Origin of the sequence: Streptomyces sp. TRM68367 (assembly GCF_014495685.1) — a bacterium.
Taxonomy (GTDB): Bacteria; Actinomycetota; Actinomycetes; order Streptomycetales; family Streptomycetaceae; genus Streptomyces.
Window position 1 is genome coordinate 135712 of the sequence record NZ_JACTVI010000007.1, and the last position, 55846, is coordinate 191557.

At 71.8% G+C, this 55846-nt stretch carries 49 protein-coding genes and 7 pseudogenes (1 of these 56 cut by a window edge); 28 read left to right on the forward strand and 28 right to left on the reverse strand.

The genetic code is table 11. The features are described from left to right. Both H8R17_RS07800 and H8R17_RS07805 read right to left on the reverse strand, forming a co-directional pair. The coding region (locus tag H8R17_RS07800; RefSeq protein ID WP_187822395.1) for an ATP-binding protein at positions 1-1441 on the reverse strand (1441 nt) is incomplete at its 3' end. A 244-nt stretch (positions 1442-1685) separates the two neighbouring features. After that, positions 1686-2252 (reverse strand): annotated as a pseudogene (locus tag H8R17_RS07805) (GlxA family transcriptional regulator); the annotation flags it as partial. Between the two features lie 44 nt (positions 2253-2296). Between H8R17_RS07805 and H8R17_RS07810 the strand changes: the two are divergent. After that, positions 2297-3247, forward strand: a complete 951-nt coding sequence (locus H8R17_RS07810) for an NADP-dependent oxidoreductase (protein WP_187822396.1) — start codon at positions 2297-2299, stop codon at positions 3245-3247. 1 nt (position 3248) lies between these two features. Here the strand turns inward: H8R17_RS07810 and H8R17_RS07815 are convergent, their stop codons facing one another. Both H8R17_RS07815 and H8R17_RS07820 read right to left on the reverse strand, forming a co-directional pair. Next, positions 3249-4355, reverse strand: coding sequence for an NAD(P)-dependent alcohol dehydrogenase (locus tag H8R17_RS07815; protein ID WP_187822397.1), 1107 nt, complete (start codon positions 4353-4355; stop codon positions 3249-3251). Between the two features lie 32 nt (positions 4356-4387). Next, positions 4388-5842 (reverse strand): aldehyde dehydrogenase, encoded by a 1455-nt coding sequence (locus H8R17_RS07820; protein WP_187822398.1) that lies wholly within the window; start codon positions 5840-5842, stop codon positions 4388-4390. 140 nt (positions 5843-5982) lie between these two features. Here H8R17_RS07820 and H8R17_RS07825 point away from each other — a divergent pair, with 140 nt between their 5' ends. The 3 genes from H8R17_RS07825 (at position 5983) to otr(A) (ending at position 9065) form a co-directional block, all read left to right on the forward strand. Next, positions 5983-6420, forward strand: coding sequence for a MarR family winged helix-turn-helix transcriptional regulator (locus H8R17_RS07825; protein WP_187822399.1), 438 nt, complete (start codon positions 5983-5985; stop codon positions 6418-6420). Between the two features lie 134 nt (positions 6421-6554). Then, on the forward strand, positions 6555-6986 hold the full coding sequence (locus H8R17_RS07830; protein WP_223124768.1) for an anti-sigma factor antagonist: 432 nt from the start codon (positions 6555-6557) through the stop codon (positions 6984-6986). A 183-nt stretch (positions 6987-7169) separates the two neighbouring features. Continuing rightward, positions 7170-9065, forward strand: a complete 1896-nt coding sequence (gene otr(A), locus H8R17_RS07835; RefSeq protein WP_187822400.1) for a tetracycline resistance ribosomal protection protein Otr(A) — start codon at positions 7170-7172, stop codon at positions 9063-9065. Between the two features lie 3 nt (positions 9066-9068). On the opposite strand, the pseudogene H8R17_RS07840 reads toward otr(A), so the two are convergent. Together H8R17_RS07840 and H8R17_RS07845 are read right to left on the reverse strand one after the other, a co-directional pair. Further along, positions 9069-9788: pseudogene (locus tag H8R17_RS07840) on the reverse strand (proton-conducting transporter membrane subunit); the annotation flags it as partial. 45 nt (positions 9789-9833) lie between these two features. Further along, positions 9834-10070, reverse strand: a complete 237-nt coding sequence (locus tag H8R17_RS07845) for a hypothetical protein (protein ID WP_187822401.1) — start codon at positions 10068-10070, stop codon at positions 9834-9836. A gap of 124 nt (positions 10071-10194) precedes the next feature. Here H8R17_RS07845 and H8R17_RS07850 point away from each other — a divergent pair, with 124 nt between their 5' ends. Continuing rightward, positions 10195-11229, forward strand: a complete 1035-nt coding sequence (locus tag H8R17_RS07850; RefSeq protein ID WP_187822402.1) for a PHP domain-containing protein — start codon at positions 10195-10197, stop codon at positions 11227-11229. A 186-nt stretch (positions 11230-11415) separates the two neighbouring features. Here H8R17_RS07850 and H8R17_RS07855 read toward each other — a convergent pair whose 3' ends face one another. Beyond that, positions 11416-12072 carry a M15 family metallopeptidase gene (locus H8R17_RS07855; protein WP_187822403.1) on the reverse strand — a complete coding sequence of 219 codons (657 nt, stop codon included), beginning with the start codon at positions 12070-12072 and terminating at the stop codon, positions 11416-11418. Positions 12073-12212: 140 nt separating this feature from the next. Between H8R17_RS07855 and H8R17_RS07860 the strand changes: the two genes are divergently transcribed. Further along, a complete protein-coding gene (locus H8R17_RS07860) occupies positions 12213-13226 on the forward strand; it encodes an SDR family oxidoreductase (protein WP_187822450.1) in 1014 nt (337 codons plus the stop codon). A 22-nt stretch (positions 13227-13248) separates the two neighbouring features. Here H8R17_RS07860 and H8R17_RS07865 read toward each other — a convergent pair whose 3' ends face one another. The 3 genes and pseudogenes from H8R17_RS07865 to H8R17_RS07875 form a co-directional block, all read right to left on the reverse strand. After that, positions 13249-13497, reverse strand: coding sequence for a hypothetical protein (locus H8R17_RS07865; protein ID WP_399476410.1), 249 nt, complete (start codon positions 13495-13497; stop codon positions 13249-13251). 662 nt (positions 13498-14159) lie between these two features. Then, a pseudogene (locus tag H8R17_RS07870) lies at positions 14160-15139 on the reverse strand (phosphotransferase family protein). Positions 15140-15163: 24 nt separating this feature from the next. Then, a pseudogene (locus tag H8R17_RS07875) lies at positions 15164-15397 on the reverse strand (hypothetical protein); the annotation flags it as partial. 23 nt (positions 15398-15420) lie between these two features. Here H8R17_RS07875 and H8R17_RS07880 point away from each other — a divergent pair. Then, a pseudogene (locus H8R17_RS07880) lies at positions 15421-15803 on the forward strand (helix-turn-helix transcriptional regulator); the annotation flags it as partial. Here the strand turns inward: H8R17_RS07880 and H8R17_RS07885 are convergent. Then, positions 15722-16657 (reverse strand): DUF3626 domain-containing protein, encoded by a 936-nt coding sequence (locus H8R17_RS07885; RefSeq protein ID WP_316959338.1) that lies wholly within the window; start codon positions 16655-16657, stop codon positions 15722-15724. The pseudogene H8R17_RS07880 and the gene H8R17_RS07885 sit on opposite strands and share 82 nt — an antisense overlap. A gap of 127 nt (positions 16658-16784) precedes the next feature. Between H8R17_RS07885 and H8R17_RS07890 the strand changes: the two genes are divergently transcribed. The 4 genes and pseudogenes from H8R17_RS07890 to H8R17_RS07905 all read left to right on the forward strand — a co-directional run bounded on the left by H8R17_RS07890 (position 16785) and on the right by H8R17_RS07905 (position 20728). Then, positions 16785-17279 (forward strand): FBP domain-containing protein, encoded by a 495-nt coding sequence (locus H8R17_RS07890; protein ID WP_187822405.1) that lies wholly within the window; start codon positions 16785-16787, stop codon positions 17277-17279. 216 nt (positions 17280-17495) lie between these two features. Continuing rightward, a pseudogene (locus tag H8R17_RS07895) lies at positions 17496-18293 on the forward strand (hypothetical protein); the annotation flags it as partial. A gap of 72 nt (positions 18294-18365) precedes the next feature. Continuing rightward, positions 18366-19412: a hypothetical protein gene (locus H8R17_RS07900; RefSeq protein ID WP_187822406.1), complete on the forward strand. Its 1047-nt coding sequence runs from the start codon at positions 18366-18368 to the stop codon at positions 19410-19412. A gap of 113 nt (positions 19413-19525) precedes the next feature. Beyond that, positions 19526-20728 (forward strand): lactonase family protein, encoded by a 1203-nt coding sequence (locus H8R17_RS07905; RefSeq protein WP_187822407.1) that lies wholly within the window; start codon positions 19526-19528, stop codon positions 20726-20728. Here the strand turns inward: H8R17_RS07905 and H8R17_RS07910 are convergent. Beyond that, on the reverse strand, positions 20696-21421 hold the full coding sequence (locus tag H8R17_RS07910; protein ID WP_187822408.1) for a DUF2470 domain-containing protein: 726 nt from the start codon (positions 21419-21421) through the stop codon (positions 20696-20698). The genes H8R17_RS07905 and H8R17_RS07910 overlap by 33 nt on opposite strands. 86 nt (positions 21422-21507) lie before the next feature. Then, positions 21508-22116 carry a TetR/AcrR family transcriptional regulator gene (locus H8R17_RS07915; protein WP_187822409.1) on the reverse strand — a complete coding sequence of 203 codons (609 nt, stop codon included), beginning with the start codon at positions 22114-22116 and terminating at the stop codon, positions 21508-21510. Positions 22117-22223: 107 nt separating this feature from the next. Between H8R17_RS07915 and H8R17_RS07920 the strand changes: the two genes are divergently transcribed. Further along, complete coding sequence (locus H8R17_RS07920; protein WP_187822410.1) at positions 22224-23756, forward strand: cytochrome P450; 1533 nt, start codon at positions 22224-22226, stop codon at positions 23754-23756. On the opposite strand, the gene H8R17_RS07925 is transcribed toward H8R17_RS07920, so the two are convergent. Continuing rightward, complete coding sequence (locus H8R17_RS07925; RefSeq protein WP_262505090.1) at positions 23718-24548, reverse strand: pentapeptide repeat-containing protein; 831 nt, start codon at positions 24546-24548, stop codon at positions 23718-23720. The genes H8R17_RS07920 and H8R17_RS07925 overlap by 39 nt on opposite strands. 59 nt (positions 24549-24607) lie before the next feature. Between H8R17_RS07925 and H8R17_RS07930 the strand changes: the two genes are divergently transcribed. Continuing rightward, on the forward strand, positions 24608-24973 hold the full coding sequence (locus H8R17_RS07930; protein WP_187822412.1) for a hypothetical protein: 366 nt from the start codon (positions 24608-24610) through the stop codon (positions 24971-24973). Between the two features lie 7 nt (positions 24974-24980). Here the strand turns inward: H8R17_RS07930 and H8R17_RS07935 are convergent, their stop codons facing one another. The 8 genes from H8R17_RS07935 to H8R17_RS07970 form a co-directional block, all read right to left on the reverse strand. Beyond that, complete coding sequence (locus H8R17_RS07935) at positions 24981-26282, reverse strand: alpha/beta fold hydrolase (RefSeq protein ID WP_187822413.1); 1302 nt, start codon at positions 26280-26282, stop codon at positions 24981-24983. A gap of 99 nt (positions 26283-26381) precedes the next feature. Further along, entirely contained in the window at positions 26382-27416 is a 1035-nt protein-coding gene (locus H8R17_RS07940; RefSeq protein WP_187822414.1) for a LacI family DNA-binding transcriptional regulator, read from the reverse strand. A 90-nt stretch (positions 27417-27506) separates the two neighbouring features. After that, entirely contained in the window at positions 27507-28931 is a 1425-nt protein-coding gene (locus H8R17_RS07945; RefSeq protein WP_187822415.1) for a BNR repeat-containing protein, read from the reverse strand. A 73-nt stretch (positions 28932-29004) separates the two neighbouring features. Continuing rightward, positions 29005-29325 carry an L-rhamnose mutarotase gene (locus H8R17_RS07950; protein ID WP_187822416.1) on the reverse strand — a complete coding sequence of 107 codons (321 nt, stop codon included), beginning with the start codon at positions 29323-29325 and terminating at the stop codon, positions 29005-29007. A gap of 58 nt (positions 29326-29383) precedes the next feature. Then, positions 29384-30466 carry a rhamnose ABC transporter substrate-binding protein gene (gene rhaS / locus H8R17_RS07955; protein ID WP_187822417.1) on the reverse strand — a complete coding sequence of 361 codons (1083 nt, stop codon included), beginning with the start codon at positions 30464-30466 and terminating at the stop codon, positions 29384-29386. A 96-nt stretch (positions 30467-30562) separates the two neighbouring features. Further along, positions 30563-31546: an ABC transporter permease gene (locus H8R17_RS07960; protein WP_187822418.1), complete on the reverse strand. Its 984-nt coding sequence runs from the start codon at positions 31544-31546 to the stop codon at positions 30563-30565. Next, entirely contained in the window at positions 31539-32579 is a 1041-nt protein-coding gene (locus H8R17_RS07965; protein ID WP_187822419.1) for an ABC transporter permease, read from the reverse strand. Before H8R17_RS07965 ends, H8R17_RS07960 begins: the two co-directional genes overlap by 8 nt. 73 nt (positions 32580-32652) lie before the next feature. Next, positions 32653-34170: a sugar ABC transporter ATP-binding protein gene (locus H8R17_RS07970; RefSeq protein ID WP_187822420.1), complete on the reverse strand. Its 1518-nt coding sequence runs from the start codon at positions 34168-34170 to the stop codon at positions 32653-32655. A gap of 262 nt (positions 34171-34432) precedes the next feature. Here H8R17_RS07970 and rhaI point away from each other — a divergent pair, with 262 nt between their 5' ends. From rhaI to H8R17_RS08000, 6 genes are all read left to right on the forward strand, one after another. Then, complete coding sequence (gene rhaI, locus H8R17_RS07975; protein ID WP_187822421.1) at positions 34433-35593, forward strand: L-rhamnose isomerase; 1161 nt, start codon at positions 34433-34435, stop codon at positions 35591-35593. A 117-nt stretch (positions 35594-35710) separates the two neighbouring features. Further along, entirely contained in the window at positions 35711-37750 is a 2040-nt protein-coding gene (locus H8R17_RS07980) for a bifunctional aldolase/short-chain dehydrogenase (RefSeq protein ID WP_187822422.1), read from the forward strand. A gap of 14 nt (positions 37751-37764) precedes the next feature. Further along, positions 37765-39240, forward strand: coding sequence for a rhamnulokinase family protein (locus tag H8R17_RS07985; protein ID WP_187822452.1), 1476 nt, complete (start codon positions 37765-37767; stop codon positions 39238-39240). Positions 39241-39310: 70 nt separating this feature from the next. Then, complete coding sequence (locus H8R17_RS07990) at positions 39311-40066, forward strand: (Fe-S)-binding protein (RefSeq protein ID WP_187822423.1); 756 nt, start codon at positions 39311-39313, stop codon at positions 40064-40066. Then, positions 40063-41574 carry a LutB/LldF family L-lactate oxidation iron-sulfur protein gene (locus H8R17_RS07995; RefSeq protein ID WP_187822424.1) on the forward strand — a complete coding sequence of 504 codons (1512 nt, stop codon included), beginning with the start codon at positions 40063-40065 and terminating at the stop codon, positions 41572-41574. The genes H8R17_RS07990 and H8R17_RS07995 overlap by 4 nt, the downstream gene beginning before the upstream one ends. After that, the gene (locus H8R17_RS08000; protein WP_187822425.1) at positions 41571-42239 is read left to right on the forward strand and encodes a lactate utilization protein C; all 669 of its coding nucleotides are present in this window, start codon (positions 41571-41573) and stop codon (positions 42237-42239) included. The genes H8R17_RS07995 and H8R17_RS08000 overlap by 4 nt, the downstream gene beginning before the upstream one ends. On the opposite strand, the gene H8R17_RS08005 is transcribed toward H8R17_RS08000, so the two are convergent. Together H8R17_RS08005 and H8R17_RS08010 are read right to left on the reverse strand one after the other, a co-directional pair. After that, positions 42212-45256, reverse strand: coding sequence for a family 78 glycoside hydrolase catalytic domain (locus H8R17_RS08005; RefSeq protein ID WP_187822426.1), 3045 nt, complete (start codon positions 45254-45256; stop codon positions 42212-42214). The genes H8R17_RS08000 and H8R17_RS08005 overlap by 28 nt on opposite strands. A 180-nt stretch (positions 45257-45436) precedes the next feature. Then, positions 45437-45763, reverse strand: coding sequence for a hypothetical protein (locus H8R17_RS08010; RefSeq protein ID WP_187822427.1), 327 nt, complete (start codon positions 45761-45763; stop codon positions 45437-45439). A 671-nt stretch (positions 45764-46434) separates the two neighbouring features. Between H8R17_RS08010 and H8R17_RS49115 the strand changes: the two genes are divergently transcribed. The 3 genes and pseudogenes from H8R17_RS49115 to H8R17_RS08020 form a co-directional block, all read left to right on the forward strand. Continuing rightward, a complete protein-coding gene (locus tag H8R17_RS49115) occupies positions 46435-46557 on the forward strand; it encodes a hypothetical protein (RefSeq protein WP_399476416.1) in 123 nt (40 codons plus the stop codon). A gap of 121 nt (positions 46558-46678) precedes the next feature. Further along, on the forward strand, positions 46679-46900 hold the full coding sequence (locus H8R17_RS49120) for a hypothetical protein (RefSeq protein ID WP_399476419.1): 222 nt from the start codon (positions 46679-46681) through the stop codon (positions 46898-46900). A 170-nt stretch (positions 46901-47070) separates the two neighbouring features. Then, positions 47071-47366, forward strand: a pseudogene (locus tag H8R17_RS08020) (MoxR family ATPase); the annotation flags it as partial. Between the two features lie 109 nt (positions 47367-47475). Here the strand turns inward: H8R17_RS08020 and H8R17_RS08025 are convergent. Further along, positions 47476-47835, reverse strand: coding sequence for a cupin domain-containing protein (locus tag H8R17_RS08025; RefSeq protein WP_187822428.1), 360 nt, complete (start codon positions 47833-47835; stop codon positions 47476-47478). A 213-nt stretch (positions 47836-48048) separates the two neighbouring features. Between H8R17_RS08025 and H8R17_RS08030 the strand changes: the two genes are divergently transcribed. Beyond that, a complete protein-coding gene (locus H8R17_RS08030) occupies positions 48049-48849 on the forward strand; it encodes a class I SAM-dependent methyltransferase (protein ID WP_187822429.1) in 801 nt (266 codons plus the stop codon). A 32-nt stretch (positions 48850-48881) separates the two neighbouring features. On the opposite strand, the gene H8R17_RS08035 is transcribed toward H8R17_RS08030, so the two are convergent. Then, positions 48882-49094, reverse strand: a complete 213-nt coding sequence (locus H8R17_RS08035; protein ID WP_262505091.1) for a hypothetical protein — start codon at positions 49092-49094, stop codon at positions 48882-48884. A gap of 286 nt (positions 49095-49380) precedes the next feature. On the opposite strand from H8R17_RS08035, the gene H8R17_RS08040 reads away from it, so the two are divergent. The 5 genes from H8R17_RS08040 to H8R17_RS08060 all read left to right on the forward strand — a co-directional run bounded on the left by H8R17_RS08040 (position 49381) and on the right by H8R17_RS08060 (position 53239). Beyond that, on the forward strand, positions 49381-50319 hold the full coding sequence (locus H8R17_RS08040) for a metal ABC transporter solute-binding protein, Zn/Mn family (protein ID WP_187822430.1): 939 nt from the start codon (positions 49381-49383) through the stop codon (positions 50317-50319). Further along, positions 50316-51185: an ATP-binding cassette domain-containing protein gene (locus tag H8R17_RS08045; protein WP_316959339.1), complete on the forward strand. Its 870-nt coding sequence runs from the start codon at positions 50316-50318 to the stop codon at positions 51183-51185. Before H8R17_RS08040 ends, H8R17_RS08045 begins: the two co-directional genes overlap by 4 nt. Beyond that, complete coding sequence (locus H8R17_RS08050) at positions 51182-52063, forward strand: metal ABC transporter permease (RefSeq protein ID WP_187822431.1); 882 nt, start codon at positions 51182-51184, stop codon at positions 52061-52063. Before H8R17_RS08045 ends, H8R17_RS08050 begins: the two co-directional genes overlap by 4 nt. 164 nt (positions 52064-52227) lie before the next feature. After that, positions 52228-52800 carry a MarR family winged helix-turn-helix transcriptional regulator gene (locus tag H8R17_RS08055; RefSeq protein ID WP_187822432.1) on the forward strand — a complete coding sequence of 191 codons (573 nt, stop codon included), beginning with the start codon at positions 52228-52230 and terminating at the stop codon, positions 52798-52800. 130 nt (positions 52801-52930) lie between these two features. Beyond that, on the forward strand, positions 52931-53239 hold the full coding sequence (locus tag H8R17_RS08060) for a nuclear transport factor 2 family protein (protein WP_187822433.1): 309 nt from the start codon (positions 52931-52933) through the stop codon (positions 53237-53239). Between the two features lie 302 nt (positions 53240-53541). Here the strand turns inward: H8R17_RS08060 and H8R17_RS08065 are convergent, their stop codons facing one another. Both H8R17_RS08065 and H8R17_RS08070 read right to left on the reverse strand, forming a co-directional pair. Next, complete coding sequence (locus H8R17_RS08065) at positions 53542-54186, reverse strand: CBS domain-containing protein (RefSeq protein WP_187822434.1); 645 nt, start codon at positions 54184-54186, stop codon at positions 53542-53544. 476 nt (positions 54187-54662) lie between these two features. Then, positions 54663-55846, reverse strand: partial view of an NAD-dependent succinate-semialdehyde dehydrogenase gene (locus H8R17_RS08070; protein WP_187822435.1) — the 3' portion only. Its footprint extends 256 nt past the window's final position; 1184 of the gene's 1440 nt are visible here — the last part of the coding sequence; the start codon falls outside the window, past its right edge; the stop codon is at positions 54663-54665.

Here is a 55846-nt window from a genome sequence, read left to right on the forward strand (position 1 = left end):
TCCGCTCGCCGGCGGCCCCGGCGGCGCGGACCGCCGGGACCGGGGCCGCGGCGGTGGCCGGCGTGGCCGCGGACAGCGGGCTGAAATACTTGTGCGGTACGACGACCACCACGGAGGTCCCGAGCCACGGCGAGTCCGCGAAGGTGACGCGGATGCCGTAGCGGCGGGCGAGGGCACCGACGACGCGCAGGCCGATGTTGGCGTCCTCGGTGATGCCGCCGAGGCCGGCGCCGGGCGAGGTGCCCGCGAGGGCGTGCTCGGCCTCGCGCTTCTTCTCCTCGCCCAGGCCCTTGCCGGAGTCCTGGATCTCGATGCCGACGCCGTTGGGGACCTCCTTGCCGGAGACGAGCACCGGCTCGGTGGGCGGCGAGTAGCGGGCCGCGTTGTCCAGCAGATGGGCGAAGATCAGCGTGAGGTGGTCCACCAGGCCGCCGTCGACGCCGAGTTCGGGCAGGTGGCGCACCTGGACCCGGTGGAAGTCCTTGATCCGGCCGATGCCGCCGCGTACCACGCTCAGCAGCCGCTGCGGCTCCTGCCACTGCCGGCCGGGCCGGTCGGATCCGCCGAGCACGCCGATGCTGGCGGCGAGACAGTCGGCGGGGCCGATCTCCTGGTCGAGTTCCATCAGGCCCTGGGCGACGGCCGGGAGCCGGCCGTGCTCGCCCTGCATCTCGTGCAGCCGACCGCGCAGCTTGCTGGTCAGCACGTGGATGCGGTTGCCGATGCTGATCACGGCCTGCTCGGCGGAGGTGGAGCGGTCGAACTCCTGCTCGACACCGATCAGGGCGGTGCGCAGCACCTTGCGCAGCTCGGCCTGCAGATCGGCGCTGACCTTCGCGCACTGGTTGACGCTGGGCAGCACGTCGTCGATGGCGTCGCCGGCGCGCAGCTGCTTCAGGGCCTCGGGCAGCTGCTCGTCGGCGAGCCGGGCGACCGCGGCCAGCTGGTGGGCCAGCTGCTCCTGCCAGACCTCGGCCTGGTCGGCGAGCTGGGCCTCGTAGGACTTGGCCTGGTCGGCGACCCGTTCCTCGAACGCCCGGGCCTGCTCGGCCAGCCGCGCCTCGTAGGCCTGGCTCTGCTCGGCCAGTTGGGCCTCGTACGCCTGGACCTGCTCGGTCAGCCGCGCCTCCAGGCCGGCGCGCTCGGCGGAGTACTTCCGCTCCAGGCCCGCCACATGCTGCTGCCACTGCTGGGCGTGCTCGGCCTGGGCGGTGCGGTGACTGCCCTCCGCCCGGCGCAGCTGGTTGCGGGCGCGCAGCAGGAGCCGTACGCACAGGGCGCTGGCCGCCGTCGCCGCGACACCGGCGACGGCCGTGGTTATTCGTTCCGAGCTCATGAACGTGGCGGCTACCGTCCCGCCTCCCAAACCCAGCGGCATCAGCCACCAGCTGTACCAGGCGACAGGGGCCCGCGCCGCCGGAGGCGGAGTGGCGAGTTCCATCTGCATCCTTCGAAGCAACACGAACGAACGGGGGGTGTTCAAGGGGACCGCACTCGTGAGTGCGCACGGCGGGCTGACAACAGACGCGATCGTGTCAACTCGCAGCGCCGATCGGGAGCTTATCGGTTTTGAACCCGAAAGGATCAATCACGCCGGGTCACCGGACGTGAGGATTCCCTCATTTACGATCATGAACGGAGGGTCGGCACATCACCTTGCGGACCTGCGCAGTTGCGGTCGGCGGTCAGCGGGTGGTCCGGAAGGTGCGCCGGTAGGCCTGCGGCGAGACGCCGATCGCGGCGTGCAGGTGCCGGGCGCGGGCCACGCGCTGCTGGATCAGTCGGCGGCCGGGGCTGAGCCCGGCCCTCGTCGTGGAATCGGCGGGCGAAGGTGCGCAGGCTCATCCGGGCGTGCGCGGCGAGGCCGGCCAGGGTCAGGGCGTCGCGGAGGCGTTCCACGGCCCAGGCGCGGGTGGCGGCGGTGGTCGCGGCGCCCTGCTCGGGGACCGGCTGCTCGGTGTACTGGGCCTGTCCGCCGTCCTGGAACGGCGGGACGACGCAGCGGTGGGCGACCCGGTTGGCCAGTTCGCTGCCGTGGTCGGTGAGACGTCCGGGTCGAGGGCGACCTGCGCGAACATGCGCCGGAAGGGCTCGGCGAGCTGCCAGTGCGTGGTGGCCTTCCGCCCGTCGAGCAGTCCGGCGGCGGCCAGCACGAAGACGCCGGTGCAGATGCAGACGATGCGCGCGTCCGCGCGGATGCGGGCGAGGGCGGCCGTGACCTCGTCGGGCAGCGTCGCGGTCACCAGGGACGGCATGCCATTGCCCGGGTGGGCGGTGCCCGGCAGGCTGGGTCGGCATGAGCACTGTGAACACGATGCGAGCCATCCGCCAGGACGTCCTCGGCGGCCCCGAGGTGCTGAAGTACGCGGAGGTGGAACGGCCGGAGCCACGGCCGAACGAGGTGCTGGTCCGGATGCGCGCCGCGGGGGTGAACCCGACCGACTGGAAGCACCGTGCGAACGGCGGCTTCCTCGGCAGTCCGCCGTTCGTCCTCGGCTGGGACGTCTCGGGCGTGGTGGAGGCGGCCGGCATCGGCGTCGCCGCGTTCCGGCCCGGCGAAGAGGTCTTCGGGATGCTGCCCTACCCGTTCGGCCACGGTTCGCACGCCGAGTACGTCACCGTCCCGGCCCGCGCCCTGGTGCACAAGCCGGCCGGGATCGACCACCCGCAGGCGGGCGCGCTGCCACTGGTGTCGCTCACGGCCTGGCAGGCCCTGAGCGAGCACGCGGACGTACGGCCCGGGCAGCGGGTGCTGATCCACGCGGCGGCCGGCGGAGTCGGGCACGTGGCCGTGCAGATCGCCAAGGAGCGCGGGGCGTACGTCATCGGCACGGCGAGCGCGGGCAAGCACCCGTTTCTGCGGGACCTCGGCGTGGACGAGGCGGTGGACTACCGGGAGACGGATTTCGCCGAGGCCGTGAGGGACGTGGATGTCGTCCTGGACACGATCGGCGGCGACTACGCGCTGCGCTCGCTGCGCGTACTGCGCCCGGGCGGGGTGGTGGTGTCGATCCTGCCGGTCGGGTCGGAGGAGTTCCCGAGGGAGGCCGAGCGGCTCGGCGTCCGGGCGGTGCGGATGCTCGTGGACGCCGACCGCGCCGGGATGCGGGCGATCTCGGACCTGGTCGAGGCGGGCAGGCTGCGCGCCACGATCGCCGGGACGTTCCCGCTGGCCGGTGCCGCCGAGGCGCACGCGCGCGGCGAGACCGGCCGGACCGCGGGGAAGCTGGTGCTCGTCGTCGACTGAGTCAGAACGTGAGCACGGGCTTGATCGCCTTGCCCGTGCTCATGTCCCGCGCCGCCTGCTCGATGTCGGCGAACGGATAGGTGCTGATCAGCCGGTGCAGCGGAAGTCGGCCTTCCTTCACCAGGCGCACCAGGGCGGGGATCATGGTCTGCGTCTCGCTGTCGCCGAGGGTGAGGCCGACAATCTGCTTGCCGCCGAGCAGCCCGTTGACGTCGAGTGCGACCTCGGTGCCGAAGGGCGGGGCTCCTACGACGACCAGGGTGCCGCGGGCGCCGACCGCGTCGACGCCCTGGCGGAGCACGCCGACGTTGCCCGTGGTCTCCACGACGCCGTCCGCGCCCTGGCCGCCGGTGATCTCCGCGAGCGCCTCCCCCAGGTCCTTCGCGCCGACGTCGACCGTGTGGGTGGCGCCCAGTTCCCGGGCCAGCTCCAGGCGTTCGGCGACACGGTCGACGGCGACGACGGCGGTGGCGGGGGTGAGCGCGGCGGCCATCACGGCCGACAGGCCGACGGCTCCGGCGCCGAGGACGACGACCGTGCTGCCGGTGACCGGCTTCAGGACGTTCCAGACGGCGCCGACTCCGGTCTGGACGCCGCAGCCCAGCGGGGCGATGGACGCCAGCGGGACGTCCGGGTCGACCTTGACGAGGCTGCGCTCGTCCGCGAGGGCCCGTTCGGCGAACGAGGACTGGCCGAAGAAGTGGCCGCCCAGGGGCTCGCCGCCGCGGCTGATGGTGCTGGTGCCGTCGGTCCGGCGGCCGCCGAGGAGGTTCATCGGCAGCCAGGTCGCACAGTACGCCGGGTGCCCGCCGCGGCAGTTGCGGCAGTCGCCGCAGGACGTGAAGGACAGCAGGACGTGGTCGCCGGGCGCGACTCCGGTGACGGCCGGCCCGACCGCCTCGACGACACCCGCGCCCTCGTGGCCCAGGACGCCGGGCAGCGGGAAGGGCAGTCCGCCGCCCGCCACCCCGAGATCGGTGTGGCACAGGCCGGTCGCGGCCATGCGGACCAGCGCCTCGTGCGGGCCGGGCTCGTCGAGGGCGACGTCGGAGAGGGTGAAGGGCGCGCCGCCGGACTCGACGACCGCGGCGCGGGTGGTGGTGGGCATCGCAGGCACTCCTTGGCAGACGGGCGGGGCGCTCAGTCGAGCGAGACGACGACGGACTTGACCCTGGTGTAGGCGGCGAGGGCCTCGGGGCCGTACTCGCGCCCGAAGCCGGAGTCCTTGACACCGCCGAAGGGGACCGCGGGGTCGAGCATCGCCCAGTCGTTGATCCAGACGATGCCGGCCTGGAGGCGGTCGGCGAGCCGGTGGGCGCGGGCGAGATTGTTGGTCTGGACGCCCGAGGCCAGACCGTACGGCGTGGAGTTGGCGAGTTCGACGGCCTCGTCCTCGGAGTCGAAGGGCTGCACGGTGAGGACCGGGCCGAAGATCTCCTCCTGGACGACCCGGGAGTCGTTGGCGAGGTCGGCGATGACGGTGGGCTTGTAGTAGTAGCCGCCGTCGAGGTCGAGCCGTTCGCCGCCGCAGACGATCCGGGCGCCCTCCTTGCGGGCCAGGGCGACGTACTCCTCGACCTTCTTCAGGTGCTTCTCCCCCGCCATCGGCCCGACGACGGTGGCCGGATCGCGCGGGTTGCCGACCGGCACGCCGGGCACGGCGTCGGCGAGGACGCCGAGCAAGGTGGGGTACACCGGGCGGGCCACCAGCAGCCGCGGGCCGCCCATGCAGAACTGGCCGGTGTTGAACACGAAGCCCTTGATGATCGCGCCGACGGCCTTCTCCAGGTCGGCGTCCTCGAAGACGACGTGGGCGGCGTTCCCGCCGAGTTCCATGGTGACGGGCTTGAGCGCCTCTCCGGCGACGCCCGCCACATGCCTGCCGACGCCGGAGGAACCGGTGAAGGCGATCTTGTCGACGCCGCGGTGGCGCAGCAGCGCCTCGCCGGTCACCGGGCCGGTGCCGGTCACGACGTTGACGACGCCGTCCGGCACCCCCGCCTCCTGGAGCAGCCGGGCCATGTAGAGGGCGCTGAGCGGGGTCTCGTCGGCCGGCTTGTGCACCACCGTGTTCCCGGCCGCGAGCGCCGGGCCGATCTTGGAACCGGCAAGGATCAGCGGGAAGTTGAAGGGGGTGATCGCGGCGACCACGCCGAGGGGCTCGCGCTTGGTGTAGGCGAGGGCGTTCATCGGGGTGTCGCGGAGGGCGCCGTCCAGGGTCTGGGCGAGGGAGGCGTAGTACTCGTAGTCGTTGGCCGCGTTCGTCACGTCGACGGCGCCGCACAGGGCGATGGGCTTGCCGACGTCCAGGCTCTCCAGCGCGGCGACCTCCTCGGCGTTGTCGCGGAGCAGCTGGGCGACGCGGTGCAGCACCCGGCCCCGCTCCCGGCCGCTCAGCCCCGACCAGGCGCCGTCGTCGAAGGCCTCGCGGGCGGCGCGCACGGCCGTGTCGACGTCGGCGGCACCCGCCTCCGCGACGGTGGTGACGACCGCGCCCCGGGACGGGTCGACCACCTGCATGCGGGCCCCGTCGGCGGCCTCGCACCAGCGCCCCCCGATGAACAGGCGTCCGGGTTCGATGTCGAAGGTGGTCATGACCGCTCCTCAGCCGCTTCGCCAGGATTTTCGGGTGTCTCGGATCCCGTACAGATCTCTTATGTTTCAACCAACAGGTTTCCTGTTTGTGCGCAGTCTCTGCACAGACAGGTTTCCTGTCAATGGTCTAGGGTGAGGTCATGGTCGGCATCCAGGTGACGAGGGCGGCCCCGTCGCTGCTCTATATGGTCAAGCAGGTGGAGCTCGCCGCGCGCTCCCGCCTGGACGAGCTGGTCAGACCGTCGGGCATCACCGCGTTGCAGTACACCGCGCTCACCGTCCTGGAGCGGCACGACGGACTGTCGGCCGCGCAGCTGGCCCGCGACTCCTTCGTCACCGCGCAGTCCACCGCCGATCTCGTACGGTCCCTGGAGAGCCGCGGCCTGGTGCGCCGGGAACGCAATCCGCGCAACCGGCGCGAGCTGCTGATCCTGCTGACCGACGCCGGCCGGGACCTGCTGGACCGGCACGCCGGACCCGCGCGGGAGCTGGAAGAACTCATGGTCCGGGACCTCACGGCCCACCAGACCGAGCAGTTCCGGCAGGCTCTGACCAAGGCCTGGCGCGCCCTGTCGTAGCCCCGTACCCCGCGCGGCCTGCCGTCATCCTGGCGCGCACAGCAGGAACCTGCACCCGCAATTCGAAGACATATGTCAATCGAACATGCTCAAATTCATTCCATCGGGGGTAACTTGCAGGGCGGAGAAGGAGATTGGGCTCCGAGCTCCCGCCGCCCACCCAGCAGGCTGAAGGCGAGGTCGTCGTGCGGCACGAACCGTTACCGCGCACGCCGCATCTGCGCGTCCGCCAGGACCAGGGGCACACGGTCCTGGAGTTCCGCGGCGAGATCGACATCGCCGCGGCGGACGAGATCGTCCCACACCTGGACCGGGCGACGGGGCATACGGACGCCCGGATCGTCCTCGACCTCTCGCAGGTCGAGTTCTTCGACTGCTCGGGCCTGCGCCTGCTGTACCGGGCCCGGCAGCGGGTGCTGGAGCGGCAGGGCCAGGTGCAGCTGGTGTGCACCCATCCGCTGACGCTGCGCGTCCTCAGGATCACCGGTCTGGCGCGCCTGCTGCCGCCGCAGCCGACGCTGGACGCGGCCCTGAACCAGCCGGAGGCCACGTCCGGGCCGGTGTGACCGCGGGCGGTCCGCCCCAGCGCCTGACGTACGTCCCCGGAAATTCGGTTGCGGCGGACCACCCGCACCACGCCAGGATGGCGGCGCCCGCATCCCCGCACGGCAGGAGCCCCCGCATGCGCCGACTCCTCGGAATCCCCCAGCTGCCCCACTGGCCCACGGTTCCCGAGGACTCGACCCCGCATGACCCCTGCGAACACCCCGCGCACCCTGAACATCGGCATCCTGGCCCACGTCGACGCCGGTAAGACCAGCCTCACCGAACGGCTGCTGTTCGACCACGGCGCGATCCACCGGCTCGGCAGCGTCGACGCCGGTGACACCCGTACCGACGACGGCGCGATCGAACGGGCCCGCGGCATCACCATCCGCTCCGCCGTCGCCGCGTTCACCGTCGGCGACATCCAGGTCAACCTCATCGACACGCCCGGGCACTCCGACTTCATCGCCGAGGTCGAGCGCGCCCTGGAGGTCCTCGACGGCGCGGTGCTGCTGCTGTCCGCCGTGGAAGGCGTGCAGGCGCAGACGCGCGTGCTGCTGCGCACCCTGCGGCGGATGGGGCTGCCGACGCTGGTCTTCGTCAACAAGACCGATCGGGCGGGTGCCTGCGCCGAGGGCCTGCTGGCGGACATCCGGCGCAGGCTGACCCCGCACATCGTGCCGATGGCCGACGTGACCGGCCCCGGCACCGCCGAGGTGCGCGTTCTGCCACGTTCCCTGGCCGACCCGGCGGTGCGCGCCGGTACCGCGGAGGTCCTCGCCGACGTCGACCCGGACATCCTGGCGGCGGTCGTCGACGGTCCGGCCCCGTCCCCCGCACAGCTGGCCGCCGCGCTCGCCGCCCGCACCGCCGACGGCTCCCTCCACCCGGTCTACTTCGGCTCGGCACTCGCCGGCCAGGGCGTCACACAGCTGGTCGACGGGCTGATCCGGCTGATTCCTGTGCCGGGAGCGGACGGCGGACCGCCGCGCGGCACGGTGTTCGCCGTACGCACCGGGCCGGACGACGAGCGGACCGCGTATCTAAGGCTGTACGACGGTGAGGTGGCACGGCGTCAGCGGCTGACGTTCCTGCGGCGCGAGACCGACGGGCGGGTCGCCGAGGTGTCCGGGCGGGTGACCCGCCTGGAGGTGATCGGCCGGGACGGACCGCTCACCGCCGGGAACATCGCCGCTCTGTCGGTGCCGGGCGGCCTGCGCGTCGGCGACCGGCTCGGCGAACTCACCGACGGCGCCCCGCGGTTCCCGCCGCCGACGCTGGAGACCCTCGTCCGGGCCCGGCGCCCCGACCAGGCGGCGGCGCTGCGCAAGGCCCTGCTGGCGCTGGCCGGCGAGGACCCGCTGATGCACGCCCGGCACGAGGCCTCGGGCGTCACCGCGCTGCTGCTGTACGGCGAGGTCCAGATGGAGGTCCTCGCGGCGACGCTGGCGCAGGACTTCGGCATCGAGGCCGAGTTCGAGCCGGGACGGGTGCGGTTCCTGGAGCGCCCGGCGGGCACCGGCGAGGCCTGCGACGAGCTGCCCTGCCGGCACGAGCACACCCAGTACTGGGCGACGATCGGACTGCGTGTCGAGCCGGGACCGCACGGCTCCGGCGGGGTGTTCACGTACGAGACGGAACTCGGCGCGCTCCCCCGGGCGTTCCACCAGGCCATCGAGGACACGGTCCACGAGACGCTGCGGACCGGGCTCAGCGGGGCGGCCGTGACGGACTACCGGGTCACCCTGATCCGGTCCGGTTTCGACGCCCCGGTCAGCACCGCGGCCGACTTCCGCGGGCTGACGCCGATCGTGCTGCGCCGGGCGCTTCAGCGGGCGGGCACGCGGCTGTACGAGCCGTACCACGCCTTCGAGGCGGAGGTCCCGGTGGACGCGCTGGCCCCGGTGACCGCCCGGCTCGCCGCGCTCGGCGCCGAGTTCGCGGAGACGACGGGCGGGGCGACGTCCTGGCTGGTCACCGGGGAACTGCCGGCGCGGCGGGTACGCGAGATCGAGCTGCGGCTGCCCGGGCTGACCCACGGCGAGGGGGTGTGGTGGTCGCGTCCGTCGGGCGACCGGCCGCTGCGCTCCCCGCAGTAGCGCTCAGGTGAGGACGCCCGTCAGGGCCAGTGCGCCGAGCTGGGGCGGCGCCCACCAGTAGCCAGGCCACGTAGCCGCCGACGTGCCCGGACTGCGGGCGCCGCAGCGGCAGTGCCCGGAGCGGCGTGGCGAGCAGCGACGGCCGGGTGGCGGCCACGGCCGCCAGGCCCACGGCCAGGGCGGTGGAGGCCAGGACGGTGGAGGCCAGGCCCAGCAGGACCCCGCCCGGCCTCCAGTGCACGGAGACGAACACGCTGCCGCCGGTCCCGGCCTCGCTCACCGGGTGCGGCACAGCGGTGCCGAAGCCGGGGACCGCGCCTGCCGCGAACGCCGCGGCGAGCAGCAGCGCGGGGACCGCCGTGATGGTGTCCGGGATCCGGCCGAGCCGGTGCCGGTCTGCGGCGGCTCGCCGGAGCCGGTCGTCTCGTACGCGTCCTCGTTCTCCGGGCGCGGTCCGAGGCCGAGGAAGACGCGCCGATGCCGGTGCAGGCGAACAGCGCGGCTTCACGCCAGCGTGCCCGAGGACGTGCGGCGCGACCCCGTCGTCGGTCTCGGGGTCAGGGGGCCGATCACGACGAGCAGGAGCCCTGTGCGGGCGATGGTCGAGTACGCCGGCAGCCCTTTGATGTGCCGCTGGTACCAGCACATGACGGCGCCGGTGGCCGCGGTCAGCGCGCCGAGCACCACGAGCCGCCGCTCCACGTCGGCGGCCGGCACCCGGCCCGCAGTGCCCCGACGCAGCGAAGGGCGGGCCGTCCGGGCCGGAGGCTAGTGCAGCGTCCAGGTGAACTTGTCTCCGCCGACCCAGCGGACCACGTCCGGGTCGTCCAGGTCGTGGACCGTGATCCCGAACGCGGCGGCGGCCTCCAGGACGTCGGTGACCGTCTTGGCCTCACCGACCACCTGGCCGTCGATCTCCACGATCCGGAACGGCGGCGTGCCCGGCTGTACCCCGAGCACCATGATCCGCGGATGGGCGATGTGCGGGCTCGCGATTTCGGTCATGTCTAGAGCGTAGAGCGCAAACCGTGGGTATTGGGTCCCGTGCACCACCCCGCGCGGGACCTCGCCGCGCCCGCCCGCCGTGCGGTCGGCAGGACGCTGGGGAACCCTTGAGGAGGAGGTGGCGATGGATCCCGTCGAGGCACTGGACCGGATCGCCTTCCTGCTGGAGCGGTCCCTGGCGCCGACGTACCGCGTGCGCGCCTTCCGCACCGCCTCCCGGGTGCTGGCGGAGCTCGGCGAGGACGAGGTGCGGGCGCGGGCGGACGCCGGGGCGCTGGAGGCGCTCAAGGGCGTCGGTCCCAAGACCGCGCAGGTGGTGCGCGAGGCGCTGGCCGGTCAGGTGCCCGGCTATCTGCGGAAGCTGGAGGACATGGCGGCCGAGGCCCCGCTGACCCGCAGCGGCGCACGGCTTCGGGCGCTGCTGCGCGGCGACTGCCATCTGCACTCCGACTGGTCCGACGGCGGCAGCCCGATCGAGGAGATGGGCCGGGCGGCGGCGCGGCTCGGGCACGAGTGGGTGGTGCTGACGGACCACTCGCCTCGGCTGACCGTGGCGCGCGGGCTCTCGGCGGAGCGGCTGCGCAGGCAGCTGGAGGTGGTGGCGGAGCTCAACGCGGGCTGGGCGCCGTTCCGGCTGCTGACCGGCATCGAGTGCGACATCCTCGACGACGGCTCGCTCGACCAGGAGCCGGAGCTGCTGGAGAGGCTCGACGTGGTCGTGGTGTCGGTGCACTCCAAACTGCGGATGGACGCCCGCTCGATGACCCGCCGCATGGTCGCCGCCGTGCGCAATCCGCACGCCGACATCCTGGGGCACTGCACGGGACGGCTGCTGAGCGGGCGGGGGCGGCCGGAGTCGGAGTTCGACGCCGACGAGGTGTTCGCGGCGTGCGCCGAGACGGGCACCGCCGTGGAGATCAACAGTCGGCCCGAGCGGCTCGATCCGCCGCGGCGGCTGCTGCACCGGGCGGTGGACGCGGGCGTGCTGTTCTCGGTCGACACCGACGCGCACGCGCCGGGCCAGCTGGACTGGCAGATCCACGGCTGCGCGCGGGCGGAGGAGTGCGGGGTGCCCGACGAGCGGATCGTCACCACCTGGTCCCTGGACGAACTGCTGGCCTGGGCACGCGAGCGGCGAGTCCCGTCCCGTGTGGGGTGACATACCTCGTATCGAGTGACGCAGATCACTGCAAAACGGGACAGGGACGATCGTTCGGCTGAAGCCCTGTGGAGCCTTTCGCCGAGAGGCGACCGCCATCCGTACCCACCTCAGACCGCCCCGACCGTGATTCCCCCGTCCCGGTCGGGGCTCTTTTTCCCTCCCCCGGATCCGGCCGGCCGGCCGTCAGCGCTCGTCGAGTTCCCGGGGCCCGTACACCGCGGCCGGCGCGTCCGTCATCAGGGCCCAGTAGCGGTCTCCGTACGACCAGTGCCACCACTCGGTCGGATAGTTGACCAGCCCGGCCGCGCCCAGGGCCCGGCCCAGCACGGCGCGGTGGGAGCGGGCCTCGTCGGTGATGCCGGTGGCGTCGGTGTAGCAGGCGCCGGCGCTCTGCTCGGGGCCGGCGTTCATCGGGGTGCCGAGGTCGAGTTCGCGGCCGTCGGCATCGGCCAGGGTCAGATCGACGGCCGCGCCGGCGGTGTGCGGGGCGATCTCGGGCGGGGAGACATAGCGGCTGGCGGCCGTGTGGATCCGGTCGGCGGGCCAGTCCGGGTGCGCCGCGCGCAGTTCGCCGGCGTACGACTCGAAGTAGCGGCGCTGGAGATCCGGCGTCCGGTATCCCTCGACGAAGAGCAGGCGCAGCCCGTCCGGCAGCAGGGCCTGCGCCCGCAGCAGCCGGCCGACGACCCCCTGCCGCAGGTGGACCTCGGCACCGTGGGAGTCCCCGTGCTTGCGGTCGTCGACCAGAAGGGAACCGCGTACGTCCACGAGCGGCTCGCCGCACTCCCGGACGGGGACGGCGGCGACCCGTGCGTCGGACATCAAGATGATCTCACTCATCCCGAGATCATCTCGCGGCCCTCCGGATCGCTCGCCACCCGGCCGCGTGCATGCCCGTGAGCCGGGTACTCGGCAGCCCCTGTAAGGGAGCGGTGCGAGGGAGCGGCCGAGAGGAGCAGAAGGTGAGCAGCGCAGCGGACATGCGGATCGTCGTCACGGGCGCGACCGGCAATGTGGGCACCAGCGTGGTGCGCCTGCTGGCGGAGGACGAGGAGGTCGGGTCCGTACGGGGCCTGGCCCGGCGGGTCCCCGACTGGTCGCCCCCGAAGACGGAGTGGTCCGCGGTCGACCTGGCGTCCGAACAGAGCAACCTGGTCGAGGAGTTTACGGGCGCCGATGCCGTGGTGCACCTGGCCTGGGCGTTCCAGCCGACACACGATCCGGCGGTGACCTGGCGGACGAACGTGCTCGGCTCCATCCGGGTCTTCGAGGCGGTGGCCGCCGCCGGGGTGCCGGCGCTGGTGCACGCGTCGTCGGTCGGCGCGTACTCGCCGGGCCCGAAGGACGAGGCGGTGGACGAGTCCTGGCCGACGCACGGCTGGCCGGACGCCGCCTACTGCCGTGAGAAGGCGTATCTGGAACGCGCCCTGGACTCGTTCGAGGGCGAGCATCCGAGTGTCCGGGTCGTGCGGATGCGGCCGGCGTTCCTCTTCAAGCGGGAGTCGGCCAGCGAGCAGCGCCGGATCTTCGGCGGCCGCTTCCTGCCGGGCCCGCTGGCCCGCCCCCAGATGCTGCCCTTCCTGCCGGACATCCCCGGGCTGCGGGTGCAGGCACTGCACACCGACGACGCGGCCCGCGCCTACTGGCTGGCCGTGCGCGAGGAGGTCCGGGGCGCCTTCAACCTGGCAGCCGAGCCGCCGGTCGACGCTGCGCTGCTGGGCGAGATGCTCGACGTTTCGCGCCGGGTACGGCTGCCGCGCACCGCGGCCCGTTCGGCGATCGCCGCCGCCTGGGGCCTGCATCTGCTGCCCGCCTCGCCCCACCTGTTCGACGCGGTGCTGCGGCTGCCGTTGATGGACTGCACGCGCGCCCGTACGGAACTCGGCTGGCGACCGGAGCGTACGGCGAACCAGGTGCTGGAGGAGTTCCTGCAGGGCATGCAGGAGGGTGCGGGGGCGCGCACGGAGCCGATGCACGGCGGCAAGGTCGGCTGAGCCCGCGGACCACCGGCGTCCCTCACTCAGAGGGCTCGTCCGGCACCGGCTGTTCTGGGTGAACGGAGGCGGATTGCGGCGAGCCCTCGCGACCCGTGCCCGCCTGGTCCGTGTCGGGGACGTCGGCGGCGGCCGCCTCGTGCTCGTCGGCGGCCCGATCGGCGCGGTCGGTCGACCCTTCCCAGCGGTCCCGGGCGGTGTCGGCCTGCTGGTCCGGCATGTCCCGCGGTACGGGTTCCGCGTCCTGGCCCCGGTCGGTGTGCTCGGCCACGGCGTCCTCCCTTCGCGTCGTCCGAACCACACGCGAGTACCGCCACGCCGCCCGGCGAAACGCGGGCGACGCGACGGAGCGCGAGTCGGTGCCGTAGGTCAGCGCAGGCGCCGTACGTAGATGTCCGCCCCTGGGCCGCGCGGGCCCGGGGCCAGATCATCGGCGGCCGAGGAGAAGGCGAGGGTCCGTGCGCGGGCTCGAGCGGGCGGTCGCCCCAGGCGTCCGCCTTGACCGGTGTGCCGCCGGCGTCTGCGATCGCCACCCTGGTGCGGCCGGTGCGCAGGTCGCGCAGGTACCGGCCGTTCGCACTGACCGGGGCGTCTGCGGACGGGCCGTTCGCCCCCTGGGTGACGCGCTGGGGCCTTGGCTTTCCTCGGCTGGTCCGGCGACGGCTCGTGCGGCGAGGCGAGGGCGCCGGTGGGCGCCGGGAGTGTCGTGGCCCACGCCGAGGCGGCGACCGCGATCAGCATGGACCTGAGCTTTCCGCGCATGAATCCCCCCTGATTCATTTGTCCCCGCCCCCGCCGGGCACCTGACCGATGAAAGCCCACCTCCCGCCCCGTGACAATGCGCCCTTTGCCGTACAACCTGGCGATGAGATCAGAGGTCCGTGCGCGCGGCCCGCTGTCCTGAACTGGCCGATAATGAACGGGAGTCAGCCCCTAGAGCAACCTCTGGGAGGCCAGGTCCTCGATCTCCTCCAGGGCCGCGACGAGTTCCGGCCCGACCGCGTCCCACACCCACTGCCGGCGTGCCTCGTCGTCCTCGCGCGGCGCGGTCTCCGTGAGCATGATCAGGTAGAGGTAGGCGCGGTAGAGGGCGAGGCGGAGGCGGGCCGGGATGTCGAACTCGGCGTGTCCGCCGGCCTCCCGGTAGCCCGCGAGGAACGACTCCTCCCGCTTGATGTCCCCGAGGAGCGCCAGGGACACGAAGTCGGCGAGCGGGTCGCCCCAGAACATGCGCTCCCCGTCGATCAGCCCGCCGATGCGGGCCTCCCCGGTCGAGCGGTCGATCAGGATGTTGCCCGGCCACAGGTCGAAGTGGACCAGGCGCGGGACGGTGACCTCGTCGAGGGCGCCGTAGGCGGCGCCGAGGGTGCGGGCCACGTCGTCGGCGGGGCGGGGCAGGCGGGCGCGGTAGCGGCGGGCGTCGTCGAGGACGGCGTCGGTCATGGCGGTGAAGGCGGTGCGCCAGTCGGGGGCGAGCGGGCCGAGGGCGCCGGAGGGGTAGCCGAAGCCCGGCCCGGTCTCGCGGTGCAGCCGGGCCACCTGGCGACCCAACTCGGTGCGCAGCAATGCGCGTTCGGCGTCGGTGAGCTGTCCGTCCCACGGCAGGCCGTCATCAGCAGGTGCGGTGCGTCGCCGTCGCCGCCGACGGCCACGACCCGGGGGGCGGGTACGTCGGCCCGGGCGGCGCAGCGGTAGAACTCGCGTTCGGATACGAGGAGTTGCTGCTCGTACCGCAGACCCGGGACGGTCGGGGCGGGCGGGACCTTCAGGATGTACCGGCTGCCGTCGGCGAGGAGGAGTTCCTCCACGGTGTTGTACGTCCCGCCGCTCAGCGGGCGCAGGCTGCCGAGACTGCCGGGCGGCAGGCCCGCCGCCTTCAGGACGTGCCGGGCCCTCTCCCAGGAGTCCACCACCGTGCGCCCACCCCTCCCCTTCGGTCAGCCGGCCGCGTACACGTCCTCGACGTACCGCCCGTCCGCGACCATCCCGTCGAGCCATGCGTCGGCGGCCGCCGCGTCGGCATCCGGTGTGTGCTTCCGGTACAGGGTACGGAACGCGTCCCGCACCCCGGGCGCCATTCAGTCGCCGTCGCCGCACGCGTAGACCCGCGCCCCGGCGGTCAGCAGCTGCCAGACCTCCTCGGCCTCGGCGGCGACGCGGTGCTGGACGTAGGTGATCTCGCCCTCGGGTGTGTGCGGAACGGCACGGCGAGCTGACCGCGGATCCGGTCAGCTCGCCGTGGAGGACACACCGGCGCTGCTGGTGATGCTGCGCGTGGCCGGCGAACGCGAACGCGAGCCCGGCGCCCGGCAGCCCGTGCCGCCGGTCCGTGTCACGCCGACGGAGGCGCGCATCCTGGCCCTGCTGGCCAGCGGTGCCACGACGGCCCGGGCGGCTCGCGCGACCGGCCTCACCACGGACGGCGTGACCTACCACCTGCAACGCCTGTCCGCGCGCTGGAACGCCGCCAATCGCACCGAACTCGTCGCCCGCGCCTACGCACTCGGCATCCTCACCCCCGGCGTCTGGCCACCGGCACCGGCGGCCACAGAGGACGCGGACGACGACGCCGAGTAGGCCGTACCCGCCCCCTCCGGTGCGCCGAAGCGGGCGAGGGTGTGCCACACCATCTTCAGGTCCTGCAATTCATGGCACTCCGTGCGGGCAGCGTCGCCGATGATCCGCGGGTCCACCCGGCCGCCCCGGGCGATGCTCGCGCCGAGCTCGGCGTATTCCCGGCCGCGATAGTCCGCGCGACGTATCAGCTCGGCCGCGGTGAGCCGGTACCCGGGATGCCACTCCACCGGGCACGGCAGACGCCGGGCCGTCGCCTCCACCGGCGTGCCGCGATAGCAGGCGTCCAGCACCACCGCCTCCACGTCCCGGGCGAGCACCACGCCTCCGTGCACCTGCGCCTCGATGTAGTCGTTGAGGGCGTCCTGCTCGTCCTCCTCCGCCAGCGCGATCAGGGACAGGCCGGCGGCGACCCCGAAGTGGGCCGGTTCAGCCGCGCTGTCGGGGTAGCAGAACGTGGCCCGGTCGAGCGCGGCCGCGGTCAGCCGGAGGTGTGAGGAGCCGAACCGCGGGGCCGCGCCGACCACCTGGCGGCGGAAGTTCAGCGCGCCGTACACGGGCCGCTCGTACGGGTCGGCGTCGTCGTAGGCGCCGCCGAACATGCGGCTCTCCCAGCGCCAGCGGTCGCCGCCGGGGTGTGCGGTGAGGCCGCCGTTGCTGGTGCCGGTGACGAACTGCGAGTGGTACGTGCCGTCCCGCGTGAGCGCGTCGAGGATCGGCCGCCCGCCCACCAGCCGGTCGGGGTGGAAGTTGAGCGTGATGCGCAGGTCCGCGGCGACGGCCGGTCCGGCCGAACGGGCCGCCACATGGCGCAGCGCCGCCCGGGCCCGTGGCGAGACGCCCTCCGGGAAATTCACTGGCCCCTCCTGATCGAAGCTACCTACCCTAGCCGTGAACCTAGGGCCCCTAGGTGGCTTCGGAACCACCGAACGACCGCAACCACCGAACGACCGGTACCACCGGAACGACCCCAGGAGACTCCCCATGAGATCACTCACCGAGCAGGACATCCGCACCTCATTTGTGAACTGCTCGAAGGGCGAGGCCAAACGGCTCCACCTGCCCCGCGATCTCGGTGAACGCCCCTGGGACGACCTGGACTTCCTCGGCTGGCGGGATCCGGGGGCGCCCGACCGCAGTTATCTGGTCACCGAACACGGCGGTCGCCTGGTCGGCGTGGCCCTGCGCTTCCAGCCCGCGCAGCGCGGCTTCCTGCACCGCAGCATGTGCTCGCTGTGTCTGACGACCCATCCACGGGGCGGGGTCTCGCTGATGACGGCACGCAAGGCGGGCCCGGCCGGGCGCGACGGCAACACGGTCGGCGTGTACATGTGCACCGACCTCGCCTGTTCCCTCTACATCCGCGGCAAGAAGGTCCCGGAGACCGGGGCCCGCCTCGAGGAGAGCCTCACCCTGGACGGGCAGATCGCCCGGACGACCGGCAACCTGGCCGCCTTTCTGGCCAAGCTGGACGTCTGACAGCCGCGCGGGCCAGCGGTCCCGCAAGCGGATGGGGTCGTCCGGGTGACGGACGTTGTACGCGCGCATCCACTCGACGACCGCAGACAGTCGGTGTTGTTCCCCCACCGGTAGTCCCGCTGGTGACGGCGCCCGCCGCGCAGCTGGTGAAACGGCGCCGCCGGGACCCCGTGGTGGTCCGGACGCTGCGGTCGGCGGCCGCGGAGACGATCGCTGTGGGCCCGGGTCCTGGAGACACTGATCGGCGCGGTCGTCGGCCTCGGCTGCAATCTGCTGCTCGCTCCGCCGGTGTGGGTGGAGGAGGCGGGCGAGTCGATCGAGGAGATGGCCCGCCGGCTCAGGCAGCTGATGCTGCGCATGGGCGAGGAGGCCGCGGGCCGTACGGCGGTGGACCACGCGGCGGCCCGGCTGCACGAGGCGCGCCGCCTCGACCACGACATCGGCGAAGTGGACGTGGCCCTGCGGCAGGCCGCGGAAAGTCTCCGGCTCAACCCGCGTGTGCGCGAGGGCCTGCTGCATCGGGTGGTGCTGCGCACCGGCCTGGACACCCTGGAGAGCTGCACCGTCGTCCTGCGGGTGCTCGCCCGCACCCTCACCGACCTGGCGAAGGAACGCAAGGACGAGGAGCCGCTGTTCACTCCGGAGACGGGTGCCGCCGTGGAGCAGCTGCTGTCCGAGATCGCCGATGCCGTGGTCAGTTTCGCGGTCCTGGTCACCACCGACGTCAGCACCAACGCCGAATCGGCCGAGGCACGGCTCGCCGCCGAGCTGCGGCAGGCCGTGTCCACCCGCGACAAGCTCGCCGGCCTGCTGCTGGAGGAGATGCGGCGCGACACCCGCCGGTGGCAGCTGCACGGCGCGGTGCTGACCGAGGTCAACCGTCTCCTCGACGAGCTGGACACCGAGCACGGCTCGCGGCGGTTGCTGGAGGAGCTGGACCGTTGCGCCCGCGAGCAGCGCGAACGCCGGCCGCGGCGCACCGCGCTGCGCGAGCGGCCGCGTGTTCCGGGGTAGCGGAACCGCGCGGCGGCCGCCCGTCGTTCCCACTGAAGAGCCCGGCGACAGCCAGGGGAAGGAGGCGTGCGGATGACCGGCACGACCGTACGGATCGACGGGAACACGCTGCGGCTGCCGGGCGGGGTGGCGGTGCGGTTCGTCCGCACGCTGCGCCTGCCCGAGACGGGCACCCACGCGCTCCCTCCGGGCCTGGGCGAGTTCCCCGTCCGCCGGATATCCGACCACCCGGACACCGTGCCCGCCGAGTGGCGGGCGCGCGGCGGCGTGATGGTGCCGGTGTATCTGCGGGAGGCGATGTGGCTGAGCTTCGCGGGTACGACGCAGCCGGCCGCGCTCCAGGTCGGGGTGGGCAAGGTGTGCGCGGTCTCGGGCCGGCCGTGGAGCGACCGGCTCTCCCACGACCCGCAGAACTACCTCGTGCTGCCCCGCCAGCCCTGGTTGGACGGCATCAACTCCGGCAAGGGGACGGTCCGGCAGTTCGTGGCGGTGCCGCTGGGCATGGGGGCGACCGTCGAGGGCCAGGTCACGGGCGAGGAGACCTGGGGCGGCGTACAGCTGCAGTCGTTCCCGCTGAACGACCGGGAGCTTCAGCGGTGGCGCGAGGCGGAGCGGCGGCGCTCGGAGCAGGCGCGCACCGCCGCCTTCTCCGGCGGGTACGGCACGGCACCGCAGATGGCAGCCGTAGCCGCGTCCGCGCCGGCCCCGGAAGCCGCGCCGCGCCGGTCCCGGGCCGCCGCGGCCATGGGGCTGGGCATCGGCGGCGCCATGCGGCAGGAGGTCTACCGGGACGACCGGCCGCTGACCGACTGGGCCGAGGAGCCCGCGGGACGCATGTTCGTGCACCTGGTGACGCCTCCGGAGTGGCGCCGTATCACCGGTGAGGCACCGCCGCCGTCGCCCGTGGACCGGGCCGCGTACACACGCGCGGGCCTGCCCTGGTTCGACTACTACGACCAGGACGCCGAGGACCTCTCCCCCACCGGCACGCTCCAGGCCGTCCGGCTGGCCGGCGACTGGCTCGGCGACGACCACGAGCCCTGGGAGGAGCCCTCGCCGCAGCAGGTGAGGCCCCTCAAGGACGCGCGGGGCCAACCGGTCGAGGACGGCGACTGGTAGCCGCCCGGAGCCCTTGCCTCACGCACAACTCCCGGCGCTCTTCTTGCACTTGCGGGGTTGATCACGCCAAGGTGGCACGTGACAACCGGAACGAGTGGTACCTGAGGTGTGGCATGGGCAGTGCTGGCTGGAGCAGGCGCCGGTTCGGCGCGCTGATGGGAACGGCCGCCGCCGTGTCGCTCCCCGGAGCCGCCGGCTGCGACCAGCCGCCCGCGTCGACCGGCTCGGCGTCCTCGCTGTCGCCCCAGGGCAGCGCGCGCGAGCCCCGCAGGCCGTCCGGCCCCCGCCGTCTCTACCTCGGCACGTACACGTCGGAGCAGGGCGGCGGCAAGGGCATCGGGATGGCCACGTACGACCCCGCCACGGGCCGTATCATCGGCAGCGGCCTGCTGGCCGAGACCGGCGACCCCTCGTTCCTCGCCCTGCACCCGAACGGCCGGACACTGTTCGCCGTCAACGAGCGGGAGGACGGCGGCGTGACCGCCGTACGCCTCTCCGACCGGCGCGTCCTGGGCACCCGGAGCTCGGGGGGCGCGGGCCCGTGCCACCTCTCCGTGCACCCGGGCGGGCGCTGGCTGCTGAGCGCCAACTACAACTCCGGCAGTGTGGCCGTGCACCCCATCGCCGCCACGGGCGCGCTCGGCGAGCGCACCGACGTGGTCACACACTCCAGCCCACCGCCCGGCCCTGACCCCGACCGTCAGGACGGCCCGCACGCGCACCAGATCGTCACGGCTCCCGACGGCGGCCACATCCTCACCGTCGACCTGGGGACCGACACCGTCTACAGTTACCGCCTCGACCAGGCGAAGGGCACCCTCCGCGAGGTCTCACGCGCGCAGTCCCGGCCCGGCGCCGGACCGCGCCACCTCACGTTCCACCCGGGCGGGCGACACGCCTATCTGGCCAACGAACTCGACAACACGGTCACCGTGTGTGCCTACGACCCGGCCACCGGACGCGTCACGATCGGCGACCCGCAGCCGACCGGCACGGGCGACGTCGAGAACTACCCGTCGCAGATCCTGGTGACCTCGCACGGCCGGTACGCCTATTTCGCCAACCGCGGCCACAACAGCCTGGCGCGGTACGCCATCGAGGCGAACGGCGCCCGGCTCCGGCTGCTCGACACCGTGCCGGTGCGCGGCGACTGGCCGCGGCACACGGCGTTCTCCCCGGACGGGAAGCTGCTGTTCGTGTCGAACCAGCGCTCCAGCTCGGTCACCGTCTTCCACGTGGACCGCACAAGCGGTGAACTGCGGCTCGCGGGCGAGCCGTTCGCCTCACCCGTCCCCGTCTGTGCGCTGCCGCTGTAGGGCGCGCGGGCAGGAGGCGTCGCCGGCCTGTGCGAGCAGCACATGCATGCGTTCCGTGAGCTGCGCGACCGTGTCGGCGGGCGCGTGGAAGGCCAGGCGTACGTCGCCGTGGGCGCGGGCCCGCTCGATGCGCAGGGTCAGCCCGTGCCGGTCGACGGCGAGCCGCTGGACCCGGACCGCGCCGTGCAGGCTGTCGCGGTCGACGAGCCGGGCGAGCCGCTCGACCGCGTCGGGGTGGCAGTCCGCGAGGTGGGTCAGCAGCCCGGACTCGGCCGTGGCCAGCGGGTCGGGCGCGGCGGCGGCGAACTCGTCGAGGTCGACGACCACAGGTCCGGACGGCTGCCGCAGCACCACGCGTACGGCCCGGAACGCCAGGTGGCCGTCCTCCATGCTGAACCAGCCCGAGAGCCACAGCCGGGCGCGGATCCGCCTGCGCACGGGAACGGGCGCGACGTCGGCGAACTCCAGCACGGCGGACGGCTCGCCGCGCGGCGCGCAGATCGCCGTCGCGAGCAGGGCGCTGTCGTCGGGCACGTGCAGGAGCACCCGGCCGTCCTCGGTCACGGTGTGCGCGCCGACGAACTCCTCGCGGCCGCCCTCCGCGGTCACCGCGCAGGACCACGCGGCGGCGAGCACCGAGCGGGCCCGCTCCGCCGCGGACGGCGTGGCCGTCCAGGTAGGGCTGTCACCCATCCGAATACCTCCTAAGGTAAGCCTTGCCTAACCTATCGGAGATCGGGGCGCGCGCCAACCATGCGGCGTGATCTTTTGCGAGACCTTCAGGGCATGAGGACGCCCAGTAGGGCGCGTGCACACAGATCGCGGACCTGTTCCCGGGTCAGCTCGGGGCTGCGCAGCCACTCCAGGCAGACGGCGGTGGTGAACGCCAGCCAGCCGCGCACGGCCAGCCGGGCATCGGGCCGCTGTTCGACGAGCGGCCCGAACTCGGGGTCGGCGGCGAGGGCATCCAGGATCTGCCGCTCCTGCGCGGCCAGGGCCTGCCGGTAGACCCGGCGCACGGCCTGGTCGCCGGAGGCGTCGGCGCGGTGGAAGGCGCGGTAGCCGTGCGCGTGGGCGTGCACGTACTCCAGATACGTGTCGAGGTTCGCGGTGAGCTGTTCGCGCGCCGGGACGCCGGGCGCGGCCGCCGTCATCCGCAGCATCCGCTCGCTCTCGCGCTCGACGACGGCGGCGAAGAAGTCCCGTTTGGTCGGGAAGTAGTGGTACAGCAGCCCGCGTGACACACCGGCGATCTCGGCGACCTGCTCGATCCACACGTCGTCGTACGGCCGCTCGGAGAACAACCGCGCCCCGACCGTCAGCAGCTGCGCGCGGCGCTCCCCGGTACTGAGCCGGCGGCGCGTGCGCTCCCCCTGGTTCCCGGCCATGGCCGCACTTTACTTGACGCCGGTTCAGCAGCGGGACCAGACTCAACGCGTTGTTGAACCCATGTCCAACAACAGCAACCTGCCGCTGCCTCAAGGGAGATCGCGTCATGGCGGAGACGACGGAACGGCCCCCGATACCGAAGGGGTTCCGCAGCGCCGAGCTGGGCTGGCCCGAACTGCACCGCATCCCGCATCCGCCGCACCGGCTGCCCGTGCTCGGCGACGTGCTCGGCGTGAGCAGCCGCACCCCCCTGCAGGACTCCCTGGGGCTCGCGCGCCGGCTCGGGCCGATCTTCCGGCGCCGGGTCTTCGGCAAGGAGTTCGTGTTCGTGTGGGGCGCGGACCTCACGGCCGATCTGGCGGACGAGGCGCGGTTCGCCAAGCACGTGGGGCCCGGGATCGCCAACCTGCGGCCGGTGGTCGGGGACGGGCTGTTCACGGCGTACAACCACGAGCCCAACTGGCAGCTGGCGCACGACATCCTGGCGCCCGCCTTCGGCCGGGAGGCCATGGCGGGCTACCACCCGATGATGCTGGCGGTGGCCGGGCGGCTCATGGACCACTGGGACCGTGCGGTAGCGGCGGGCCGGGCGGTGGACGTGCCCGGGGACATGACCAAGCTGACGCTGGAGACGATCGCGCGCACCGGGTTCGGGCACGACTTCGGCTCCTTCGAACGCAGCCGTCCGCACCCGTTCGTGACGGCGATGGTGGGCACGCTCGCCTACGCGCAGCGGCGGAACATCGTGCCCGTGCCGCTGGAGCCGCTGCTGCTGCGCCGGGCGCGCCGCCGCAACGCGGCCGACATGGCGTACCTCAACCGCACGGTCGACGACCTGGTCCGGGCCCGCCGCGCCGCCGGGCGCGGGGACGGGGACCTGCTCGACCGGATGCTGGAGACGGTCCACCCGGAGACCGGCGAGCGGCTGTCGGCTGAGAACGTGCGCCGGCAGGTCATCACGTTCCTGGTCGCGGGCCACGAGACCACCTCCGGCGCGCTCTCCTTCGCCCTGCACTACCTCGCCCGGCACCCCGAGGCCGCGGCCCGGGCCCGCGCCGAGGTGGACCGGGTCTGGGGCGACGCGGCGGCGCCCGGCTACGAGCAGGTGGCGAAGCTGCGGTACGTGCGCAGGGTGCTGGACGAGTCGCTGCGGCTGTGGCCGACTGCGCCCGCCTTCGCGCGGGAGGCGCGCGAGGACACGGCCCTGGCCGGCGTCCATCCGATGCGGCGGGACGCGTGGGCTCTCGTGCTGGTGCCGATGCTGCACCGGGATCCCGCGGTGTGGGGTGCGGATGCCGAGCGGTTCGACCCGGACCGCTTCGACGCCAAGGCCGTACGGTCCCGGCCCGCGCACACGTTCAAGCCGTTCGGGACCGGGGCGCGGGCGTGCATCGGGCGGCAGTTCGCGCTGCACGAGGCGACACTCGTCCTCGGGCTGCTGCTGCGCCGCTACGACCTGCGGCCCGACCCGGACTACCGGCTGCGGGTGACAGAACGGCTCACGCTGATGCCGCAGGGGCTGCGGCTGGGGCTGGAGCGGCGGACGGCCGGTGCCGTACCGGCTGCCGCTCAGTCCGCGACGCTCCCCGACGGCACCCCGTCAGAGTCCCGCTGCCCAGTGCACGGGGCGGGTGACTGAGTCCGGCAGCCGGGTGCCCGCGCTTCCCCGGGCCGCGTTGACCTGCGGCTGGGTGAGGAAAAACGCGCCGGTCAGATCGGCGTCCGTGAGGTCGGCGTCGCGCAGGTCGGCGCCGATCAGATCCGCGCCGCGCAAGTCGGCGCCGGTGAGGTCGGCGGCGATGAGGCAGGCACCGCGCAGCAGCGCGCCGCGCAGGTCGGCGCCCTTGAGGCGGGCGCCGATCAGGTCCGCGCGCCGACGGTCCTTCTTGCGGCCGCGGATGCCGGCGCGGGCCAGTTCGCTGGTCCGCAGCAGGAGTGCGTTCACCTCCTGCCGGTGGGCGGCCACGTCCAGCGCGGCCAGTTCGTCGTGGGTACCGCGGGTGAGGTCCTCGGTCTTCTCCAGGGCCCGGCGCAGATCGGGGTGGACGGGTCGGGCCGCGGGCAGGGTCAGCGCCTCGGTCAGGTACCAGAGCAGCTCGTGCAGTTGCCGCACGACCGGGAACACGTCGACCATGCGGCGGGCGTGTTCCTTGCCGTCGGCGCGCCAGTCCCGGCCACCGAAGGTGACCTGCGAGACCTTCTGCCCGGCGCCGAAGCAGTCGTAGACGGTGCAGCCGGTGAAGCCCTTCTGCCGTAGCTTCGCGTGGATGCCGCACCGGTGGTCCGTCCGGAGGTTCCGGCAGGGCGTTCCGGCGGCCTTGTCGACCGCGAAGTCCGCGGAGGCGGCGAACGGCAGGGCGACGCAGCACAGTCCGAAGCAGCGCTCGCAGTCGCCGCGCAGGTCGGCCCGTTCGGCAAGGTGTTCTCGCATGACGCTCAGCATACGGGCCGGTAACTCACCGATGAGTTTCCGGCCCGAGGAGAGACGTCATGCGCCGCCACCAGCCTCCGTGCCCCACCGCCGACAGTCCCGACCACCACGGCGCCGTGATCGTCGCGGCCCTGGCCGTCGCCGCCTGGGCCACCCGTCGGAGCGCGACGGAACCGGCCTATATGAGAATGACAACCATCAAGGTTGTAGTCGCCGTCCCACCTCCGGGGAAGGGTGCCCAGACCCGCGGGGCTGGAGGACTGGCGCCCGTAAGTTCGCCCCTCTCCCCGCACACCTTCACCAACCTGCCCGCCGAGGTGCACGACGGACTTCCGGCCGAGTACCGGAAGATGATCGCGAGCATGACAGAGCAGCGGATCCCGCAGGTCGAGGACTACCGGCTGAGCCTCCGTCGACTGGGCTGACCCGGCGTCACACCTCGTACCGGGCGAGCGCGAGCAGCCGGTCCAGGACGCGGGAGCCACCGGTGCGCACGCCGTCGTGCTCGAACTCGTCGGTGACCCAGGTGCGCAGGCCGCGGATCGCGCGGGCGGTCGTGAGGGAGTGGGCCGTGTCGACGTACATGTCGCCGTGGTAGACGGCCGCGGCGACCGGGACCTCGTTGGCGGCGAGGCGTGCGGGGTCGTACAGGGGCGTCCAGTCGGTGCGGGCGGCGAGGAGCTCCGCCGTCTCACGCAGGGGGCGCAGCGCCGGGTCGCAGTCGAACATCCAGGGGTGCATGGACTCGCCGGTGAACAGCAGCGGTTCGTCGCCCGCGAGCGCCTTGGCGGCGTCGAACCGCGGGAACTCGGCGCGGACACGTTCGGCGGACCAGGCGGTGGGCCGGCCGTCCTGGGCATAGCAGGCCTCATGGACGAGCGCGTACAGCGGGTGCCTCGCGTACGACAGCAGGCCCTGCACCTGTTCCTGGAACGCGTCGGACAGCGCCAAGCCGCCCGGGGTGCGGACGAAGGCGTCCTCCAGGAGGTAGTGCAGGCGGTGACTGCCCTCGCCGGAGCCGAGGAGGATGCCCAGGGACTGGAAGGCCTGCGCGGTGAACCGGTAGCCGTTCGGCAGCACCACGTCGTGCGTGAGCAGGTGATCGGCGATCCGGCGGGCGCGGTCGACGTCCTGCGGGTAGCGCGCGTAGTGCGCCGTGACCTTGCGCTCGATGCGCGGGTAGGCGGCCCGGTAGACGTCGTCGGCGTGGGCGTCCAGGGAGGGCAGGCCGCCGGTGATCACGGCGGTGCTCAGGCCCTCGGGCGCGGTGGACAGGTAGGCGACGGTGCAGAAGCCGCCGAAGCTCTGGCCGAGGACGGTCCAGGGGGCGCCGCCGGTGACCTCGGCGCGGATCGCCTCGCAGTCCCGGACGATCGCGTCGGCGCGGAAGTGGGCGAGATAGCCGGCCTGTTCGGCAGGGCCGCCGCGCAGCGGGAGCGTCTGGCGGTTGGCGGGCGTGGAGTGGCCGGTGCCGCGCTGGTCGAGGAGCAGGACGCGGAACTCCTTCAGGGCGCGGCCGAGCCAGGCCTGCTTCCCGACGAAGCGGTTCGCTCCGAAGCCGGGGCCGCCCTGGAGGTACACCAGCCACGGCAGGTCCTGGTGCGTCTTGTCACCGGCGACGACCTCGCGGGCGTACAGCTCGATCGTCTCGCCCGCGGACTCCTCGTGGTCGAGGGGGACGGTGAACCGGCGGTCGGTGAGGACGACTCCGGGCTGGCGGTAGCTGAGGGTCAACGGGGCTCCAGGTACGGACGGTTTTCGGACCGTGTCCCAGTTCAGCACATGTGCCTGCGACAGTGGGCGGGAAGATCGGGAAAAGCTGCTGAACGGTGGTCAGCGGGCGGAGAGGCTGGAGCGGCGCACGACCAGTTCGGGTCGCAGTACGACCCGCCGGTGCTCGTGGGTGCGTGCCGCGCCCGTCGCGCCCTCCTCCTCCGTCTCCTCCAGGAGCAGTTCGGCAGCCATGACGCCCATGGTGACGGCGGGCTGCCGGACCGAGGTGAGCGGGACGGCCGCGGCGGCGGCGAACTCGATGTCGTCGTATCCGACGATCGCGAGGTCGTCGGGGACGCCGACGCCGGCCGCGTACATGGCCTGCAATACGCCGAGGGCGAGCAGGTCGTTGGCGCAGAACACGGCGGTCGGGCGGTCGGCGAGGCCGAGCAGGCGGGCGCCGGCGTCCCGGCCGGCGGCGACGTCGAGCCGCTCGGTGGGCAGCTCGCGCAGCGCGTCGGGGCCGAGCCCCGCCTCGGCGAGCGCGTTCAGGGCGCCGGTGCGGCGGTCGCGCACCTGGTTGAGGCCCGGCGGCCCGCTGACGTACGCGATGGAGCGGTGCCCGGCGTCGACCAGGTGACGTACGGCCAGGGCGCCGCCGGCCACGTCGTCGACGGAGACCGAGCACTCGGTGGTGCCCTCGGCGACCCGGTCGACCAGCACGAACGGGATGCCGTGCCGACGGAACGCCTCGATGTTGCGGCCGGTCGCGTCGGCCGGGGTGAGCAGCACGCCCCGCACCCGCTGCTCGGCGAAGAGCGACAGGTACTCGGCCTCCTCGCTGGGGCTCTGGGCGCTGTTGCAGACCATCACGCCGAGCCCGGCCTCACGGGCGGCCCGCTCGGCGCCGCGCGCCACGTCGACGAAGAAGGGGTTGCCCATGTCGAGGACGAGCAGCCCCATGATCCGGCTGCGGCCCGCGCGCAGCTGACGCGCGGACTCGCTGCGGACATAGCCGAGCCGGTCTATCGCGGACAGCACGCGCGCGCGGGTCTCGGTGGCGACGGTGTCCGGACGATTGATGACGTTCGAGACCGTGCCGACGGAGACTCCGGCGGCGCGGGCGACGTCCTTGATACCCACCGACTGGGCCATCGGGCAGGGACCTCCAAGGGGGCGAGGGGCGACCGGAAGGCCTTCACATTACCGTCAGGCCGCCCCTGTACAGCTTCGGTACGGCGGGGCTCAGGCGGGCAGGCGGAAGTCGATGACGTGCAGCGCCGAAGGAGTCGTACCGCTGGACCTCACCTGGTACATGAAGGACAGCACCCCGTCCTGCGCGACCCGGGTCTCGTCGACGACTACCTCGCCGAAGGCGCCCAGACCGCTGCCGTCGAACAGGATCTTCCAGTCGGTGTACCCGGAGGCCGCGGAGGCTCCGGCGATCCGGCCGAAGGGGAAGATCGCGTAGGCGTTGTTGTACTTGTCCAGGATCAGCTTGGTGCGCTGGCTGGAGTTCAGCGGGACCGGGATCTCGGTCTTCTGCCACGCGCCGGAGGCGTTCTTGCGAACGTGGAAGGCGCGGCCGTTCCTCGTGCGGTCGGCGACGTAGTTCGTGGTGCACTGGCCGAAGCGGCCCGGGACGTAACTGATGATCGCGTGCGGGCGGCCGGCGGAGTCGGTGAACTGGCTCTCCTGGTTCATCAGGGAGTGGTCCGGGTTCAGCGGGTCCACTACCAGCCCGGCGTCATTGACGGACACCCTGTTCGAGCCGCCCGTGACACCCACGACCCTGCCCGCGTCGTTGCGCCAGGTGCGGCCCCGGTCGTCGGAGTAGACGTAGCCGGTGTCGTGGTTGGTGAGGCCGCCGCGGGAGCACATCACGGCGCCGTTCTGCTCCCGCCAGGTGAAGAAGGAGTGCAGCCGGCCGCCCCGGTCGTAGTCGATGCCGTGCAGGTACATGTTGCGGGCCGTGGAGGAGCCGTGCTCGCTGGTGTACGTGCCCGTGGAGGACGTCCACTCCCCCAGCGCCGTCCACTTCGAACCGTCGTACTCCGCCAGCGCGTTGCGGCCGTTGCCGGAGACGGCGACTCGGTAGCTGAGCTGGAGCCGGCCCTCGGGCGTCGCGATGAACTGCGGGTAGGTGAACTGCGAGGTGAGGGCGAGGCCGTCCAGCGTCGGCTGGGGGGCACCGAAGCGGCTCGCGGTCCAGCTCAGCCCGGCGGGGTTGTCCATGAGCCCGGCGACCGACTTGACGTAGGTGAAGCCGTCGCTGTGGGAGTCCATGTTGAGGTGCAGGCGGCCGTCGACTCGGGAGACGCCCATGGAGATGACGTTGTGGGAGTCGTTGTAGCGCAGCTTGTGCCCGACCTTGACGGTCTGCCAGGTGCTCGCGCCGAGCGCGCGGCGGCCGACGACGGCGTTGCGGTCTGCGGTGTACCAGACGGCGTACTGGTAGCCCTTGTAGGTCAGCAGGCCGTTCTTCTGGAAGGAGTTGTTGTTGACCAGGCCGTCGTACGACACGAAGAAGATGGCCTGGTTGTCGAGCCTGGTGCTGCCGATGCGGGTGACCGACGGGCCGGGGTCGGCGGCCCGGGCTATGCCGGATCCCAGGGTGGGGCCGACCACGGCGCTGAGGGCGGCTCCGGCCAGCAACGTACGTCTCTTCATCTCGGGAGACTCCTTTGTCGGGCGAGATCTAACACGTGTTTCCGAAGGATCGGATCAGGTTCCGCTGGGTCGGTCAGGTGAGGTGGAAGACCTCGGTGAGCGGTTTCATGGCCTCGTCGGGCCGGGCGCCGTCCAGCGACTCGAAGAACGGCGCCATCTCCTTCTGCCAGCGGGCGTTGACCTCGGTGGCTTCCATGCCGGCCTTGGCGGCCTCGAAGTCCTCGGTCTCCAGGTAGCCGACGAGCAGGCCGTCGTCGCGCAGGAAGAGCGAGTAGTTGTGCCAGCCGGTGGCCGAGAGCGCCTCGCGCATCTCGGGCCACACGGCGGCGTGCCGCTCGCGGTACTCGGCGATCCGGTCCTGGCGGACCTTGAGCAGGAAGCACACGCGCTGCATCAACAACCCCTTCGGTGATCAGGAGATCAGGCGGTCAGGCGGTCAGGCGGTCAGGCGGTCAGAAGTTGAACTGGTCGATGTTCTTGGCGTCGAACACGGTCGGCTTGCCGAGGTTGATCACGCCGTCCTTGCCGATCGTGTACTCGCCCATGGAGCCGGCCTTGAAGGTCTCGCCCTCCTTGCCGGTGATCTGCCCGGAGGCCAGGGCGATGGCGGTACGGGCGGCCAGCTCGCCGAGCTTGGCCGGGTTCCACAGCTCGAACGCCTCGACGGTGCCGTTCTTGACGTACTTGCGCATGTCGTTGGGGGTGCCGAGGCCGGTCAGCTTGACCTTGCCCTTGTACTTGGAGCCGGACAGGTACTGGGCGGCGGCCTTGATGCCGACGGTGGTCGGGGAGATGATCCCCTTCAGGTTCGGGTACTCCTGGAGCAGGCCCTGGGTCTGCTGGAAGGACTGCTGGGCGTCGTCGTTGCCGTACGCGGTCTTCACCAGCTTCATGTTCTTGTACTCGGGCTTCTTGAGTTCGTCCTTCATGAACTCGATCCAGGTGTTCTGGTTCGTCGCCGTCTGGGCGGCGGACAGGATCGCGATCTCGCCCTTGTAGCCGATCTGCTTGGCGAGCAACTGCACCTCGGTGCGGCCCAGGTCCTCGGCGGACGCCTGCGAGACGAAGGCGTTGCGGCAGTCGGGGGTGGTGTCGGAGTCGTACGTGACAACCTTGATGCCGTTCTTCATGGCCTGTTTCAGCGCGGTGCACAGGGCGCCGGGGTCCTGTGCGGAGACGGCCATCGCGTCGACCTGCTGCTGGGTGAGCGTGTTGACGTAGGAGACCTGGCCGGAGGTGTCGGTGGCGCTGGAGGGGCCGACCTCCTTGTAGCTGGAGCCGAGCTCCTTGACGGCCTTCTCGCCGCCCTTGTCTGCGGTGGTGAAGTACGGGTTGTTGACCTGCTTCGGCAGGAAGCCGACGGTCAGGCCCTTCTTCAGTTCGGCGTTGGGGTCGGCCTTGCCTGCCGAGGCCGCCGAGCCGCCCTCACTCTTGACGTCCTCCTTGGTGGTGCCGCCGCACGCGGTGGCGGCCAGGGCGAGGGAGGTGACGGCGGCGAGGGCCGCGCAGGTACGGCGGAGGGATGACTTGCGCATGGTGGGTTCCTTATTGACGAGGGTGAGCGGTAGCGCCCCTTCAGGGGCTGCGGAACTGCGCGACCAGCCACAGACGGCCCGCAGCTTTACGACGGCCTATCCAGCGGAGCGTGCCGCCCTCGCGACGATGATCTGCCGTGCGACCCGGGGGCCGAGCACGGAGACGACGAGCAGAACGCCGGTGACGACGATCTGCGACTGGGCGGAGACGTTGACGAGGCTCATCACGTTCTGCAGCGCGCCGAGGAGAAACACCCCGGCGATGGCGCCGCCCAACGTGCCCTTGCCGCCGTCGAAGGAGATGCCGCCGAGCAACACGGCCGCGACGACGGAGAGTTCCAGCCCCATGGCGTTGTCGTAGCGGGCGCTGGCGTAGTGCAGGGCCCAGAAGATGCCGGTGAGGGAGGCCATCAGGCCGGTCACCGTGAACAGGATCAGCTTCTGCCGCTTGACCCGGATGCCGGCGAACCGTGCGGCCTCCTCGCTGGCGCCGGTCGCGAACACGGACCGCCCGAAGGGGGTGGCGTGCAGGGTGATCACGGCGATGGCGAGCAGCGCCAGGAACGGCAGGAAGGCGTACGGGATGAACGTGTCGCCGATGCGTCCGGCCGCGAAGTCCAGGTACTGGCTGGGGAAGTCGGTCACCGCGTCGGAGCCGAGCACGATCTGTGCGATGCCCCGGTAGGCAGCGAGGGTGCCGATGGTGACGGCGAGGGACGGCAACCCGAGCCGGGTGACCAGCAGGCCGTTGACCAGGCCGCAGGCCACGCCGAGCAGCAGGCAGATCGGGATGATCGTCTCGATGGCCATGCCCTGGTTCCACAGGGCGCCCATCACGGCGCCGGACAGTCCGGCCGTGGAGGCGACCGACAGGTCGATCTCGCCGGAGACCACGAGCAGGGTCATGGGCAGCGCGATCAGGGCGATCGGCAGGGTGTTGCCGATGAGGAAGGACAGGTTCAGGGCGTTGCCGAAGCCGTCCACGAAGCCGAAGGACAGCAGCAGCACGACGATCAGAAGCGCGCCGACGACCGTGTCCCAGCGAATCGCGCGGTTCACCAAAGATCCGGAGTCAGGCATTGCGCGCGTTCCTCTTCTTCAGGGCGGAGGCCACGCGGAGCGCGACGATCCGGTCGACCGCGATGGCGAGGATGAGCAGGATGCCGTTGATGGCGAGCACCCACACGGAGCTGACGCCGAGGGCGGGCAGCACACTGTTGATGGAGGTCAGCAGCAGGGCGCCGAGCGCGGCGCCGTAGACGCTGCCGGAGCCGCCGGTGAAGACGACGCCGCCGACCACGACCGCACTGACGACGGTCAGCTCGTAGCCGTTGCCGGTGCCGGAGTCGACGTTGCCGAACCGGGCCAGGTACATCGCGCCGGCGAGTCCGGCGAGCGCGCCGCAGAAGGTGTACGCGACCAGGATCCGCTTGCGCACCGGGATACCGGCGAGGCGGGCGGCCTCCGGGTTGGAGCCGAGCGCGTACAGCTCGCGTCCGCTGCCGAAGTGCTTCAGGTAGTACGCGGTGGCCACCAGCACGGCCAGGGCGATCAGCGCCAGCCACGGCACCGCGGAGATGCCGCCGGAGCCGAAGTCGACGAAGCCTCCGGGCAGGTCTGCCGCGGTGATCTGGCGCGAGCCCACCCAGATGGAGTCGATGCCGCGGATGATGTAGAGCGTGCCGAGGGTGACGACGAGCGCGGGCACCTGGCCGAGGCTCACGAGCAGGCCGTTGAGCAGGCCGAAGGCGACGCCCATCAGGACCGCCAGGAACACGGCCACGACGGAGTTCCCGCCGCCCTGGAGGTACGTGCCGGCGGCGAAGGCGCTGATGCCGAGCGTCGAGCCGACCGACAGGTCGACGTTGCGGGTGATGACGACCAGGGACTGGCCGGTCGCGACCAGCACCAGGATGGTTGCGTTCAGCAGCAGGTCCTTGATGCCCTGCTGGGAGAGGAACTCGCTGTTGCCCGCCTGGGTGACGGCGATCATCGCCAGGAAAACGATCAGGATGGCCAGCTCGCGCATCTTGAACACGCGGTCGACCAGCCGGGTGCCGCTGGACTTGGGCACGTCGGCGACGGGAGCTCGGTCGGGAGCGGTCACGGTCATGCGGCGGCCCTCCGCGGGACGGTCCGGCACGGGGCGGCCTTCCACGGGGCAGTCCTGCACGGGGTGGTCGGGCTCATGCGGCGGCCCTCCCGGTGGCTGCGGCCATCACGGTTTCCTCGGTGGCTTCGGAGCGCGCGATCTCGGCGGTCAGGCGGCCCTCGTGCATCACGAGCACGCGGTCGGCCATGCCGAGGATCTCGGGCAGGTCGGAGGAGATCATCAGGACGGCGACGCCGTCGGCGGCCAGCTGGGACAGCAGCCGGTGCACCTCGGCCTTGGTGCCGACGTCGATGCCGCGGGTGGGCTCGTCGACGATCAGCACCTTCGGCCTGGTGGCGAGCCATTTCGCGAGGACGACCTTCTGCTGGTTGCCGCCGGAGAGCGTGTTGACGGTGTCGGCGATCCGGGCGTACTTGACCTGAAGCTTGACGGCCCAGTCGAGGGAGCGGCTGCGCTCGGCGCCGCGGTCCATCAGCCCGGCCCTGACGGTCGTACGCAGTCCGGTGAGGCCGATGTTGCGCTCGATGGACATGTCCATCACCAGGCCCTGGGCGCGGCGGTCCTCGGGGACGAGGGCGAGCCCCGCGGCCATCGCGGTGGACGGTGCGCCGTTGGTGAGCCCCCGCCCGTCGAGTACGACCTCGCCCGCGTCCCAGCGGTCGACGCCGAAGACGGCCCGGGCGACCTCGGTGCGGCCGGCGCCGACGAGTCCGGCGAGGCCGACGATCTCGCCGCGCCGCACGTCGAAGGAGACGTCGGTGAAGACGCCCTCGCGGGTCAGGCGGCGCACGCTCAGGGCGATCTCGCCGGGCTTGACGTCCTGCTTGGGGTAGAGCTCCTCCAGGTCGCGGCCGACCATACGGCGGACGAGGTCGTCCTCGGTCATGCCGTCGAGCGGTTCGCTGGCGATCCAGGCGCCGTCGCGCAGGGTGGTCACCCGCTGGCAGATCTCGAAGATCTCCTCCAGGCGGTGGGAGATGAACAGCACGGCGGCGCCCTGTTCGCGCAGGGTGCGCACGACGCCGAAGAGGCGGGCCACCTCGCTGCCGGTGAGGGCGGCGGTCGGCTCGTCCATGATCAGAACGCGGGCGTCGAAGGAGAGGGCCTTGGCGATCTCGACGATCTGCTGGTCGGCGATGGACAGGCCGCGCGCGGGGCGGTCGGGGTCCAGCTCGACGCCGAGCCGCGCCATCAGGGCGAGGGTCGAGGCGTGCGTGGCCTTGTGGTCGATGCGGCCGAGGGCGCGCCGGGGCTGGCGGCCCATGAAGATGTTCTCGGCGATCGACAGGTCGGGAAAGAGCGTGGGCTCCTGGTAGATCACCGCGATGCCGGCGTCGCGGGCGTCTCCGGGGCCGTGGAAGGCCACCGGCGCACCGTCGAGCAGCACCTGGCCGGCATCCGGCCGGTGCACTCCGGCGAGCGTCTTGATGAGGGTCGACTTGCCGGCACCGTTCTCGCCGGCGAGGGCGTGCACCTCCCCGGGGAACAGCTCCAGGGAGACGTCCCGCAGGGCGCGGACCGCGCCGAAGGACTTGGAGATGTCCCTGAGGGCGAGAACCGGGGCCGGACCCGTGTCGGACGGGTGGGTCATGGGGGCTCCTCGACGACGCCGGCGGGACGGCCCTCTCGGCGTCGTGAAAGGTTTCAACTCGGTTGCCGGGACGTTAGGCGTGCCGCGCATGTCACGTCAATGGGTCCCGGTCGAAAAAATTTCAGGCGGCGAAGGTCACGGCCGAGTCACAGAAAACGGAGGTGGTCAGGGGGCTTGACACCCCTCGCGGGGGCTCATAGCTTCCCCTTCTGAATCGTTTCACTATATTGTCGATACAACCCGACGTCACAGGAGCCCCGAAGTGACCGAGCTCGCCGCGGTGAAGGCCGCGCTCAAGACCCAGGCCGTCGAGACGCCGTCGTGGGCGTACGGGAATTCGGGCACCCGCTTCAAGGTGTTCGCCCAGGGGGGTGTGCCCCGCGATCCGTACGAGAAGCTGGACGACGCGGCGAAGGTGCACGAGTTCACCGGAGTGGCGCCGACGGTCGCCCTGCACATCCCGTGGGACAAGGTCGAGGACTACGCGTCGCTGGCGAAGTACGCGAAGGAGCGCGGGCTGAAGCTGGGCGCGATCAACTCCAACACGTTCCAGGACGACGACTACAAGCTGGGGAGTATCTGTCATCCGGACGCGGCGGTGCGGCGCAAGGCGCTCGATCACCTGCTGGAGTGCGTCGACATCATGGACGCCACCGGGTCGAAGGATCTGAAGCTGTGGTTCGCCGACGGGACGAACTATCCCGGCCAGGACGACATCCGGGCGCGCCAGGACCGGCTCGGGGAGGGGCTGGCCGAGGTGTACGAGCGGCTCGGTGACGGGCAGCGGATGCTGCTGGAGTACAAGTTCTTCGAGCCGGCGTTCTACTCGACGGATGTTCCGGACTGGGGTACGGCCTATGCGCACTGTCTGAAGCTGGGGCCGAAGGCGCAGGTCGTGGTGGACACGGGGCATCATGCGCCGGGGACCAACATCGAGTTCATCGTGGCGACGCTGCTGCGGGAGGGGAAGCTCGGGGGGTTCGACTTCAACTCGCGGTTCTTTGCGGACGATGACCTGATGGTGGGGGCCGCGGATCCGTTCCAGTTGTTCCGGATCATGTACGAGGTCGTGCGTGGGGGTGGGTTCTCGCCCGAGGTCGCGTTCATGCTCGACCAGTGTCACAACATCGAGGCGAAGATTCCGGCGATCATTCGGTCGGTGATGAATGTGCAGGAGGCGACGGCGAAGACGCTGCTCGTTGACCGGGAGGCGTTGGGTGCGGCGCAGGCTGCGGGTGACGTTCTTGAGGCCAATGCCGTGTTGATGGATGCGTACAACACGGATGTGCGGCCGTTGCTGCGCGAGGTGCGGGCGGAGATGGGGCTCGACGCGGACCCCATGGCCGCGTACCGCCGGTGCGGGTGGGCCGAGAAGATCGTCGCCGAGCGGGTTGGTGGGCAGCAGGCCGGGTGGGGGGCGTAAGCGTCTGCCGGGTGCTGTCGTCTACGGGCTGCGGGCCGTGTGTGGCTGATCGCGCAGTTTCCCACGCCCCTTTGGGGCGCATCCCCTGTACGTACGTTTTCGAAGGACTGATCTGACATGGCAACCCATCCCGAAGCTGCCGCCCTGCTTGCTCGGTCGCACCGGCTGGGCTCCGATCCGCGGAACACCAACTACGCCGGCGGCAACGCGTCCGCGAAGGGCTCCGAGACTGATCCCGTCACCGGGGGTGATGTGGAGCTGATGTGGGTGAAGGGGTCCGGTGGGGATCTCGGCACCCTGACCGAGGCGGGGCTGGCCGTGTTGCGGCTGGACCGGCTGCGGGCGCTCAAGGGGGTGTACCCCGGTGTCGAGCGTGAGGACGAGATGGTGGCCGCGTTCGACTACTGCCTGCACGGCAAGGGCGGGGCGGCTCCATCCATCGACACGGCGATGCACGGGCTGGTCGACTCGGCGCACGTCGATCATCTGCACCCGGACTCCGGGATCGCGCTGGCCTGTGCCGCTGACGGGGAGAAGCTGACCGCCGAGTGCTTCGGGGACTCGGCGGTGTGGGTGCCGTGGCGGCGGCCGGGGTTTCAGCTGGGGCTGGACATCGCGGCCGTGCAGGAGGCCAATCCGCAGGCCATCGGGTGCATCCTCGGTGGGCACGGGATCACGGCGTGGGGGGACACGTCGGAGGAGTGTGAGCGGAACTCGCTGCACATTATCCGGACCGCGGAGAAGTTCCTGGCCGAGCGGGGGAAGGCCGAGCCCTTCGGGCCGGTGATCGAGGGGTACGAGGCGCTGCCCGAGGGTGAGCGGCGGGAGCGGGCGGCGGCGCTGGCGCCGTATGTGCGGGCGATCGCCTCGCAGGACAAGCCACAGGTGGGGCACTTCAACGACGCGGACGTGGTGCTGGACTTCGTCTCCCGGGCCGAACATCCGCGGCTCGCCGCGCTGGGAACCTCGTGCCCGGATCACTTCCTGCGGACCAAGGTGCGGCCGCTGGTACTGGATCTGCCGCCGACCGCTCCGCTGGACGAGGCGGTGGCGCGGCTGAAGGAGCTGCACGCCGCCTACCGTGAGGAGTACGCCGCCTACTACGAGCGTCATGCGCTGCCCGACTCGCCCGCGATGCGCGGGGCAGACCCTGCGATCGTGCTCATCCCGGGTGTGGGCATGTTCTCCTTCGGCAAGGACAAGCAGACCGCGCGGGTGGCGGGCGAGTTCTACGTCAACGCCATCAACGTGATGCGGGGCGCCGAGGCGGTGTCGACGTATGCGCCGATCGAGGAGTCGGAGAAGTTCCGCATCGAGTACTGGGCGCTGGAGGAGGCCAAGCTTCAGCGGATGCCGAAGCCGAAGCCGCTGGCGACACGGATCGCGCTGGTCACGGGTGCGGGCAGCGGGATCGGGAAGGCGATCGCTCATCGGCTGGTGGCCGAGGGGGCGTGTGTCGTCGTCGCGGACCTGAACGGGGAGAACGCCGCTCAGGTCGCCGAGGAACTGGGCGGGCCGGACAAGGCCGTCGCCGTGACCGTGGACGTGACGGACGAGGAGCAGATCGTCGGGGCCTTCAAGGCGGCGGTGCTGGCCTTCAGTGGGGTGGATCTGGTGGTGAACAACGCCGGAATCTCCATCTCCAAGCCGCTGCTGGAGACGTCGGCCAAGGACTGGGACCTGCAGCACGACATCATGGCCCGTGGTTCCTTCCTCGTGTCGAGGGAGGCGGCCCGCGCGATGATCGCACAGGAGCTGGGCGGGGACATCGTCTACATCGCCAGCAAGAACGCCGTGTTCGCCGGGCCGAACAACATCGCCTACTCCGCCACCAAGGCCGATCAGGCGCACCAGGTGCGGCTGCTGGCCGCCGAGCTGGGCGAGCACGGTATCCGCGTCAACGGCGTCAACCCGGACGGGGTCGTGCGCGGCTCCGGGATCTTCGCGGGCGGCTGGGGTGCCAAGCGGGCGGCCGTGTACGGCGTGCCGGAGGAGAAGCTGGGCGAGTTCTACGCGCAGCGGACCCTGCTGAAGCGGGAGGTGCTGCCCGAGCACGTCGCGAACGCCGTCTTCGCGCTGACCGGCGGTGATCTCACGCACACCACCGGGTTGCACGTCCCGGTCGACGCCGGCGTCGCCGCGGCGTTCCTGCGGTGACGGCGGTGACCGCCATGTCGGGCAGGCCGGGTGGGTCCGGCAGGTCGGGCGTGAAGTCGTACGCCGCGGTCGACCTCGGCGCGTCCAGCGGGCGCGTCATGGTCGGCCGCGTCGACGCGGACACCCTGGAGCTGACCGAGGCCCACCGCTTCCCCAACCGGCCCGTGCGGACGCCCGAGGGGCTGCGCTGGGACATCCTCGCGCTGTACGCGGGCGTGCTGGACGGGCTCGGGGCGGCCGGTCAGGTGGGCTCCGTGGGCATCGACAGCTGGGCCGTGGACTACGGCCTGCTGGACGCCGACGGAGCGCTGCTCGGCAACCCGGTGCACTACCGCGACAGCCGTACCGACGGGATCGCGGAGAAGGTGTGGGCGACCGTGCCCACCGCGCAGCTGTACGCGGCGACCGGTCTGCAGTACGCGCCGTTCAACACCCTGTACCAGCTCACCGCGGCCCGTTCCACTGCTCAACTCGCTCAGGCGAAGCGGCTGTTGCTGATTCCCGATCTGCTGACGTACTGGCTGACGGGTGAGCAGGGCACCGAGCTGACCAACGCCTCGACCACGCAGCTGATCGATCCGCGCACGCGGGACTGGGCGCGCGGGGTGGCGGAGCGGCTCGGTATCGACCTAGGGCTGTTCGCGCCGCTGCGGCAGCCCGGTGACCCGGCCGGTGTGCTGCGGCCGGAGGTGCTGGAGGAGACCGGGCTGACCGGTCCGGTGCCGGTGACGGCGGTCGGGTCGCACGACACGGCGTCCGCGGTGGCCGCCGTACCCGCGGCGACGGGCGAGCGGTTCGCCTACATCTGCACCGGCACCTGGTCGCTGGCCGGCCTTGAGCTGGAGGCGCCGGTGCTGACCGAGGAGAGCCGGGCCGCCAACTTCACCAACGAGCTGGGGCTGGACGGCACGGTCCGCTATCTGCGCAACATCATGGGCCTGTGGCTGTTGCAGGAGTGCGTACGGGCCTGGGGTGAGCCGGAGCTGGGCGAGCTGCTGCGGGACGCGGGCAAGGTGCCGGCGCTGCGGTCGGTGGTGGACGCGGGTGGCGCCGCGTTCCTCGCGCCGGGCCGGATGCCGGAGCGGATCGCCGAGGCCTGCCGGGCCTCGGGTCAGCCGGTGCCCCAGTCGCCCGCCGAGGTCACGCGCTGCATCCTCGACTCGCTGGCCCTCGCCCACCGCAGGGCGGTCGAGGACGCGCAGCGGCTCGCGGGGCAGTCGGCCGACGTCGTGCACGTCGTCGGCGGCGGCACGCGCAACGCCCTGCTGTGCCAGCTGACCGCCGATGCCTGCGGGCTGCCGGTGGTGGCGGGCCCGACGGAGGCCGCCGCGCTGGGCAACGTGCTCGTGCAGGCGTGGGCCGACGGGCTGGTCGGCGACCTGGCGGGCATGCGGGAGCTGCTCGTGCGCACCCAGCCGCTGACCCGGTACGAGCCGCGCGGCGACACGGCACGGTGGCGGGCCGCGCAGGCCCGGCTCGCCGGGGTGTGACGGGGTCTCCCCCGGGGCCGCCCCCCGGACTACGCTGCACTCATCCGATGATCAACCCCAAGGAGCCGCGATGCGTGTCGCTCTGTTCCTGACCTGCGTCAACGACACGCTCTATCCGGACACCGGGCGCGCCGTGGTGAAACTGCTGACCAGGCTGGGCGTCGAGGTCGACTTCCCGATGGCCCAGACCTGCTGCGGGCAGGCGCACTACAACACCGGGTACCGGCACGAGGCCGAGCCGCTGGCCCAGCATTTCTCCGATGTCTTCCGGGACTACGAGGCGATCGTGACGCCGTCCGGGTCGTGCGGGGCGATGGTGCGGGAGCTGTATCCGCGGATGGGCGAGCGGGCCCGGGCCGAGGGCCGCGGGGACACCCTCGCGGCCACGCTGGCGCCGGTGGTGCCGAAGACGTACGAGCTGACGGAGTTCCTGGTGGACGTGCTGGGGGTGACGGACGTCGGGGCGTACTACCCGCACAAGGTGACGTACCACCCGACCTGCCACGGCCTGCGCGGCCTCGGTCTCGGCGAGCGGCCCCGGCGGCTGCTCCAGGCCGTGAAGGGTCTGGAGCTGGTCGAGCTGCCGGGCGCGGACGAGTGCTGCGGCTTCGGCGGCACCTTCGCGCTGAAGAACTCCGACGTCTCGGCGGCGATGGGTGCCGACAAGGTGCGAGGCGCCGAGTCGACGGGCGCCGAGGTGCTGTGCGCGGCCGACAACTCCTGTCTGATGCACATCGGCGGCACGATGACGCGGCTGCGGACCGGGATGCGGCCGGTGCACATCGCGGAGATCCTGGCGAGCACGGAGGAGGAGCCGGCGGCATGAGTGGAACGTATCTGGGCATGCCTGTGTTTCCCCCGCCCGCCCACCCGGCCTTCCCGAAGGCCGCGCACGAGGCCGTGCGGAATCCGACCCTGCGCGGCAATCTGCGGCACGCCACGCACACGATCCGCGCCAAGCGGGCCACGGCCGTCGCGGAGGTGTCCGACTGGGCGGCCCTGCGCGAGGCCGGCAAGCAGATCAAGGACCACACGCTCAGGCACCTCGACCGCTATCTCGTCCAGGTGGAGGAGGCGGTCACGGCGGCGGGCGGCACCGTCCACTGGGCGGCCGACGCCGACGAGGCCAACCGGATCGTCACCGAACTCGTCCAGCAGACCGGCGAGTCGGAGGTCGTCAAGGTCAAGTCGATGGCCACGCAGGAGATCGGCCTCAACGAGGCCCTGGAGGCGGAGGGCATCCGCGCCTACGAGACCGATCTCGCCGAGCTGATCGTGCAGTTGGGCAAGGACCGGCCCTCGCACATCCTGGTCCCGGCGATCCACCGCAACCGGGGCGAGATCCGGGACATCTTCACTCGCGAGATGAGCGAGTGGGGCCGCCCGGCGCCCGAGGGCCTGACCGACACGCCCGCCGAACTCGCCGAGGCCGCGCGGCTGCACCTGCGGGAGAAGTTCCTGCGCGCCAAGGTCGGCATCTCGGGCGCCAACTTCATGGTCGCCGAGACCGGCACGCTGGTCGTCGTGGAGTCCGAGGGCAACGGGCGGATGTGCCTGACCCTGCCGGAGACGCTGATCTCGGTCGTCGGCATCGAGAAGATCGTGCCCACGTGGCAGGACCTGGAGGTGTTCCTCCAGACGCTCCCCCGCTCCTCCACGGCCGAGCGCATGAACCCGTACACATCCATGTGGACCGGTACGACAGACTCCGAGACGGCTGACGGGCCGCAGACCTTCCACCTGGTCCTCCTCGACAACGGCCGCACCGACGTCCTCGCCGACGAGGTCGGCCGCCAGGCCCTGCGCTGCATCCGCTGCTCCGCGTGCCTGAACGTGTGCCCGGTGTACGAGCGGGCGGGCGGGCACGCGTACGGCTCGGTCTACCCGGGCCCGATCGGCGCGATCCTCAGCCCCCAACTCCGGGGCACGGCAAGTGAGATCGACGCATCCCTGCCGTACGCCTCGTCGCTGTGCGGGGCCTGCTACGACGTGTGCCCGGTCGCCATCGACATCCCCGAGGTGCTGGTGCACCTGCGGGAGCGGGTCGTGCAGGGCGGCCCGGTGATCAGCGGGGGCAACAAGGTGGTGCTGCAACCCGCGAAGGGGCACGCCGCCGAACGGGCGGCGATGCGCGCGGCCCGCTGGGCGTTCACCCGTCCGGGCGCCCTGCGCACCGGCCAGCGGCTGGCGTCCCGCACCCGCCGTTTCCATCCGCGCTCCCTGCCGGGCCCCGGCAAGGCGTGGAGCGGCACGCGCGATCTGCCGCAGCTGCCGAAGGAGCCGTTCCGCGACTGGTGGCAGCGCACCAACGGCGGCAAGGAGAGCACCAAGTGAGCAGCAGGGACCGGATCCTGGGCCGCGTACAGCGCGCACTGGCGGACGTACGCCAGGACGACATGCCGTACGAGCGGGCGGTTCCGCGCGACTATGTGCGCGAGCACGGCGACCGGGGTGTCGAGGAGACCGTGGAGCTGCTGGCCGAGAACCTGGCGGACTACCGGGCGATCGTGCACCGCAGCGATGCCGACGGGCTGGCCGGGGTGATCGCGGGGCTGCTGGAGAAGCGGGGCTCGGCGTCGGTGCTCGTCCCGCCGGGGCTGGACGAGGGCTGGCTGGCGGAGACCGGCGTGACGCGGATCCCGGACCGGAACGAGAGCACCCCGCACGAACTCGACCGGGTCGACAGCGTGGTCACGGGATGCGCGGTCGCCGTCGCCGAGACCGGCACGATCGTGCTGGACGGCTCCCCCGACCAGGGGCGCCGCCGTATCACGCTCGTCCCCGACCACCACATCTGCGTCGTACGGGTTCCCGAGCAGGTGGTGTCGTCCGTGCCGCAGGCCCTCGAACGACTCGACCCGGCCCGCCCGTTGACATGGATCTCGGGGCCGTCGGCGACCAGCGACATCGAGCTGGACCGGGTCGAGGGGGTGCACGGTCCGCGCACCCTGGAGGTGGTGCTGGTGTCCGCTCAGGCGAGCGCGGAAGTCACCTCGTAGCGGCCGGACGCCAGCCGGTAGGAGGCGATGCCGTCCTCGAAGCCCAGGTACTCCACGCCCTCGGAGCGGGACAGCGGCCGCCTGGTCTCCCGCACGCTGTCCGGGTCGGCCGTGGGCAGGCGCAGGGTCGCCGTGCTGTTGGCGGGCACCGCGGCACAGTAGGCCAGGTTCCCGTCCCCGGCCGTCCACTCGCTGACGATCTCTCCGTACGGCGACCGGTACGAGCCGGCCACCTGCGTGATCCTCCCCGTCGGGTCCAGGTGGGGCCTGAGGAAGAAGTGCCTGAAGCCCGGGTGCGCCGGGTCCTTGGCGATGCCGGCCATGCTCTCGTACATCCACTCCATGATCGCGCCGTAGGAGTAGTGGTTGAACGAGTTCATGTCGACGGGGCCGAAGCCGTCATGCTTCGAGTACGAGTTCCAGCGCTCCCAGATGGTGGTGGCGCCGTTGTCGACCGAGTACAGCCAGGACGGCATCGCGTTCTGGTGCAGCAGCTTGTACGCCAGGTCGACACGGCCCTCGTCGGTGAGGACGGGGGCGAGGACGTTCACGCCGAGGAAGCCGACGGAGAGCGTGTTCTCCGCGTACTTGACGCGGGTGCTGTCGGGGTGGGCCTTCTTGTAGGCCTCGTCGTTGCCGATGTTCCCGGCGAGCAGCTCGACGAGCTGGCGGCGCTGGGCCTGCGTGTCGTAGAGGCCGAGTTTGAGGACCCACAGCAGGGCGGTCTGGGTGTCGTCCTCGGTCTTGCGCGGGCTGTCGCCGGGCGTCGGCGGGGGGTCGCCCAGGCCGGAGCGGACCGTGATCCGCCCCGTGGTCGCGTCGGTGGCGAGGTACTTGGTGATGAACGCCCGCTTGATCCGGGAGAAGAGCTGCTCGTAGGTGCTGGCCTCGGTGCTGCGGCCGGTGGCGCGGGCCATGTCCGCCATGAGGCGGGCGCTGTGGCCGTAGGAGACGTCGCTGATGAGCTGGGTGCTGCTGTCCTGGAAGGCCAGCCAGTCGCCGAAGATCGCGCCCTGTCCGGCGTAGGTGTCGCCGGTGCGCTCCCGGATCCAGTCCATGTACGTCGTCATCGCGGCCCAGCTGCGGTCGATGACGGTGGTGTCGCCGGACATCTGCCACACCGTCCAGGGCACGATGACGCCGCAGTCCGCCCAGCCGCTCGCCGGTACCGGCTCGTTGTAGCGGGCGCCGGGGGCGATCCAGGTGAACTGGGCCCGGTCCTGACCGTAGGCGCGCTGGGAGTCGATCAGGCTGTCCTGGAAGTGGCTGAGGAAGGTGACGGCGTCGGTGTTGTAGAGGCCCGTGGTGGAGAACAGCTGGGTGTCGCCGGTCCAGCCGCAGCGTTCGTCGCGCTGCGGGCAGTCGGTGGGGACCCACAGGTAGTTGCCTCGCTGGCCCCAACGGACGTTGCTGATCAGCTGGTTGATGTCCTGGTCGTCGGTGCTGACGGTGCCGATGTCGGTGAGGGCGGAGGTGGCGACCCGGCCGGTGAGGCCGGTGAGGGTGACTTCGGCCGTGGTGGTGACGGAGGCGTAGCGGAAGCCGTAGAAGGTGAGCGAGTCCTGGTGGGTCTCGCCGCCGGGGGCGCCCTTGAGGGTGTACGTGCTGGTGGCCTTGGCGGTGCGCAGGTTGGCCCGGTAGACCGAGCCCTCGGGGCCGTCGGCGCCGGCGCTGTCGTCGTTGAGCATCTCGCCGAACCTGAAGGTGACTTGAGTGCCGGCGGCGCCGCGCAGTGTGTAGCGGGGCACGCCCACCAAGTTCTGTCCGAGGTCGAAGACGGCCGTCTCGCCGGGGCGCAGGGTCACCTCGGCTGTCGCGGCCTCGGCGGGGTCGGTGACCGTGCGGGCGGGGTCGGCGACGACGCGGCCCTTGCCGCCCGGGCTGCCGTCCTGGCCGGTGACGCCGGTGACGCCGGTGTGGACGGTGACGGAGCGCGGGCTGAGGTCCCAGTCGGGGACCAGCCGGGCGCTCTCGCCTGGGTAGGCGACCAGTTGGGCGTCGGGGAAGCGGGTGGCGAAGTCGTGCTCCTCGACGCCGGACCAGGCGGAGGCGTCGAAGCCGTTCGCCGTCCAGCCCGGCAGTTCCTTGCGGGCGTCGTAGCTCTGCCCGTCGTAGATGTCGTCGGCGCGGTAGGGGCCGGTGTCGGTGGCGCGCCAGTCGTCGCCGGGTGCGGTGACGATGGTCTGCGTGGCGCCGTCGGCGTAGCGGACCAGGAGTTTGGCCTTCAGGGCGAGCCGGTTGCCGTCCTTGGCGTGGTAGGCGCTGTTGTCGGAGATCCGGCCGTTGTACCAGCCGTTTCCGAGGACCGCCGCGAGGGTGACCTGGGGCCGGCCGGTCACGAGGTCGGTGACGTCGTAGGTCAGGTAGTTGACGGTGCGGTCGTAGTTCGTCCAGCCGGGGGTGAGCAGCTCTTCCGTGGTGCCGTCGCCGTGCGGCACCGGCACCCGGCGGCCGTTGACATACGCGTCGTACACGCCGAGCGCCGAGACGTACAGCCGGGCCTCGCGCACCGGACCGTGCTTCAGGGCCGCCTGACGGCGCAGTAGCGGTGCGCCGGGGCTGCCCGGCTTCTTGCCCGCCATGGTGATCCACTTCGCGCCGTCCCAGCCGGTGACGCCGTCGGTGCCGCGCAGGCCGGTCTCGAAGGGGGCGGGGGTCGCGGTGCGGGCGCGGCCGTGCTCGTCCCAGACCGTCACCGTCCAGTGGTAGCGGGTGGAGGCGGGCAGCCGGGGTCCGGCGTAGCGCACCGCGACCGAGTCGGGGGATGTCACGCGGCCGCTGTCCCACACGTCGGCCCGGCCGGGGGTCAGGCGGTCACGCGAGGTCGCCACGACGATCTGGTACGCCGTCTGGCGGCGGCCCCGGACAGGGCAGTCCGTGCGCCAGCCGAACCGCGGCCGGTCCGCGTCCACGCCGAGCGGGTCGGTGCGGTGTTCCACGGTCAGGCCCGTCACGGCCGCCCGGTCGGTCACCGGCGCGGCCGATACCGCCCCGCAGTCGTCCGCTCCGTCCTGCACGCCGTCGTCCCTTCGGCCGTCGCCGGTTGTATCGATTCAGTACCCCGATTGGCCGGTGAGGTGCAGGTAGTAGCAGCGGTGGCACGTGTCCACGCTTCCGGCCGGGACGGGTGCCGTTGGCGTCGAGCCCGCCTCCGGCCAGTTCTTCGTGTCATCCAGCAGGTCGGCAGCCGCACTGCGCTACGCCGTTCCCTGGGTGGTCGAGCCGCAGTTCCGGGGCTTCTGAGTGGAGACGTTCCCGGCGCATGCCTGGGTGGTCACCGTGGCACCCTCGGGGACGTTCACGACCATCTTCCTCGTGGTGCCCGATCCCCTGGAGTTCCAGATCGTGGCGCCGCCGCCCTCGTTCCCCTTCCTCCAGCTGAACTTCAGCGCGGCCGACTTCCCGTCCTTGCTCAGGTCCGAGACGGTGAAGGTGTCTCCGCCGTGGAGGAAGTTGCCCCGGGCCCCGCGGTCCTTGCTGATGCTGACCGGGGAGTTGCTGCCGGCGTAAGCGGCAGTGGACATCCCGAGCACGGCCGCACCCGCCGCCAAGGCGGTGACGGCTATACCCGCCCCGTTCCTCATCCTGATCACTACACGTTCCCCCTCGTGAGGTTGCGGTCATGGGCCTGCGTTCCTGCCGTTCATGACGGCACATGTCAGACTCGAGGCCCTCTTTCTCCCAAAGTTTCATCGCGATGTGCGGGGTTGATCCCGTTTCAGCTACCCCGCCAGGCTGGGTTGATTCACCAGAACTTCAGTCCGCACTCCACAGCCGGCGACACGATCGGGGTGTCGCTGAGTACACCCCCGCGATACGGGTTCTGCACCCCATGTGCCGTGGCCCGGGCAAGACCTACGGGACCGCCGACAGCGCCATGCCCGCGCTGGACGGAGTGACGCTGCACATGGGCCGTGGCACGTTCACCGCGGTGATGCGTCCGGCAAGTCCACGCTGTTGCAGTGCGCGGACGCGCCGACGCCGGACGCGGTCGCCGAGCGGCTGGCGCACCAGGGCGACGACGCGGCCGTGGGGGTGTGAGCGATGTTCGTACTGGCCATGCGGTCGATCCGGCAGCGACCGGGACGGTTCCTCGCGACGCTGCTGTCCGCGTTCCTGGGCGCGGCGGTCATCATGACGTTCAACTCGCTGCACGACACGGTTCTTCGCCGTCGCCTCGACGCTGACGGTCAACGTGCGCCAGCGGACAGCCGAGTTGGAGCTGCTGCGCTGCTCGGGGGCGACTCCGGCGCAGCTGAAACGGATGGTCGTCGGGGAGGCGGTGGTCGTGGCCCTCCGGCATCCGACGCGGCGCTGATGCGCCGGCCGCGTACGGGGCGTCCTGCTGTCGGTGGGCCTGGCGCTGCTGTCGGCGCGGCTGCTGGGGGGCGTGCTGGACCGGCTGGCGCTGGCCGGGGCACGCGGCGACGGCATACCGCGTGCGGGAGTTCGGGCAGCAGCGGCTGGCGGGGGCGACGCCCGGGCAGGTGCTCGGCGTGGTGGGCGCGGAGGGCGTGATCCTGACGGTCACCGGTCTCCTCTTCGGGACGCTGGCGGCGCTGGCGGGGATCGTGCCGTTCACGGTGGTGCGTACGGACACGGTGCTGCCGGGCCATTCACGGGCTACTGGCTCGCGGTCGGGGCCGTCGCGGCGGCGGTGACGATCGGGACGAGCCTGGCCACGGCCCGGCGGGTGCTGCGGACGCCGGCGGTCGGGGCGGTGGCCGTAACCGCGTGACAGAGGCGGTGAGCAAGCGCTTAGGCAGATGTCCGGGCGCCCTCAGGGTGTCCGGACACCTTGCGTTCCCGGGAGCAGAACCGGAGGGCCCCGTTGTTCACGTCCGTCGACGATGTCTTCGCACGCCTGGCCGAGACCGGCTATCTGGCGTCGCCCGCGGTCGCCACGAGGGCGTGGACGAGGCGCGGGCGCTGTACGAGTGGAACCACGCCAAGCAGCTGCTGCGGATCAGCGCGGGCCGCGACGAGACGTGGGACGAGACCCGCACGGACATCTTCAGCGAGGAGTTCCTGCTGGCCGCCATCCGCGGCGACGACCCGAAGGTGCTGCTGATCGACGAGATCGACAAGGCGGACATCGGGGTCGAGGGCCTGCTCCTGGAGGTGCTGCACGGGCGACTCCGCCGCCCCGGCCTACGCCGAGCTGATCGAGATGCACAAGTGCCCGGCAGCTCGGCGCGCTGGTGGGCCGCCTGCCGCCCGTGTGCCGGACGACGTCCTAGCCCTTCTTCGCGTACTCCCGGGCCGTCTGTCCCTGGAAGTCGTACATGACGCACTGTTCGTCGCCCACGACCCAGGCGTCGTGGCCGGGCGGGCACACGAAGACGTCGCCGGGTCCGACCTCGCTCTCGGCGCCGTCGTCCATCCGGATGCGCATGCGGCCCCGGGCGACGTAGGCGTTGTGGTGGACCTGGCAGCTGTCGGTGCCCGCGATCGGGGCCACGGACTCCGACCAGCGCCACCCTGGCTCGAACGTGGCCACGGCGAAGTCGAGGTCCGTCATGTGGACGGCTTCGAGGTGACCCCGGGGAAAATCGCGCCGCTCGTCGGGCTTGTCGAGCGTCTTGACCTCCAACATGACGCTCCTCCTTTCCGGCCGCTCCAGCGCGGCCGGGGCGGGGCTCCGTCTGCCCGAACGGCACGGCGGCAGCCCCTGCCCCACCACACCATCGTCCGCCGGTCGAGCCGGGCCCGCCATCGGAGGAGTTGCCCATTCACCCATACAACACCCTCCGTGACTCTGCCGGTCATCTCCCCTACTCTCGGAGCCCCCTACGGAGGTCGCTCGAACATGCCCCAGGACGCCAAGTCAGCGAAGAAGCTCCGCAGCAACCGCGCCGCCCTTGCGCACAAGGTCGGCTACGCGCTGCGTCATCCCGGCCGGGTCGTGCCGTACGTCCGCCGCGCCGCCCGGGATACCTGGCTGCGCCTCAAGCACACCGACCACGTCGGCTACTACCGCGCGGTGATGGCATCGGACGCCCGCCGCAGCCCGGAGGCCGCGGTCGGCAGTCAGACCCACGACCGGTGGCTGGCGCTGGGTCAGATGCAGTTCGACTATCTCGTCGAGCACGGGCTGCGGCCCGAACACCGGATGCTCGACATCGGCTGCGGCAATCTGCGCGGCGGCTGGCGCTTCATCGACTACCTCGACGCCGGTCACTACTACGGCATCGACATCTCCCCGGACATCCTGATCGCCGCGAAGAAGACGCTCACCGAGCGCGGGCTCCAGGCCAAGCTGCCCCATCTCACCATCACCGGCGACCTCACGCTGGACTTCCTGCCGGACGACCACTTCGACGTGGTGCACGCCCACAGCGTGTTCTCGCACTCTCCCCTCGAGGTGATCGACCAATGTCTCGGGCACGTCGGGCGCGTCCTGACCGAGCAGGGCTTCTTCGACTTCACCTTCGACCGCACCGAGGGTGAGGAACACCAGGTCCTGCGCGAGGACTTCTACTACCGCACCGAGACCCTGCTCGGTCTGGCCCGCGCGCACGGGCTGCACGCGCGGTTCATGGACGACTGGGAGAAGCGTCCGCACGGGCAGTCAAAGATCCGCGTCAGCCGTTCGCCGATCATCGTCTGAGAGCCGTCGGGATCCGTTGAGATCCCTGCCCCTCAGTTGAGGTGGGTGACCTGCCAGGGCGCGGGCGCCGCGCGCAGCCGGACGGGCAGGGTGCCGTCGTCCGGCATCCCGGCCCGCAGCCAGGCGCCGACCGCCCCGGCGTCGGCCTCGGTGACGAGCGGCCCGAGCCGTACAACGGGGCCGGTGGGCCTGCGATCCGTGGCACAGGGCTGCACGAGCGGCGTACAGGCCGTGCGGGTGCACACTGCCCCGTACGTGGTCGACGGGTGTCGCGGCCGCCTGGAGGACGCTGCTCGTCTCCTCGCTCGATCCGGTGAAGGCGGCGCGCAGCCGTCCGCCGCGGCGCGGTTCGCCGGCGTCGTCCGCCGCGGTGATACCGACTCCGCGGGCGGTCAGCAGACCGCCGGCCATCCGGGCGTCCGGTCAATAGTTGGCAATGGTTTTCACATGACTTCGGACAGACTGCGCTCTTGACATTCATTGCCATTTAGCGTGGTGCCGTTCACGTGCACTGTCCCTCGTGGAGGATCCATGCTCTCGTCCCCGTCCCGGCGTCTGGCGCTGCTCTCCGGCGCCTCCCTGGTCCTGCTGACAGGCTGCGGCAGTTCCTCGGACTCCGGCAGCGGCGGGAGCGCCTCGGCAGGCCCGGCCGCCGCGTCCAAGGTCGCGGTGGTCGCCTCGACGAACGTCTACGGCGACATCGTGAAGCAGATAGGCGCGGGCAGAGTCGACGTCACCTCGATCATCAGCGACCCCGACCAGGACCCGCACTCCTACGAGGCCAACACCCAGAACCAGCTCGCCCTGTCGAAGGCCAAGGTCGTCGTCGAGAACGGCGGCGGCTACGACGACTTCGTCGACCGCATGCTGGAGAGCGGCAACAACACCTCCGCCGATGTGATCAACGCGGTCAAGGTGTCCGGCAAGACCGCACCCAAGGGCGGCGAGCTCAACGAGCACGTCTGGTACGACTTCCCCACCGTCGGGAAGATCGCCGACAGGATCGCCGCCGCGCTGGCCAAGGCCGACCCGGCCGACGCCGCCGCCTTCCACAAGAACGCCGCCGCCTTCAGGACGAAGCTGCAGCCGCTGGAGGCCAAGGAGGCGCAGATCAAGAAGGACCACGGCGGCGAGGCCGTGGCCATCACCGAGCCCGTGCCGCTGTACATGATCGACGCGAGCGGACTGGTCAACAAGACGCCCCCGGCGTTCAGCGAGGCCATCGAGGAGGGCGACGACGTCTCCCCGCGGATTCTCCAGCAGACCCTGGCGCTGTTCAGCGGCAAGCAGGTCAAGGCCCTGGTCTACAACGAGCAGACCTCCGGACCGCAGACCGAAAAGTCCGAGCAGGCGGCCAAGGCGGCCGGGATTCCGGTCGTTCCCGTGACCGAGACCCTGCCGCAGGGCAAGGACTACCTGGGCTGGATGACCGCCAACGTCGACGCGCTCGCGAGCGCGCTGGCGCAGTGACGGCGATATCCCGGCAGGGCGGCACCGGCACGGGCACCAAGGCGTCCGCGGTCATCAGCCTGCGCGGCGCCGCCCTGTCGTACGGCGCACGCACGGTGTGGAGCGGCCTCGATCTGGATGTGCGGCCCGGGGAGTTCCTGGCCGTGCTCGGGCCGAACGGCGCGGGCAAGACCAGCTTCGTGCGGGCCCTGCTGGGCGGGCAGCCGCTGTCGGCCGGGACGCTGACCGTCCTCGGCGGGCCCGCCCGCGACGCCGGTCGCCGTATCGGCTACGTCCCGCAGCAGGCGGCCCTGTCCCCGCAGGCCATGCTGCGCGCCCGGGACCTGGTGCGGTTCGGGATCGACGGGCACCGCTTCGGGCCGCGCCCGCGCTCGGGCGCGGTCCGCCGCCGGGTCGACGAGATCCTCGACGCCGTCGGCGCATCGGCCTACGCCGATGTGCCGCTCGGCATGCTGTCCGGCGGCGAGCGGCAGCGGGTGCGGATCGGCCAGGCCCTGGCCACCGATCCGCGGATCCTGCTGTGCGACGAGCCGCTGCTCTCCCTCGACCTGCACCACCAGGGAGCCGTCACCGGCCTCATCGACGCCCGGCGCCGCTCCCATGACACGGCGGTCGTGTTCGTGACCCACGAGATCAACCCGGTGCTGGGCCTGGTGGACCGCGTGCTGTACCTGGCGCCCGGCGGCCACCGGGTCGGCCCCCCGGAGGAGGTCCTGACCTCCGAGTCGCTGTCCCGCCTGTACGGCACGCGGGTCGACGTCGTGCGCGTCCGCGGCCGGGTCGTGGTCGTCGGCGCCTCCGACGAACCGCCCGCGGCTCCCCACCATCCCGAGCAGGCACCCGAGATGGACGGAGTGCGCCCATGACGCTCGCCGACGGGATCTGGCAGCAGATCTTCAACTTCGACCACTACGGCGAACTCCTGGCCCTGGTCCGCAACTCGCTCATCGCCGGTGCCGCCCTCGGCCTCGTCGGCGGCCTGGCGGGGGTCTTCGTCCTCATGCGCGACCTGCCGTTCGCGGTGCACGGCATCAGCGAGCTGTCCTTCGCGGGCGCATCGGCGGCGCTGCTGCTGGACGCCAACATCGTGGCGGGCTCGATCGCCGGCTCACTCCTCGCGGCCGGCACGATCGGGGTGCTGGGGTCGCGGGCCCGGGACCGCAACTCGGTGATCGGCATCATCATGCCGTTCGGCCTGGGGCTCGGCGTGCTCTTCCTCGCCCTCTACAAGGGCCGGGCCGCCAACAAGTTCGGCCTGCTCACCGGGCAGATCGTCGCCGTCGACACCCCGCAGATGTCCTGGCTGCTGGGCACCTCGGCGCTGGTCCTGGTCGCGCTGGCGGTGATGTGGCGGCCGCTCACCTTCGCCAGCACCGATCCGGACGTGGCCGCGGCGCGCGGGGTGCCGGTGCGGGCGCTGTCCTTCGCCTTCATGGTCGTGCTCGGTCTCGCGGTCGCCCTGTCGGTGCAGGTGGTCGGCGCGCTGCTGGTGCTCACCCTCGTGGTCACCCCGGCCGCGGCCGCCGCCCGTGTCACGGCGTCGCCGGTGCTGCTGCCGGTGCTCAGTGTGCTGTTCGCGGTGGCCTCGATCGAGGGCGGCATCCTGCTCGCCCTGGGCAGCAGCATCCCGATCAGCCCCTACGTCACGACGATCTCGTTCGGCTTCTACGCCGTCTGCCGGCTGGCCGGCTCCTACCGCGTCCGGCGCTGGGGAGCGCGGCGCACGGCGGCGCGGGCGGTCTGACGGCGACGGGCCGGAGCCGGGGGACGCCTCAGTGGTGCCGGAGGTATGTCGTAAGGATGCCGCCCGGCCTTCCGGCGGTCCGTCAGGCCCGTACAATTTGGTTCCGAATGACCGGGTGGCGAGGACACGCCGCCCGGCTCTGCCGATCGACCGCAGGAGGGTCCGTGCCCGGCCACCGCTCCATCACCGAAGCCGAGAAGCTCGCCGCGGCCAAGCTGGGCGGCTTCCCGATCCGCCGGGACCAGATGGCGGCCGTGGCGAACATCTACCGGGCCGCCTCCGCGGTGCGCCAGCACCTGGAGAACTCCGTGCTGCGCGGCTCCGACCTGACCTGGACGGCGTTCGTCGTGCTGTGGGTCGTATGGGTGTGGGGCGAGTCGGAGACCCGGCACGTGGCGGAGGAGGCGGGCATCTCCAAGGGCACGCTGACCGGCGTGGCCCGCACTCTGGAGTCCCGGGGGCTGCTGCGGCGCACCGACCACCCGACCGACGGACGGCTGGTGCTGCTGCGTCTCACCGACGAGGGCGAGGAGTTCATGCGCCGGGTGTTCCCGGCGTTCAACGAGGAGGAGGCCTTCGTCACCGCCCGCCTGAGTGACGAGGAGTGCCGCAGCCTCGCGGAGGGGCTGCGCACTGTCGTCCTCCAGGTCGAGCAGCACGGCGAGGAGCGCCGCCAGGAACTCCTGAACGGCGAGGAGCCGGCACCCCGGCGCAGCGGGCGCCGGCCCAGGGCGTGACCGGCGCTGGGACAGTAGGTGGTCCCGGTCGGGGAGGTCCACACGAAAGCCTCCCGAGCAGTTCGTCGCCGACTTCTTCACGACCTTCACCAACGCCGTGGTCCATGGCTCGGAAGACGCCTCTGACCTGATGTCCAGGTACTACACCCGTGACGTCGTTCAAGTCGCCGACGGCGTACCACTCGACTGGGACCGCCCCGTCGCTCACCTCCGCCCGGTGCGCAAGAACCTGCGCGAGTTCCGGTTCGAGGTGCACGAGGCGTTCACGGACGGAGGCCGAATCGCGACCCGCTTCACGATTCACGCCCGGATGCGCAAGGGCGGACCGGTTTCCACCCGAGTCCACATGTTCGCGGAGTTCACCCCCGACGGCCTGTTGCGACGAGCTGAGCAGCTCACGCGAGCCGTCGCCCCCACCGAACCCGAGACGGGGGAGTGATCCGCATGCGCGTCCGACTCGTCCAGGGCCTCGCCCTGCTGTCCACCGGTGTCCTCGCCGGCGCATTAGGCTACGGAGCGGCCAACCTCGTCCCCACCTTCAACGCCGTACCGCTCGCCATGAGGCTGTCCTTCCACACCCAGTTAATGCAGATGAACGGCATCACCATGCAAGGCGCCACGGATACCGACGCCAATTGCATCGGATGCGAACAGGCGACACCCGACCTGGAGGTCACCCCCGGGAGAGTGATCGTGGGTGGGTGGGGACGGTCTCGTGCCGGGGCCTGCTCGACATCACACCTAGCCCGCCCGGGCGGCGGCGAGGTGGGCGTCCACGGCGACGACACCGTCGACGCCCTGGCAGAGGCCCACGACCACCGGGACGAGACGTGGTTCCGGGACGTGTCCCCGAAGGGTGACGACCCCGTCCCGGACCTCGACCGCGACGGTGCCCTCCTCCAGGCCGAGGATGCGTCCCAGGACGTCCTGCTCGACCTCGCCGCGGATCTCGACGTCGGAGCGGATGAAGGCGTCGAGCAGGTCGCTGCGGGTGACGATGCCGGTGAGGAGCCCGTCGTCGCCGATGACCGGCAGCTGTTTGACGTGCCGCCTGCGGAGTTCCCGCGCGGCCCGGGGGATCGTCCAGTCGGCGCGGGCGGTGAAGGCGGGGCTGCTCATGAGCGCGCCGGCGGTTCGGGCACGGGCCTTGCCCCAGGAGCGTTCGTCGTTCCCGTCCTGACCCTGCGGATCGGGCATGCCGGTCTCGTGCCGCAGCACGTCGGACGCGGACACGACGCCGATGGGAGCGCCGTCGTCGTCGACGACCGGGGCCGCGACGATGTCGTTCGCGTCCAGCAGGGCGGCGACCTCCTGGAGCGGTGTGTTGGGGCGGAATGTGACGACATCCTCGGTCATCACGTCACCGACAGTGCGGCGGTACAGCATGGCATCGGCCTCCTCCGCTTTGCGACGGGGCAGCCGCGGTCGGCCCGACCGGGCGGACCACGCGCGGTGCGCCGACCTCCGCGCCCCTGCCGGCTCGCCCACGCCGTCTTCCCTACCCATGACAGCACCGCGCCGCTCCGGCGACCAGTGACGTTCGGCCTGGCGGGGAGGCTGGCGGTCCCACGGCCAGGAGTGCGGCCGAGTGCGCGGTAGATGCTGGCGACGCTGGGCGCCTGGCCCTTGCGCTTGTCGATGGGGATGATCAGGTCGCCCCCCTGACCGCTCACGTGACGTTCAGAGGGACGTGAGCCCGACCGGCTGCCTGAGCTGGGACGGCTTGTCGAGGAGACCGCCAAGGAGATCGCGGCGCGGCGCTTGGGCGCGTGATTCGTTTGCGGGCGCGGGGAGACTGTGGCTGGGCGCGCCCACGCGGCGCGGCCGCGCAATGCCACAGCTCCCGCGCCCCTACAGGTCGGTCACCTGACCGGGATTGCCAAGTACTGGTATTCCAGGAACTCCTCGATGCCGACTCGGCCGCCCTCGCGGCCCAGGCCCGACTGTTTGATGCCGCCGAAGGGGGCTGCCGGGTTGGAGACCAGGCCCGTGTTGAGGCCGACCATGCCTACCTCCAGGCGTTCGCTGACACGGAGGGCGCGGTCCAGGCCCTCGGTGAAGAGGTAGCCGACGAGGCCCCAGGGGGTGTCGTTGGCGCGGTGCAGGACCTCGTCCTCGTCGTCGAAGGTGAGGATCGCCGCGACAGGGCCGAAGATCTCCGTGTCCATCAGGCGGCTGCCGGGGTCGACGTCGGTGAGGACGGTCGGCGGGTAGAAGCAGCCCGGTCCCTCGGGCGTACGGCCACCGACGAGCACCCGGGCGCCGCGCCCGACGGCATCGGCGACCAGTTCCTCGACCTTGGCGCGTCCGGCCGAGTCGATCAGCGGGCCGACGTCCACGCCGTCCCGGGTCCCGGGGCCTACGACGAGTGCGCCCATGCGTTCGGCGAGGCGGCGTCCGAACTCCTCCGCCACCGACCGGTGGACGAAGAAGCGGTTGGCGGCCGTGCACGCCTCCCCCATGTTGCGCATCTTGGCGACCATCGCGCCGTCCACCGCCACGTCCAGGTCGGCGTCCTCGAAGACGATGAACGGGGCGTTACCGCCCAGCTCCATCGAGGTGCGTACGACCGTGTCGGCGCACTGGGCCAGCAGCAGCCGCCCGACGGCCGTGGAGCCGGTGAAGGACAGCTTGCGGATCCGGCCGCCACGCAGGAGTGGCTCGCAGACCTCGCCCGCGCGGGAGGTGGTGACGACGTTCAGCACGCCGTCGGGCAGCCCGGCCTCTTTCAGGATCGCGGCGAGGGCCAGGCTGGAGAGGGGGGTCTGCGGGGCGGGCTTCAGGATCATCGTGCAGCCGACGGCGATCGCCGGGCCGATCTTGCGGGTGCCCATGGCCAGCGGGAAGTTCCACGGGGTGATCAGCAGGCAGGGGCCGACCGGGCGGCGGGAGAGCAGCATGCGGTTGCGGCCGTCCGGCAGCGTGCCGTATCCGCCGTCGATGCGTACGGCCTCCTCGGAGAACCAGCGGAAGAACTCGGCCGCGTACGTCACCTCTCCCCTGGCCTCGGCCAGTGGCTTGCCCATCTCGGACGTCATCAGGTGGG

What these genes read in the sequence shown, in the direction of transcription:
- H8R17_RS07995 (WP_187822424.1), top strand. Translation starts at nt 40,063, where the DNA reads ATGAGTGGAACGTATCTGGGCATGCCTGTGTTTCCCCCGCCCGCCCAC.
- H8R17_RS07925 (WP_262505090.1), bottom strand. Translation starts at nt 24,548, where the DNA reads ATGCGAGAACACCTTGCCGAACGGGCCGACCTGCGCGGCGACTGCGAG.
- H8R17_RS07985 (WP_187822452.1), top strand. Translation starts at nt 37,765, where the DNA reads ATGTCGGGCAGGCCGGGTGGGTCCGGCAGGTCGGGCGTGAAGTCGTAC.
- H8R17_RS07910 (WP_187822408.1), bottom strand. Translation starts at nt 21,421, where the DNA reads ATGGGTGACAGCCCTACCTGGACGGCCACGCCGTCCGCGGCGGAGCGG.
- H8R17_RS07965 (WP_187822419.1), bottom strand. Translation starts at nt 32,579, where the DNA reads ATGACCGTGACCGCTCCCGACCGAGCTCCCGTCGCCGACGTGCCCAAG.
- H8R17_RS07940 (WP_187822414.1), bottom strand. Translation starts at nt 27,416, where the DNA reads ATGGCCCAGTCGGTGGGTATCAAGGACGTCGCCCGCGCCGCCGGAGTC.
- H8R17_RS07820 (WP_187822398.1), bottom strand. Translation starts at nt 5,842, where the DNA reads ATGACCACCTTCGACATCGAACCCGGACGCCTGTTCATCGGGGGGCGC.
- H8R17_RS08010 (WP_187822427.1), bottom strand. Translation starts at nt 45,763, where the DNA reads ATGTCCACTGCCGCTTACGCCGGCAGCAACTCCCCGGTCAGCATCAGC.
- H8R17_RS07960 (WP_187822418.1), bottom strand. Translation starts at nt 31,546, where the DNA reads ATGCCTGACTCCGGATCTTTGGTGAACCGCGCGATTCGCTGGGACACG.
- H8R17_RS07890 (WP_187822405.1), top strand. Translation starts at nt 16,785, where the DNA reads ATGAGATCACTCACCGAGCAGGACATCCGCACCTCATTTGTGAACTGC.
- H8R17_RS08060 (WP_187822433.1), top strand. Translation starts at nt 52,931, where the DNA reads ATGTCCAGGTACTACACCCGTGACGTCGTTCAAGTCGCCGACGGCGTA.
- rhaS (WP_187822417.1), bottom strand. Translation starts at nt 30,466, where the DNA reads ATGCGCAAGTCATCCCTCCGCCGTACCTGCGCGGCCCTCGCCGCCGTC.
- H8R17_RS07855 (WP_187822403.1), bottom strand. Translation starts at nt 12,072, where the DNA reads ATGAGTGAGATCATCTTGATGTCCGACGCACGGGTCGCCGCCGTCCCC.
- H8R17_RS08030 (WP_187822429.1), top strand. Translation starts at nt 48,049, where the DNA reads ATGCCCCAGGACGCCAAGTCAGCGAAGAAGCTCCGCAGCAACCGCGCC.
- H8R17_RS07905 (WP_187822407.1), top strand. Translation starts at nt 19,526, where the DNA reads ATGGGCAGTGCTGGCTGGAGCAGGCGCCGGTTCGGCGCGCTGATGGGA.
- H8R17_RS07825 (WP_187822399.1), top strand. Translation starts at nt 5,983, where the DNA reads ATGGTCGGCATCCAGGTGACGAGGGCGGCCCCGTCGCTGCTCTATATG.
- H8R17_RS07980 (WP_187822422.1), top strand. Translation starts at nt 35,711, where the DNA reads ATGGCAACCCATCCCGAAGCTGCCGCCCTGCTTGCTCGGTCGCACCGG.
- H8R17_RS07970 (WP_187822420.1), bottom strand. Translation starts at nt 34,170, where the DNA reads ATGACCCACCCGTCCGACACGGGTCCGGCCCCGGTTCTCGCCCTCAGG.
- H8R17_RS07950 (WP_187822416.1), bottom strand. Translation starts at nt 29,325, where the DNA reads ATGCAGCGCGTGTGCTTCCTGCTCAAGGTCCGCCAGGACCGGATCGCC.
- H8R17_RS07845 (WP_187822401.1), bottom strand. Translation starts at nt 10,070, where the DNA reads ATGACCGAAATCGCGAGCCCGCACATCGCCCATCCGCGGATCATGGTG.
- H8R17_RS08025 (WP_187822428.1), bottom strand. Translation starts at nt 47,835, where the DNA reads ATGTTGGAGGTCAAGACGCTCGACAAGCCCGACGAGCGGCGCGATTTT.
- H8R17_RS08065 (WP_187822434.1), bottom strand. Translation starts at nt 54,186, where the DNA reads ATGCTGTACCGCCGCACTGTCGGTGACGTGATGACCGAGGATGTCGTC.
- H8R17_RS07810 (WP_187822396.1), top strand. Translation starts at nt 2,297, where the DNA reads ATGAGCACTGTGAACACGATGCGAGCCATCCGCCAGGACGTCCTCGGC.
- H8R17_RS07860 (WP_187822450.1), top strand. Translation starts at nt 12,213, where the DNA reads ATGCGGATCGTCGTCACGGGCGCGACCGGCAATGTGGGCACCAGCGTG.
- H8R17_RS07930 (WP_187822412.1), top strand. Translation starts at nt 24,608, where the DNA reads ATGCGCCGCCACCAGCCTCCGTGCCCCACCGCCGACAGTCCCGACCAC.
- H8R17_RS07920 (WP_187822410.1), top strand. Translation starts at nt 22,224, where the DNA reads ATGGCGGAGACGACGGAACGGCCCCCGATACCGAAGGGGTTCCGCAGC.
- H8R17_RS07815 (WP_187822397.1), bottom strand. Translation starts at nt 4,355, where the DNA reads ATGCCCACCACCACCCGCGCCGCGGTCGTCGAGTCCGGCGGCGCGCCC.
- H8R17_RS07990 (WP_187822423.1), top strand. Translation starts at nt 39,311, where the DNA reads ATGCGTGTCGCTCTGTTCCTGACCTGCGTCAACGACACGCTCTATCCG.
- H8R17_RS08040 (WP_187822430.1), top strand. Translation starts at nt 49,381, where the DNA reads ATGCTCTCGTCCCCGTCCCGGCGTCTGGCGCTGCTCTCCGGCGCCTCC.
- H8R17_RS07945 (WP_187822415.1), bottom strand. Translation starts at nt 28,931, where the DNA reads ATGAAGAGACGTACGTTGCTGGCCGGAGCCGCCCTCAGCGCCGTGGTC.
- H8R17_RS07915 (WP_187822409.1), bottom strand. Translation starts at nt 22,116, where the DNA reads ATGGCCGGGAACCAGGGGGAGCGCACGCGCCGCCGGCTCAGTACCGGG.
- H8R17_RS07850 (WP_187822402.1), top strand. Translation starts at nt 10,195, where the DNA reads ATGGATCCCGTCGAGGCACTGGACCGGATCGCCTTCCTGCTGGAGCGG.
- H8R17_RS08050 (WP_187822431.1), top strand. Translation starts at nt 51,182, where the DNA reads ATGACGCTCGCCGACGGGATCTGGCAGCAGATCTTCAACTTCGACCAC.
- H8R17_RS07900 (WP_187822406.1), top strand. Translation starts at nt 18,366, where the DNA reads ATGACCGGCACGACCGTACGGATCGACGGGAACACGCTGCGGCTGCCG.